Origin of the sequence: Roseinatronobacter domitianus (assembly GCF_023336755.1) — a bacterium.
GTDB lineage: Bacteria > Pseudomonadota > Alphaproteobacteria > Rhodobacterales > Rhodobacteraceae > Roseinatronobacter > Roseinatronobacter domitianus.
In genome coordinates, this window is record NZ_JALZWP010000008.1 from 1 (window position 1) to 57,047 (window position 57,047).

Annotated in this window: 51 protein-coding genes and 3 pseudogenes (1 of these 54 running past the window's edge); 29 read left to right on the forward strand and 25 right to left on the reverse strand. The window is 60.7% G+C overall.

Translation table 11 applies throughout. The features are described 5' to 3' along the window. Nucleotides 1-82: 82 nt before the first annotated feature. The 9 genes and pseudogenes from M3N55_RS09350 to M3N55_RS09395 all read right to left on the reverse strand — a co-directional run bounded on the left by M3N55_RS09350 (nucleotide 83) and on the right by M3N55_RS09395 (nucleotide 9,520). A complete protein-coding gene (locus M3N55_RS09350) occupies nucleotides 83-469 on the reverse strand; it encodes a hypothetical protein (protein ID WP_249058273.1) in 387 nt (128 codons plus the stop codon). 29 nt (nucleotides 470-498) lie between these two features. Beyond that, nucleotides 499-958: pseudogene (locus tag M3N55_RS16845) on the reverse strand (IS21 family transposase); the annotation flags it as partial. A 191-nt stretch (nucleotides 959-1,149) separates the two neighbouring features. Next, a complete protein-coding gene (locus M3N55_RS09365) occupies nucleotides 1,150-1,695 on the reverse strand; it encodes a YaeQ family protein (RefSeq protein ID WP_249058274.1) in 546 nt (181 codons plus the stop codon). A 193-nt stretch (nucleotides 1,696-1,888) separates the two neighbouring features. Continuing rightward, nucleotides 1,889-3,121, reverse strand: a complete 1,233-nt coding sequence (locus M3N55_RS09370; protein WP_249058275.1) for an META domain-containing protein — start codon at nucleotides 3,119-3,121, stop codon at nucleotides 1,889-1,891. A 250-nt stretch (nucleotides 3,122-3,371) separates the two neighbouring features. Further along, complete coding sequence (locus tag M3N55_RS09375) at nucleotides 3,372-4,145, reverse strand: FadR/GntR family transcriptional regulator (protein WP_283163937.1); 774 nt, start codon at nucleotides 4,143-4,145, stop codon at nucleotides 3,372-3,374. Then, nucleotides 4,114-5,067, reverse strand: coding sequence for an ABC transporter ATP-binding protein (locus M3N55_RS09380; RefSeq protein WP_249058276.1), 954 nt, complete (start codon nucleotides 5,065-5,067; stop codon nucleotides 4,114-4,116). The genes M3N55_RS09375 and M3N55_RS09380 overlap by 32 nt, the downstream gene beginning before the upstream one ends. Beyond that, nucleotides 5,064-6,926, reverse strand: a complete 1,863-nt coding sequence (locus M3N55_RS09385; protein ID WP_249058277.1) for a dipeptide/oligopeptide/nickel ABC transporter permease/ATP-binding protein — start codon at nucleotides 6,924-6,926, stop codon at nucleotides 5,064-5,066. The genes M3N55_RS09380 and M3N55_RS09385 overlap by 4 nt, the downstream gene beginning before the upstream one ends. Further along, entirely contained in the window at nucleotides 6,923-7,870 is a 948-nt protein-coding gene (locus tag M3N55_RS09390; protein ID WP_249058278.1) for an ABC transporter permease, read from the reverse strand. The genes M3N55_RS09385 and M3N55_RS09390 overlap by 4 nt, the downstream gene beginning before the upstream one ends. A gap of 72 nt (nucleotides 7,871-7,942) precedes the next feature. Further along, a complete protein-coding gene (locus tag M3N55_RS09395) occupies nucleotides 7,943-9,520 on the reverse strand; it encodes an ABC transporter substrate-binding protein (RefSeq protein WP_249058279.1) in 1,578 nt (525 codons plus the stop codon). A gap of 104 nt (nucleotides 9,521-9,624) precedes the next feature. Between M3N55_RS09395 and M3N55_RS09400 the strand changes: the two genes are divergently transcribed. From M3N55_RS09400 to M3N55_RS09435, 8 genes are all read left to right on the forward strand, one after another. Next, nucleotides 9,625-10,287 (forward strand): DUF1028 domain-containing protein, encoded by a 663-nt coding sequence (locus M3N55_RS09400; protein WP_249058280.1) that lies wholly within the window; start codon nucleotides 9,625-9,627, stop codon nucleotides 10,285-10,287. Then, complete coding sequence (locus M3N55_RS09405) at nucleotides 10,280-11,506, forward strand: M20 family metallo-hydrolase (RefSeq protein ID WP_249058281.1); 1,227 nt, start codon at nucleotides 10,280-10,282, stop codon at nucleotides 11,504-11,506. Before M3N55_RS09400 ends, M3N55_RS09405 begins: the two co-directional genes overlap by 8 nt. 495 nt (nucleotides 11,507-12,001) lie before the next feature. Further along, nucleotides 12,002-13,051 carry a LacI family DNA-binding transcriptional regulator gene (locus M3N55_RS09410; protein WP_249058282.1) on the forward strand — a complete coding sequence of 350 codons (1,050 nt, stop codon included), beginning with the start codon at nucleotides 12,002-12,004 and terminating at the stop codon, nucleotides 13,049-13,051. Between the two features lie 25 nt (nucleotides 13,052-13,076). After that, a complete protein-coding gene (locus tag M3N55_RS09415) occupies nucleotides 13,077-14,336 on the forward strand; it encodes a sugar ABC transporter substrate-binding protein (RefSeq protein ID WP_249058283.1) in 1,260 nt (419 codons plus the stop codon). Between the two features lie 64 nt (nucleotides 14,337-14,400). Then, complete coding sequence (locus M3N55_RS09420) at nucleotides 14,401-15,471, forward strand: carbohydrate ABC transporter permease (protein WP_249058284.1); 1,071 nt, start codon at nucleotides 14,401-14,403, stop codon at nucleotides 15,469-15,471. A gap of 1 nt (nucleotide 15,472) precedes the next feature. Continuing rightward, nucleotides 15,473-16,351: a carbohydrate ABC transporter permease gene (locus M3N55_RS09425; protein ID WP_249058285.1), complete on the forward strand. Its 879-nt coding sequence runs from the start codon at nucleotides 15,473-15,475 to the stop codon at nucleotides 16,349-16,351. Between the two features lie 5 nt (nucleotides 16,352-16,356). Beyond that, on the forward strand, nucleotides 16,357-17,352 hold the full coding sequence (locus M3N55_RS09430; RefSeq protein WP_249058286.1) for a glycoside hydrolase family protein: 996 nt from the start codon (nucleotides 16,357-16,359) through the stop codon (nucleotides 17,350-17,352). Between the two features lie 4 nt (nucleotides 17,353-17,356). Further along, complete coding sequence (locus M3N55_RS09435) at nucleotides 17,357-18,427, forward strand: ABC transporter ATP-binding protein (protein WP_249058287.1); 1,071 nt, start codon at nucleotides 17,357-17,359, stop codon at nucleotides 18,425-18,427. On the opposite strand, the gene M3N55_RS09440 is transcribed toward M3N55_RS09435, so the two are convergent. Both M3N55_RS09440 and M3N55_RS09445 read right to left on the reverse strand, forming a co-directional pair. Then, on the reverse strand, nucleotides 18,424-18,768 hold the full coding sequence (locus M3N55_RS09440) for a RidA family protein (RefSeq protein ID WP_249058503.1): 345 nt from the start codon (nucleotides 18,766-18,768) through the stop codon (nucleotides 18,424-18,426). The genes M3N55_RS09435 and M3N55_RS09440 overlap by 4 nt on opposite strands. 10 nt (nucleotides 18,769-18,778) lie before the next feature. Then, on the reverse strand, nucleotides 18,779-19,009 hold the full coding sequence (locus M3N55_RS09445) for a hypothetical protein (RefSeq protein ID WP_346429264.1): 231 nt from the start codon (nucleotides 19,007-19,009) through the stop codon (nucleotides 18,779-18,781). 63 nt (nucleotides 19,010-19,072) lie between these two features. Here M3N55_RS09445 and M3N55_RS09450 point away from each other — a divergent pair. The 8 genes and pseudogenes from M3N55_RS09450 to M3N55_RS09485 form a co-directional block, all read left to right on the forward strand. Next, a pseudogene (locus tag M3N55_RS09450) lies at nucleotides 19,073-19,420 on the forward strand (helix-turn-helix domain-containing protein); the annotation flags it as partial. A gap of 104 nt (nucleotides 19,421-19,524) precedes the next feature. Continuing rightward, a complete protein-coding gene (locus M3N55_RS09455; protein ID WP_249058288.1) occupies nucleotides 19,525-19,785 on the forward strand; it encodes a helix-turn-helix domain-containing protein in 261 nt (86 codons plus the stop codon). 76 nt (nucleotides 19,786-19,861) lie between these two features. Then, complete coding sequence (locus tag M3N55_RS09460) at nucleotides 19,862-21,583, forward strand: SulP family inorganic anion transporter (RefSeq protein WP_249058289.1); 1,722 nt, start codon at nucleotides 19,862-19,864, stop codon at nucleotides 21,581-21,583. Between the two features lie 9 nt (nucleotides 21,584-21,592). Further along, nucleotides 21,593-21,720, forward strand: a pseudogene (locus M3N55_RS09465) (Glu/Leu/Phe/Val dehydrogenase dimerization domain-containing protein); the annotation flags it as partial. Nucleotides 21,721-21,880: 160 nt separating this feature from the next. After that, nucleotides 21,881-24,343, forward strand: coding sequence for a hybrid sensor histidine kinase/response regulator (locus M3N55_RS09470; RefSeq protein ID WP_249058290.1), 2,463 nt, complete (start codon nucleotides 21,881-21,883; stop codon nucleotides 24,341-24,343). Between the two features lie 308 nt (nucleotides 24,344-24,651). Further along, a complete protein-coding gene (locus M3N55_RS09475; RefSeq protein WP_249058291.1) occupies nucleotides 24,652-24,801 on the forward strand; it encodes a hypothetical protein in 150 nt (49 codons plus the stop codon). Nucleotides 24,802-25,170: 369 nt separating this feature from the next. Further along, the gene (locus tag M3N55_RS09480; protein ID WP_249058292.1) at nucleotides 25,171-25,938 is read left to right on the forward strand and encodes a MauE/DoxX family redox-associated membrane protein; all 768 of its coding nucleotides are present in this window, start codon (nucleotides 25,171-25,173) and stop codon (nucleotides 25,936-25,938) included. Nucleotides 25,939-26,122: 184 nt separating this feature from the next. Further along, entirely contained in the window at nucleotides 26,123-28,039 is a 1,917-nt protein-coding gene (locus M3N55_RS09485) for an SLC13 family permease (RefSeq protein WP_249058293.1), read from the forward strand. Nucleotides 28,040-28,175: 136 nt separating this feature from the next. Here the strand turns inward: M3N55_RS09485 and metK are convergent, their stop codons facing one another. The 4 genes from metK to M3N55_RS09505 form a co-directional block, all read right to left on the reverse strand. Then, nucleotides 28,176-29,342: a methionine adenosyltransferase gene (gene metK / locus M3N55_RS09490; protein ID WP_249058294.1), complete on the reverse strand. Its 1,167-nt coding sequence runs from the start codon at nucleotides 29,340-29,342 to the stop codon at nucleotides 28,176-28,178. Between the two features lie 253 nt (nucleotides 29,343-29,595). Beyond that, on the reverse strand, nucleotides 29,596-30,177 hold the full coding sequence (locus M3N55_RS09495) for a biotin transporter BioY (protein ID WP_249058295.1): 582 nt from the start codon (nucleotides 30,175-30,177) through the stop codon (nucleotides 29,596-29,598). Between the two features lie 20 nt (nucleotides 30,178-30,197). After that, on the reverse strand, nucleotides 30,198-31,559 hold the full coding sequence (locus M3N55_RS09500) for an acetyl-CoA carboxylase biotin carboxylase subunit (RefSeq protein ID WP_249058296.1): 1,362 nt from the start codon (nucleotides 31,557-31,559) through the stop codon (nucleotides 30,198-30,200). 8 nt (nucleotides 31,560-31,567) lie between these two features. Next, nucleotides 31,568-31,789, reverse strand: coding sequence for an acyl-CoA carboxylase biotin carboxyl carrier protein subunit (locus M3N55_RS09505; protein ID WP_249058297.1), 222 nt, complete (start codon nucleotides 31,787-31,789; stop codon nucleotides 31,568-31,570). A gap of 202 nt (nucleotides 31,790-31,991) precedes the next feature. On the opposite strand from M3N55_RS09505, the gene M3N55_RS09510 reads away from it, so the two are divergent. Next, entirely contained in the window at nucleotides 31,992-32,867 is an 876-nt protein-coding gene (locus M3N55_RS09510; RefSeq protein ID WP_249058298.1) for a helix-turn-helix domain-containing protein, read from the forward strand. A gap of 93 nt (nucleotides 32,868-32,960) precedes the next feature. Here M3N55_RS09510 and M3N55_RS09515 read toward each other — a convergent pair whose 3' ends face one another. The 3 genes from M3N55_RS09515 to M3N55_RS09525 are packed head-to-tail and all read right to left on the reverse strand — an operon-like array spanning nucleotide 32,961 to nucleotide 37,868. Then, nucleotides 32,961-35,150 carry an acetate--CoA ligase family protein gene (locus M3N55_RS09515; RefSeq protein WP_249058300.1) on the reverse strand — a complete coding sequence of 730 codons (2,190 nt, stop codon included), beginning with the start codon at nucleotides 35,148-35,150 and terminating at the stop codon, nucleotides 32,961-32,963. Between the two features lie 11 nt (nucleotides 35,151-35,161). After that, nucleotides 35,162-36,697, reverse strand: a complete 1,536-nt coding sequence (locus M3N55_RS09520) for an acyl-CoA carboxylase subunit beta (protein WP_249058302.1) — start codon at nucleotides 36,695-36,697, stop codon at nucleotides 35,162-35,164. A 19-nt stretch (nucleotides 36,698-36,716) separates the two neighbouring features. Further along, on the reverse strand, nucleotides 36,717-37,868 hold the full coding sequence (locus M3N55_RS09525) for a mandelate racemase/muconate lactonizing enzyme family protein (protein WP_249058303.1): 1,152 nt from the start codon (nucleotides 37,866-37,868) through the stop codon (nucleotides 36,717-36,719). 136 nt (nucleotides 37,869-38,004) lie between these two features. Between M3N55_RS09525 and M3N55_RS09530 the strand changes: the two genes are divergently transcribed. The 7 genes from M3N55_RS09530 (at nucleotide 38,005) to M3N55_RS09560 (ending at nucleotide 46,983) form a co-directional block, all read left to right on the forward strand. Next, nucleotides 38,005-38,970, forward strand: a complete 966-nt coding sequence (locus M3N55_RS09530) for a Bug family tripartite tricarboxylate transporter substrate binding protein (protein ID WP_249058305.1) — start codon at nucleotides 38,005-38,007, stop codon at nucleotides 38,968-38,970. 25 nt (nucleotides 38,971-38,995) lie between these two features. Beyond that, nucleotides 38,996-39,496, forward strand: a complete 501-nt coding sequence (locus M3N55_RS09535; protein ID WP_249058307.1) for a tripartite tricarboxylate transporter TctB family protein — start codon at nucleotides 38,996-38,998, stop codon at nucleotides 39,494-39,496. Between the two features lie 107 nt (nucleotides 39,497-39,603). Further along, on the forward strand, nucleotides 39,604-41,076 hold the full coding sequence (locus M3N55_RS09540; RefSeq protein WP_249058309.1) for a tripartite tricarboxylate transporter permease: 1,473 nt from the start codon (nucleotides 39,604-39,606) through the stop codon (nucleotides 41,074-41,076). A gap of 105 nt (nucleotides 41,077-41,181) precedes the next feature. Then, nucleotides 41,182-42,219, forward strand: coding sequence for an AbrB family transcriptional regulator (locus tag M3N55_RS09545; protein WP_249058311.1), 1,038 nt, complete (start codon nucleotides 41,182-41,184; stop codon nucleotides 42,217-42,219). A gap of 4 nt (nucleotides 42,220-42,223) precedes the next feature. Further along, a complete protein-coding gene (locus tag M3N55_RS09550) occupies nucleotides 42,224-43,252 on the forward strand; it encodes a YeiH family protein (RefSeq protein WP_249058312.1) in 1,029 nt (342 codons plus the stop codon). Nucleotides 43,253-43,271: 19 nt separating this feature from the next. After that, nucleotides 43,272-45,938: an aconitate hydratase AcnA gene (gene acnA, locus M3N55_RS09555; protein ID WP_249058313.1), complete on the forward strand. Its 2,667-nt coding sequence runs from the start codon at nucleotides 43,272-43,274 to the stop codon at nucleotides 45,936-45,938. A 49-nt stretch (nucleotides 45,939-45,987) separates the two neighbouring features. Beyond that, entirely contained in the window at nucleotides 45,988-46,983 is a 996-nt protein-coding gene (locus tag M3N55_RS09560; protein WP_249058314.1) for an NAD(P)H-quinone oxidoreductase, read from the forward strand. Between the two features lie 86 nt (nucleotides 46,984-47,069). Here M3N55_RS09560 and M3N55_RS09565 read toward each other — a convergent pair whose 3' ends face one another. After that, nucleotides 47,070-47,735: a TetR/AcrR family transcriptional regulator gene (locus tag M3N55_RS09565; protein ID WP_249058315.1), complete on the reverse strand. Its 666-nt coding sequence runs from the start codon at nucleotides 47,733-47,735 to the stop codon at nucleotides 47,070-47,072. Nucleotides 47,736-47,851: 116 nt separating this feature from the next. Between M3N55_RS09565 and M3N55_RS09570 the strand changes: the two genes are divergently transcribed. Then, nucleotides 47,852-49,888 carry an NADH:flavin oxidoreductase gene (locus tag M3N55_RS09570; protein WP_249058316.1) on the forward strand — a complete coding sequence of 679 codons (2,037 nt, stop codon included), beginning with the start codon at nucleotides 47,852-47,854 and terminating at the stop codon, nucleotides 49,886-49,888. A gap of 57 nt (nucleotides 49,889-49,945) precedes the next feature. On the opposite strand, the gene M3N55_RS09575 is transcribed toward M3N55_RS09570, so the two are convergent. The 5 genes from M3N55_RS09575 to M3N55_RS09595 all read right to left on the reverse strand — a co-directional run bounded on the left by M3N55_RS09575 (nucleotide 49,946) and on the right by M3N55_RS09595 (nucleotide 54,211). Continuing rightward, nucleotides 49,946-50,662: a maleate cis-trans isomerase family protein gene (locus tag M3N55_RS09575; protein WP_249058317.1), complete on the reverse strand. Its 717-nt coding sequence runs from the start codon at nucleotides 50,660-50,662 to the stop codon at nucleotides 49,946-49,948. After that, nucleotides 50,659-51,837, reverse strand: coding sequence for a M24 family metallopeptidase (locus M3N55_RS09580; RefSeq protein ID WP_249058318.1), 1,179 nt, complete (start codon nucleotides 51,835-51,837; stop codon nucleotides 50,659-50,661). The genes M3N55_RS09575 and M3N55_RS09580 overlap by 4 nt, the downstream gene beginning before the upstream one ends. Next, on the reverse strand, nucleotides 51,830-52,873 hold the full coding sequence (locus M3N55_RS09585) for a pyridoxal-phosphate dependent enzyme (protein WP_249058320.1): 1,044 nt from the start codon (nucleotides 52,871-52,873) through the stop codon (nucleotides 51,830-51,832). The genes M3N55_RS09580 and M3N55_RS09585 overlap by 8 nt, the downstream gene beginning before the upstream one ends. A gap of 166 nt (nucleotides 52,874-53,039) precedes the next feature. Beyond that, nucleotides 53,040-53,672 (reverse strand): NrsF family protein, encoded by a 633-nt coding sequence (locus M3N55_RS09590; protein ID WP_249058321.1) that lies wholly within the window; start codon nucleotides 53,670-53,672, stop codon nucleotides 53,040-53,042. Then, nucleotides 53,669-54,211 carry a sigma-70 family RNA polymerase sigma factor gene (locus tag M3N55_RS09595; RefSeq protein ID WP_249058323.1) on the reverse strand — a complete coding sequence of 181 codons (543 nt, stop codon included), beginning with the start codon at nucleotides 54,209-54,211 and terminating at the stop codon, nucleotides 53,669-53,671. Before M3N55_RS09595 ends, M3N55_RS09590 begins: the two co-directional genes overlap by 4 nt. A gap of 185 nt (nucleotides 54,212-54,396) precedes the next feature. On the opposite strand from M3N55_RS09595, the gene M3N55_RS09600 reads away from it, so the two are divergent. From M3N55_RS09600 to M3N55_RS09615, 4 genes are read left to right on the forward strand one after another with little or no spacing between them, the layout of a single operon-like run. Next, nucleotides 54,397-54,708, forward strand: a complete 312-nt coding sequence (locus tag M3N55_RS09600) for a BufA1 family periplasmic bufferin-type metallophore (RefSeq protein ID WP_249058325.1) — start codon at nucleotides 54,397-54,399, stop codon at nucleotides 54,706-54,708. A gap of 60 nt (nucleotides 54,709-54,768) precedes the next feature. Next, nucleotides 54,769-55,632 (forward strand): MNIO family bufferin maturase, encoded by an 864-nt coding sequence (bufB, locus tag M3N55_RS09605; protein ID WP_249058326.1) that lies wholly within the window; start codon nucleotides 54,769-54,771, stop codon nucleotides 55,630-55,632. Further along, on the forward strand, nucleotides 55,622-56,371 hold the full coding sequence (locus tag M3N55_RS09610; RefSeq protein WP_249058328.1) for an HvfC/BufC N-terminal domain-containing protein: 750 nt from the start codon (nucleotides 55,622-55,624) through the stop codon (nucleotides 56,369-56,371). The genes bufB and M3N55_RS09610 overlap by 11 nt, the downstream gene beginning before the upstream one ends. After that, nucleotides 56,368-56,859 carry a DoxX family protein gene (locus M3N55_RS09615; RefSeq protein ID WP_249058331.1) on the forward strand — a complete coding sequence of 164 codons (492 nt, stop codon included), beginning with the start codon at nucleotides 56,368-56,370 and terminating at the stop codon, nucleotides 56,857-56,859. Before M3N55_RS09610 ends, M3N55_RS09615 begins: the two co-directional genes overlap by 4 nt. A 174-nt stretch (nucleotides 56,860-57,033) precedes the next feature. Here the strand turns inward: M3N55_RS09615 and M3N55_RS09620 are convergent, their stop codons facing one another. Next, nucleotides 57,034-57,047, reverse strand: the 3' end of a protein-coding gene (locus M3N55_RS09620; RefSeq protein ID WP_249058333.1) for an alpha/beta fold hydrolase. Its footprint extends 742 nt past the window's final position; only the last 14 of its 756 coding nucleotides appear in the window; its start codon lies beyond the right edge, outside the window; it ends in the stop codon at nucleotides 57,034-57,036.

The window sequence follows — 57,047 nt, forward strand, 5'->3', positions numbered from 1 at the left end:
GCAGCCCCAACCTATAATGACCTTTGGCAAGCCGCCGGTCATGTGTGCAACCTCTTCACCGAGGAGGAATGCTACAACTTCTTCAAGGCCGCAGGATACAGAACCGATTAAACGCGACACGCTCTAGGTCCGTGACTTTGCGCGCGTAGATATCCGCGAGCCCCGGGTGCAGCACAATCGGGGCAGGGGCGGGCAGGGCGCTGATGCGGGTTTCCAGATCCTTGCGTTCTGCCTCCAGCCTGTCCATCCGCGCCTTCATGCTATCATGGAACATGCCTTTCGCGATGGCGTCCACCATATTGTCGATCTCTTTGCGCACGGCATCGAGCCGCCGCATATGGGTTTTGCGTGCCATGGCGTCCTGCGTGTTGGCTTCGCGCAGCGCACGTTGATATTCCGTGATGAAGGCCCGCACCAGATCCGGGTGCATCAGTTTGTCCTTCAGGCCCTGCAAGGTGCGCCGTTCCATGTCCTTGCGCTCGATTGTCTTGCGGTTCGTGCATAGTTCGTCTGCATCACCGTACCCGCCTCATGACGGTTGCGATAGCGCGGGCTGATCCGGTTCTCGAATGCACGGTAATGTCGCAGAACCAAGTATAGCCGTAGCCGTCAGGATGCGCGGCCCGGTATTCCTCCCAGAGAAGCAGCAACGTCACGCCCTTGCGCGTCATCTCGGCAGCCATCTTTGGCCAGCCGGGTTCCCTCAGGTCGCAAGAGGGCCGACCAACGCGCTGAAACACGACCCGCTTCAGCGTCGTATCGTCATCGCGCCCCTGGGAAGAGGCCAGCAGTTCAGCCCAGCCTCCCGGGCCCGGTTCAGGTATGTCGCCACAGTCGTCTTGCTGAGCTTCAAACATGCTGCAACCTCACGCGCCGAAAGACCGTGCTCATGCGTCAGTCGCAGTATGGATCGAATGTCTTGCACAGTCGTGCGCCTCGCTTGCTTCTGTCTCGGCATGGTCCCTCCCGGCCTTGTCCGAGACCGGCAGAATGCCGTGACATCTCAGGCGATGATCAACCGTGTCACAGCCCTCCCGCAACTGTCCGGGGATTACCGAAATCCCGGTCCGGGATTTACCAAAACCCGCTATAGGCCGATTGACGCTACCTTTCGCGCCATAGCCCGGCATGCGGCGGGGCGGCTTCAAGCTACGCCGCGCCCTTCCAGATTTCGGGCGTGACATAGGCAACGCTCTCACCCACGCTGACCATCACATCGCCGTCCTGGATATTTACCTGAAGCTTCATCGCGCGGCTGGCCAGATTGGCCAACGCAGCCGTGTCCGCCTCAGAGAAATGGATAATCTGGAGATTGTCGAAACGGCTCGTGGCGCTCTTGGTCTTGTCCCACCAGACCTCGGCAACCCGTCCGCCATAGGGGTAAACAATCACCTTCGCGGCTTTGTTGCAGGACTGACGCAGCACCTTTTCGCTTGGAAGCCCAAGGGCCACCCAGACATCAATTTCGCCGCTCAGGCTCTTTTGCCAGATGTCGGGCTCGCTATCCGTCGACAGTCCTTTGGTCATTTCCAAATGCTCATGGGCATTCAGGGCAAATGTGACGATACGCACCATAAGCCGCTCATCCGTCTCCGAGGGATGCTTTGCAACCGTCAGTTTGTGGGTCTCGTAATACTGACGATCCATGTCAGAGACCGACAGCTCGATTTTATAAATGGTGGCATTTTGCGCCATGATCGGTTCCCAACCTCCAAGGATCGGGCTGTCTACCCCGTCCAGCTATCCTTGGGAAGCAGGCTGTCGGAGATTGGCGACCTTTTACAGCTGTTGGGGCGCGCTGCGGCGGCAGATTTTGACCTCCTCGACCGAAAAGTCATGCTTGCTAAAGCATTCTGGTTAGAAGAATTTGTCCGCGGACCAAACGTCCTCAAGGCTTATAGACCCGAGCAGTCATGAGCGGTCGATCCGCCCCGATCAGAACCAGCGCCCCGGTCGCGTCGATATCAAAGCGGTCCACCTGCGCCAGCGCTTCGAAGACCCGCCGCTCTTGCGCCATCAACGCTTCGGGACAGGCCATCATCGTGGCACCAGCGGAATCTACCTGTAGCCCTTCACCCGTCAGATCATAGCTTGCACGGAATCGGTTGCACCCACCCGTGCCATAGACACGCCCTTCACGGTCGAAAGCTACCTCTATCCGGCTGGAGTCGATCACCCCGCCGCCGCCCACATCCTCGACCACCCAATTTCGGCCAACCAATAGATCCAGCGGATCACCCCCACAGCCGGCAACAACATTGTCACCCATCGCAATATCCACCGCCTCTGGATAGGGCATCCCGGTCATCGCGTCCCGGCAGCGACGGTCAAACCGGGTCATCACGGCCCGCAGCGCCCGCTCTGGATCGGACGCAAAGATCAAGATGTCCCCTGCATCTGTCATCCGGGTCTCGGCCACACGCAAGCGCAGGGGCTCCATCCCCAGCCGGTCCAGCACCATCTCGCCCTGATCGATCACGGCAGACCAGAAGGGCTCTGTCCCGCGGGCCGTCACCGGCGCGCCATCCATTGGAAAGCTGACATGGCATTCGGGGAGATCGACACCCGACAGGGTCACAACCGCCGCAGCGCCGCGCTCCCAGAACACGAAACCAAGGTCGCCCTCGGCCTCATATTTCGTGCCAGAGGCTGCCGGAACCTGATCCATCACCATGCGCCCTGCGCCCGTATCCATCACCAACCTGTTGTCGGAATAGCCCAACCGGATCTGCCTGTCCCCGCAACGGAAGGCCGATTCAAAGCCTATGGGCTGGAACCGTCGCAACAGGACGGTTTCAAGCGCATCGGGCGTGTCGGGCGCGATCCGAAGCCCCTCGCTGACCCAGAGCATCTCGGCACCCAACGCGAACCCGGCCTGCAAGCGCAGCACCGTGCCGACCGGGGCTTCTATCGCGAACGGGAACGGCACCGCATCTGCATCCATCCGCGCTTCCGCGACGATCGCATCCATCGCATCGCGGATCTCGATCACCGCCTGCGCCCCTTCGGGCAGGGCGATCCGCTCCGGATAAGTCATCTCGCCGGTCAGCATCCGGCCCTCCTGGGCCGAAGCCGCAAACCCTGCCAGACAGCAGACCGATACGAGCAGTGCACGCAGCATTGTCAAATCCCCCCAGTGCTGTGCGCATAAGGATACCCCACCGCCACTGTGGTACAAGCACGCAGCGCGTGACATCCTCCCTGTCGGCGACTTCTTACATCCCACAGCGAAACGGACCCTGCGGCAGGCGCTGCAATGCGACCGTCCGGCGTAAATTGGTTGGCGCTCCAGAAACCTGCGGTGCTGTCGGAATGCCGAGCCAAGCCCTTTGGACTGAACCCGCCATCCTGCTCACCTCTTGTGGCGGAGGTCAGATGATCTCGTTTTCGGGTAAGAATCGCTGGGTCAAAACTGTTTCCTGCATGAGCATCAGACGATGTGCGTTTTTCATATGCTCTGACAGGATTTCCCGTGCCGCGACGGCATCACCCTCGCGTAGCGCGGCGATCAGACGCAACTGATAATCAAAACCGGACGACCAAAGGTCGCGATTGGGCTGGGCATACAGGCGGCGGGACACAGTTATCTCGGCCAGCATGTTGGCCGTGAAACGTATCAGAAAGCGCAAAAGCGCATTTCCCGACATTTCTGCCAACAGGGCATGGAAGCGAAGGGAAGCAACATGTTGCTCGCGTTCTTCCTCGGCGCTGCGAGCTGGCTCGCAATAACGGGTCATGACCTCTTCCAGCGCTGCAAGCTGGGCTTCGCTCAGGCTACCAGCTAGCGAAGCAGCGAGTTCGGGCTCCAGTGCCTGCCGGATCTGATAGATGTCGTCGATAGTAAGATGTTCGAAATAAAAATAATTCCCCAACAACGCCGTGGCCCGTTCTTCGGACACTTGGTGCACAAAGACACCACCCCCCGGACCTGTTCGAGATTTCACCAACCCTTGCGCTTCAAGAATGCGGATCGCCTCGCGGATCGTGCCCTTGGACATGCCGAAGCGTTCGATCAACTCGCTTTCAGATGGCAGGCGCACGCCTGGCCCCCACCCATTTTCCATGACCCAGGACTTTATTGCCTCGGCCACCTGTTGCGGACGCGACAGGCGTTCAGGGGTCGAGCGGATGGTGGCAGGCGACAAATTGATCTCCTTCAACGGCGCGCAATTCAGGCACTTTGGCGCGGCACACATCTGACGCACGTGGGCAGCGCCCTGCAAAGGCGCAACCCGGCGGCGGATTTAGCGGGTCAGGCAATTCACCTGACTGTGCGCCCCCCAATGGGCGGCCCACAACTGGCGCCGAGTCCGCCAAAAGGCTCGTATAGGGATGGCGCGGTGCTGCAAAGACCTTTTCTGCGGGGCCAGTTTCCACGATCGAACCAAAATAGAGCACCGCGATGCGGTCGCTGACAGCCTCGACCACGGCCAGATCATGGCTGATGAACAGATAAGTCAGGTTGAATTCGGCTTTCAGATCAGCCAGCAGATTCAGAACTTGCGCCTGCACCGACACATCCAGCGCCGAGACTGGCTCATCAAGGATCACGATACGCGGGCTGGCCGCGAGTGCACGCGCAATCCCGATGCGCTGCGCCTGCCCGCCAGAAAATTCATGCGGATAGCGGCTGAGGAATTCGGGCCGCAGATTGACAGCGTCGAAGAGCTCGGCGATGCGGTCGTCCAGGGCTTTGCCGCGCAGGCCATGCAGCAGGCGCAGCGGCACTTCGATAATCTGCCGGATCGTTTTGCGCGGGTTCAGGCTGGAAACCGGGTCTTGAAACACATATTGGATCAGCCGTCCGAAAGCGGCAGGGTCAGCGCGGTCCAGCGCACGGCCTTCGATTTCAATACTACCAGATGTCGGTGGCAACAGACCCACCAGCATCCGCGCCAATGTCGATTTTCCACAGCCGGATTCGCCGACGACGCCAAGCGTTTCGCCCGTCTGCACCTCGAATGACACCGGATGAACCGCGTGCACCTGCGCACGCGGCGGGCCGATCAGTCGTTTGCCGATGTCAAATGTCTTGGCCAGATCGGTGGCTTTCAGGGCAATCGTCATGATGCTCCCTCCGGATACAGGCAGCGTACCTTGTGTGTATCACCTGTCAGGTCAATTTCGTCCGCACGGCAAGCGGTTTGCGCCTTGTCGCAGCGCGGCGCGAAAGCGCAGCCTGCGGGGAGATCATCAACCGCCGGTGGCAGGCCCGGAATGGCGGCCAGTTCACGCCGCCCCCCGCCCAATTCCGGCACGCAGGCAATCAGACGCTTGGTGTAGGGGTGGGCAGGCGCAGCGAGCACCTCGGCAGTGTCACCTGCCTCGACAATGCGCCCGCCATACATGACCGCCACGCGGTCGCAAAGCTGACCCACAACGCCGAAATCATGGGTGATGAACAGGATCGCCAGCCCCCGATCACGCCGCAGGTCTGACAGCAGTGCCAGAATTTGTGCCTGCACGGTCACGTCCAGCGCGGTGGTCGGTTCATCCGCGATAATGATATCAGGATCATTCGCCAGAGCCATCGCAATGCCGACGCGCTGGCGCATACCCCCCGACAGTTCATGCGGGTAGGCCTTCGCGCGTGCGCCCGCATTGGGGATGCGCACATCTTCCAGAAGTTTGACCGCGCGCTCATGCGCTTGCGCATGGGTCACGTGTTCATGCACGCGGATCGCCTCGATCAACTGGTCGCCAATGTGATACAACGGGTGCAGGGTCGAAAGTGGGTCTTGAAAGATATAGGCAACTTTGCGCCCCCGCAGGCTGCGCAGCACCTCATAGGGCGCGCCAATCAGATCCCGCCCTTCCAGCCGCACAGCGCCCCCGGTGATAACCCCGGGCGGTGAGGCGACAAGCCCCATCACCGACAGCGCCGTGACCGATTTGCCGGAGCCGGATTCGCCAATCAATCCCAGACATTCGCCCGGTTTCAGATCAAGCGACACCTTGTTGACGGCCTTGTAGATGCGTGACCCAACATGAAACTGCGTTTCCAGATCGTCAATGCGCAGCAATCCTTCGCCCTTGGGCGCAGGTGCTTCCGCGCGTTCTACCCGCGTCGTGGCCATGGGCCGTGCCAATGCCCCCGAACGCAAGCGCGGGTCCAGCGCGTCGCGGATGCCGTCACCCAGCAGATTGACGGACATCACGATCAGCAGGATCATCACACCCGGCACAATGGATGTATGCGGTGCCGTAATCAGCGCCGAGCGGGCCTCGCCCAGCATGGAACCCAAATCAGCCTGCGGTGGCTGACTGCCAAGGCCGAGGAAAGACAGACCCGCAGTTTCCAGGATCATCCAGCCGATGGTCGTGGACATGGCGATCACCACCACAGGCACGATATTCGGCACAACTTCGGTCAGCAGAATTCGCGTATGACCCATGCCTGCCAGTTTCGCCGCGTCAATGAATTCCCGATGCGCAATCCCTACAGTCACCCCGCGAATGTTGCGCGCGAAAAACGGGATGTTCACGACCGCGACCGCAATCAGGGCATTCAGCAGGCCCGGCCCCAGCACCGCGACAATCGCAAGCGCAAGCAAGATATAGGGAAACGCCATCAGCATATCGACACCGCGCATGGTCACATTATCGGTGCGCCCGCCGAAATAGCCCGCCATTACCCCGATGGCCGCGCCCAGCAGCCCCGCCACAAGTGCAGCCGCAAAGCCCACCGCCAATGACAGCCGCGTGCCCCACATCAGGCGCGACAGCAGATCGCGCCCCAGATGATCCGTGCCCAGCAGGTGCCCCTCCGACATGGGGCGCAGGAAACGATTGGCCGTGTTGGTTTCATTCGGAAGGTGCAAAGGCAGAATGGGTGTGAGCAGGGCTAGCAGCACAATCACACCAAGCACCACGGCCCCAAACCCCGCGAGCTTGTTGCGGAACAGAAGTCTTAAAAACAGGCTCATGTTTTGATCCTTGGGTCCAGCCAGGCCTGCGCCACATCCACGATGATATTGAAGCCCACATAACAGGCCGCAATGAAGACCACCCCGCCCTGCACCAGCAGAATGTCACGTTTCAGAATGCCGTCGACCAGCATCCGGCCCACGCCGGGCCATTGGAACACCATTTCAATGTAAACCGCGCCCGACAGCACGAAGCCCGCCTGAATACCCAGAACAGGAATGATGCCAACCATCGCCGCACGCAGCGCATGGCCCCAGATCACGCGGCGCTCATGCACGCCCTTGGCGCGCGCCGTGCGGACGAAATCCTGCCGTAGCACTTCCAGCATGGCACCGCGCGACAGCCTTGCGATTACGCCCGTGGCCACCACAGACAGCGCCAGCGCTGGCATGGTCAGATGCCGGATCAGGTCCGGCAGATCGCCGCCGCCCCAGATGGAATACATGCCCGACACCGGAAACCACCGCAACTGCACGGCGAAAAAAAGGATCATCATCATGCCAAGGAAAAAGGATGGCACGGAAATGCCTAGGATCACAACAAAGGTGATCGCCTTGTCCGCCAGCCCGTATTGACGCGCCGCCGAGACAACGCCCGCCACAATCCCCAGAAGTGAACACAACACGAAAGCCGTGCCAGCAAGAACAAGCGTGGCTGAAAACCGATCCAGGATTTCATCCAGAACAGGCCGGTTCAACGCGAAGGAGCGTCCGAAATCGCCCTGCACCAGATTGCCCAGCCAGATGAAATACTGCCGCCATAGCGGTTCATCCAAACCAAGATGCCGATTCAGCCGCTCGACATTCTCTGGCGTTGCATAACTGCCCAGAATCGCCGTCGCGGGATCGCCGGGGATCATTGCCATGATCAAAAACACGATCACCGTGATACCCAGCAACACCGGAATGGCCGACAAAAGCCGCTTCAGGATATAGCCACCCATTCCTGCCCCTGTTCTTCATCTTGCCTTAAATACTCAAAACAGGGCGCGCGACAGCGCGCCCTGCCTGTGGCGTTAGTTTTTCACCACATCCTTCAAGAGCAGGAAGAAGGACGGCTCAAGCTGGAAACCCTCGACCGCCTCCGATGTCACGGCATTCTGCTTCCAGTTCGCCACGAACACCCAAGGCGCGTCTTCCTGCACGATCACCTGCATCTCGCGATAAAGCCGCGCACGCTCGGTTTGATCGGTTTCCACTCGGGCGGCTTCCAGCAGCGCATCCACTGCGGGGTTGGAATAATAGCCAGAATTGAACCCGCCCGCGTCCGGCCATGCATCAGTCCGCAATGCAAGGAAAGGCAGCGTGTCGGGATCGTTTGTCATCCAGGCCATTTGCGCCATATCGGCTTTGCCCTCCAAGCCTGGGTTCACATTGCCAAGGAAGGTGTTCCATTCATAGGTCTCGATTTTAACGTCAAACCCTACGGCCGCCAGATCGGCCTGAATGGCCGTGCCCATTGGAATCGGATCCAACATGCCCGAGCCGCCCTCGGCGACATAGAAGGTCAGACTGGCACCTTCGGCACCGGCCTCTGCGATCAGTTCACGGGCGCGATCCGGGTTGTAGGGATATGGCTCCAGTTCGTCATTATAGGCCCATGCGAAGGCGGGTGGGGTGGGGCCAGCCGCAATGGTGGCAGTTCCTTCGAGCACGTCATTGACCAATGCGGCCTTGTTGATCGCATAATTGGCCGCCTGTCGCACGCGCTTATCTGCGAATGGCCCCTCCTTGGCGTTCAGGATCAGGAACCAGACATGCGGGCCTGCCTGTTCATGCACGGTATGCGCGTCGCTCTGGAATTGCGAAATGGCCACGGGCGGGACTTCCACCATCACGTCAATGCCACCTGCCAGCATCTCGGCCACACGGGTATTGGCGTCGGTGATGGGTCGGAAGATTACGGCTTCGGTACCTGCCACGCCATCCCAGTAAGTGTCATTGCGGGTCACAACTACGCGCTCATTGGAGCGCCATTCGGCAAATTGGAACGGCCCTGTGCCCGACGGGTTACGGCCGAAATCCGCGCCATGTTCCATCACGGCCGCGGGCGAGACGATAAGGCCCGTGGGATAGGCAAGGTTTGACAGAAACGGCGCATAGGGTTCGTTCAAGGTGAACTGCACGGTGTTTGCGTCCAACGCCTCTACGCCCTCGATCGCACCAAAGAAGAACGATAGTGGGAAAGGGCCGGTGTCATGATAGGGGTGATCTTCGTTCAGCATCCGCTCGAAATTCCAGACCACGGCCTCGGCATCAAAGGCGCTGCCATCATGGAAACTGACCCCTTCGCGCAAGGTGAAGGTGTAGACAGTGCCATCCTCGGAGATTTCCCACGCTTCGGCCAGCGCCGGTTCCACCTCGAGCGTGCCCGATGCGTAGCGCACCAGCCCGTCATAGATATTCATCAAAATACGGAAATCATTGACCGCTGTAACAGCATGCGGATCAAGCGCCTGCGGCTCAGCTATCTGGCCGACGACAAGGACGCCTGGAGGGGTCTGGGCTGCGGCCGGCGCAACCAGCGCCGAACTCGCCAGAAGTGCGGCTGTCAGTACCCCAAAGCCACGGCGGGTCAATGATGAAAAGGCCATTTTGGCGCTCCCTGTTGGTTTGATTATTCCTCGATAATTATCATGATAATTTGCATTCGTCAAAATTTTCATGATAGATTGGCAACTCAAGGGGAAATAAACAGATGACCTTCTCGATTCTTGCACAAGATTTGAACACGGGCGCTTTCGGCGGTGCTGCGGCGACAGGGTCGTTATGTGTGGGCGGCTGGGTGCTTCGAGGCGATTCGCGCGCCGGAATGTCGGCCTCGCAAGGGGCCGCACCCTCGACCATCTGGGGCGAAGATGCGCTGCTGCGGATGCAGGCTGGCGATACGGCAGAACAGGCGCTTGCCGCCGTGACCGGGCCGGATGCAGGACGTCAATGGCGGCAACTGGCCCTTCTGGATCGCGTGGGCGGCACGGCCTGCCACACAGGCGCACAGAACACCGAATGGCGCGGAGCGTTGGTTGCGCCAGGGCTGGTCGTCTCGGGCAATCTGCTGGACGGGCCACAGGTGCTGCTGGCGCTACGCGACACATTTCTTGCAGCAAAGGGCGATCTGGCAGAACGACTGCTGGCGGCACTTGCGGCGGCCGAGTCCGCAGGCGGCGATACCCGCGGCTTGCAATCAGCGGCACTGCTTGTCGTTGCTGACAATGCGCCACCGCTTACCCTTCGCGTAGATTGGTCCGAAAACCCGGTTGCCGCCCTGCGCGATCTGCACAGGCGTAGCCAGGACGGCACGTACGCGGCATGGTTGCCCAGGGTGCCCACCCGCAACGATCCGGAGCGCGGCCATGACTGATACCGACTGGGGCGCGCTGGCGCAGCACTGGCTGGAGCGGCTGGCTGCCTGTTCCGAACCCGGCCCCGGCGTGACGCGCCTGCCGTTTACTCCCGAACACCGTGCCGCGCTGGCAGTGCTGGTCGCGTTGATGGAACAGGCGGGACTTGCAGTTCATCTGGATGACGCAGGCACGCTGATCGGCCGGTTGGACGGGCCAACGGGTGCGCCTACGCTGATCCTGGGATCGCACCAGGATTCGGTGCGCGAAGGCGGCGGCTATGACGGGATCATGGGGGTGGTCCTGCCAGTATTAACCCTTATGAAGTTACAGCAAGCCGGGGTGGCGCTGCCCTTCGCGGTTGAGGTCATGGCCTTCGCCGACGAAGAAGGTGTCCGCTTCCCAACTGCACTGATGGGGCCGCGTGCCCTTGCCGGGACATTCGATATGGCCGCGCTTGACATGCGCGACCGTGACGGGGTCAGCTTGCGCCGCGCGATGGAAGAGTTCGGGCTGAACCCTGACACTCTACCGGGGTTGCGACGCGACCCGGCACAGGTTCTGGGCTGGGTGGAAATACATCTAGAGCAGGGGCCCATACTGGAAGCTGCGGGGCAAAACATCGGCATCGTCACTAGCATTTGCGGGATCGAGCGGCACATGGTCACGTTCACCGGCAAGGCTGCCCATGCAGGCACCGTGCCAATGCATCTGCGCCGTGATGCTCTGGCGGGCGCCGCAGAACTGACCCTTGCAGCAGAGTCGCAGGCCCGCGAATTCGACGGCCTGCTGGCGACGGTCGGAGCCTTGCAGGTTAGGCCAGGCGTGGTGAATGCTGTCCCAGGCGAGGTTGCTATGACCCTCGAAATCCGCGCACCCGATGACACCCAGCGCGAAAAGGCCGGGGTGACGCTGTGCCGAATAGCCCATGGCATCGCGAAGCAGCGGGGCCTCGGGCTGGAGATCACGCGCACATATGCCCAGGCAGCGACCCCTTGTTCGCCACAGATCATCGACCGCCTCGTCAAGGCGGTCGAGGCCGGAAACCGCCCAGCGGCGACGCGCATTGCTTCGGGAGCGACGCATGACACCTCGGCCATGGCCGGACTGTGCTCGGTGGGGATGCTGTTCGTCGCCTGCCGCGACGGTATAAGCCACCACCCCGACGAACATGTGGAACCAGCAGCAATGGCAGCCGGAATCCTGACCCTAGAGCGGTTCCTTCGGCAACTTCAGTAATCTGGTCACCCGGCCCTATGCGGCGGCTTGCATTGCGCGCCATGGAACCGAGGCATGAGTTCAAGCAACGTGCTTGGACGAGGCTGCGTGGAAACGCCGGAGCCAAGCGCTGCTTTCGGATTGATAGGTTTTTTAGCAAGCCTCGGCCCAAAGCGGCTAGTCGCGAATTGTGCAGTTCCTGCCAATGCTCTTGGGTGCTGGAAATGCGCCCATGGACAATGAATGAACGACACCTTTGTGTTGGCAGCGCAGCATCGTTTCTTGCGCCCAAGCGCATGTAGGCTGCTCGGCCACAATGAACGATATCGGTTTTCGAACCCATATCAGCCCACCACATGAAATGCAGGAATTGGCGTGGGAAATCAGGTTCCGGCCTGGGTCCAAAAACTTTCCAATTGACAGAATCGCCATTTGGAAAATATATGACACCGATGACATGACACCGGTGTCATATGCGAATGACCCGTTTGGGTCGCACTCCGAGGGGGGGAGCGGATGTCAACAATATATGACGTTGCAGACCGCGCTGGCGTATCTGCGAAGACTGTTTCGCGTGTTCTGAATGGCGATGGCCCTGTTGGCGAGAAAACCCGCGCACGGGTCAAGCAAGCAATCCACGAGCTTGGCTATGTTCCCTCGCAAGCTGCGCGCATGATGCGTTCCAACAAATCTGGGCTGATCGGGCTTATCACCGGGGCGATCTCTCGCAACGCCGAACCGACCGAACCCACCGGCTTGCCGGATTTGCACATCGTGCAAGGCATTCAGGCCCATATGGCCGCGCAGGGCATGACGCTGATGATCGCCGATACCGGCGGCGCGCAAGACCGGGTGAAACCCCTGATCCAGACGTTTCAGGAACACCGGGTCGAAGGCTTGATCTATGTTGCTGATTACCACCGCGAGGTTGACCTGCCAGATGCTGTCGCCAGTTGCCCGGTGCATCTGGTCAATTGCTATGATGCGACCGGGCACCCATGCGTGCTCCCCGATGATCGCGGGGGCCAGCACGCATTGACAAAACGGCTTATTGCGCACGGTCATCGCCGTATCGCTTATGTCACCCTTGACCGGGATATGGACGCGACGCGATTGCGTTCTCAGGGCTACAGAGACGCCCTTGCGGAATCCAAACTCGACTTCGATACGGCGCTGCTGATCGAAGGACACAAGCAGGAGGCACCAGATGCCAATGCCTGCCTTGCCCGCGCAATCGACCACCTGCTTGATTTGCCGATGCCGCCCACAGTGATCTGCTGCGGCAATGATGAAATGGCGTTGCGGCTTTATGGGCATCTGCGGCGGCGCGGAATGCGCGTGCCCGAAGAGATATCCATTACAGGCTATGACAATTATCGCGCCATTGCTGAAACGCTGTTTCCGCCACTGACCACCGTTGAACTGCCCTACCGCGCGATGGGCGAGCGTGTTGCTGAACGCCTTCTGGCACAAATCGCCTCTGGCACGCCACCTGCGGATGATCTGTGCGAACTGACCGCGTCACCCGTTGTCTGGCGGGATTCTGTCACAGCTATCCGAACCTGAATTCAGTCTCAAAAGGGAGGAAACCATGAAACTGAAGTATTTTGTCGCCTGCACAGTGGCGGCGCAAACTCTCACCCTCGGCGCAGCCATCGCCCAGACACCTTTGACTATCTGGTATCATGGCGCAGGCAACGAAGTTGAGAGCGCGCTCATCAATCAGATCGTCGCCGATTTCAACGCCAGTCAATCAGACTGGTCCGTCTCGCTCGAAAGCTTCCCGCAAGGGGCTTACAACGACTCCGTCGTCGCTGCGGCGCTGGCGGGCAACCTGCCCGACATTCTGGATGTGGACGGGCCTGTCATGCCCAACTGGGCCTGGGCGGGATACATGCAGCCCCTGCCGTTGGACGAAGCCGTGATCGCGGATTTCCTGCCGGGCACCAAGGGCTATTGGGATGGGCAGCTTTACTCTATCGGGCTGTGGGATGCCGCCGTGGCCTTGGTCACGCGCCAATCCACGCTGGATGCGCTGGACCTGCGCACCCCCACGCTGGCAGAGCCGTGGAGCGGTGACGAATTCATGGCCGCGCTCGATGCCGCAAAAGTGTCGGGCGATTGGGAATATGCCTTCGATCCCGGCATGGCCTGGACCGGGGAGTGGTATCCCTATGCGTTCTCGCCCTTCCTGCAAAGCTTTGGCGGCGACATCGTGGATCGCAGCACCTATCAGAGCGCGGACGGCGTGCTGAACGGTGACGCAGCCGTGGCCTTCGGCGAGTGGTGGCAATCGCTGTTTACGGGCGGCTATGCGCCGGGCACCAGTCAGGACCCGGCAGCACGCGACAATGGCTTCATCGAGGGGCGCTATGCATTTTCATGGAACGGCAACTGGGCCGCGTTGAACGCGCTGAATTCCTTTGACGACACGCTGTTTCTGCCCGCACCCGATTTCGGCAACGGCCCGAAAATCGGTGCGGCAAGCTGGCAATTCGGGGTTTCTGGCACATCCGAACACCCTGACGGGGCTGCTGCCTTCATCGAATTTGCGTTGCAAGACGAATACCTTGCGGCCTTCTCGAATGGGATCGGCCTGATCCCGGCCACGGCCTCTGCTGCCGCCATGACCGAAAACTACGCCGAAGGTGGTGCGATGGCAGTGTTCTTCGCGTTGAGCGAAGCGCAAGCCCTCGTGCGCCCTGTGACACCGGGCTATGTCGTTCAGGCCAAGGTGTTTGAAAAAGCTCTGGCCGATATCGCCAATGGGGCCGATGTGGTTGACACACTTGATGCCGCCGTTGATGAAATTGACGCCGACATCGCGCGAAACAGCGGCTACGGCCACTAAGACTGCACCTGTGCGCCAAAAAGGGCGCGCAGGCCCTTTCCCACCGGCAGGAAAAGGCAATCCCATGTCCTCGAAACTGACCACATCAAACCGCGCAGGCTGGGCATTCGCGGCACCGGGGATCGTGTTGATCGCGACCTTCATCATCGTGCCGTTTTTCTTTGCCTTCGCGTTGTCGCTGACCAATCAGAGGCTGATCTCGCCCAATCCCACGCAATATGTGGGCTTGCAGAATTATCGCGACATGCTGTCGGTCTCTGTGCTGCGTCTTGCCCCGGAACATGACGACGCGGGCCTGATCGCGCGCGATGCAGATGGTGCGCCGGTCTATCCGCGCGTGCGGGAGATCACCCGCAACCCCGATTTTCCGCAATATCGTGGCATGCGCGAATGGTTCCGCGTCCATACAGGCGACACCGCCCATGTGGTGATCGCGCGCGACGTCGTGTTCATGAAAGCGCTGGTCAATACGGTCACTTTCGTTCTGGTCGTCGCCCCCCTGCAAGGGGCATTGGCCTTGGGGCTGGCGCTTCTGGTCAATCAGAAACTGCGCGGCATCACAGTGTTTCGAGCGGTCTATTTCATGCCCGTTGTGGTGTCGATCGTGGTCGTTTCGCTGCTATGGCGGTTCATCTATTCGCCTGATGGTGGCTTGCTGAACAATCTTCTGTCGGGGCTGAGTTTCGGGATGTTTCAGCCCGTCAACTGGTTGGGCAACCCCGACACGGCGCTGCCCGCGATCATGGGCATGTCGATCTGGCAAGCGGTAGGCTTTCATATGGTGATCTGGCTGTCTGGCCTGCAAACCATCAGTCCCACGCTCTATGAGGCCGCCGAAATCGAAGGCGCATCCAAATGGCAGACCTTCCGCTATGTGACATGGCCGGGCTTGCGGCATACGGCGGTTCTGGTTCTGATCGTTATCACCATGCAGGCATTCGCGCTGTTTGCGCAGATCGACGTGATGACGCGCGGCGGCCCATTGGACAGCACGCAAACGCTGGTCTTTCAGGCGGTCGAGCGCGGCTATGGCAAGCAGGATATTTCCGGCGGAGCCACGATCAGCGTGGTGCTGTTCCTGATGGTGCTGACCATTTCACTCGTGCAGCGCCGGCTCACCAGAGAAAGGGCATAAGATGGCCGCCATTTCCCCCGAAAACCATGGCCTGCGGCTGGCTGTGCGCTATGCGGTGTTGGTGCTGATTGCGATCATCTTCGTCTTTCCGCTGGTCTTCATGGTCATGTCCAGCCTGAAGCCCGACCAACAGCTTCTGGCAGACACGTCCAGCCTGCGGGCCTTCCTGCCAGTGGGCGATGTCAGCCTGAACAATTACACAAAAGCGTTTCAGCGCGCGCCGATTGGGCTATTTGTGTTGAACTCGGTTCTGGTGACGGGGCTGACAGTGGTGCTATGCCTGCTGATCTGTTCCATGGCAGGGTTCGCCTTTGTCTATCTGAACTGGCGCGGGCGCGATCTGATCCTGTCGGTTGTTCTTGCCACGCTGATCGTGCCGTTCGAAACCATCGCCATCCCGCTTCTGCTGTTGGTGTCGAAACTGCCCTGGATTGGCTGGGAGGGCATCACCATTGGCTGGCTCAACAGCTACCGGGTGCAGATCATCCCGTGGATCGCAGATGCACTGACGATCTTTCTGTTCGTTCAATACTTCAAGGGCCTGCCGCGCGAGCTGATCGAAGCGGCGCGCGTGGAAGGGGCGACATGGTTCCAGATCTACTGGCGCGTCGTGATGCCCTTGTCCGGCCCTGTGCTGGCGACGGCTGCGATCTTGAAGTTCCTTGTCATGTATAACCAATACCTGTGGCCGCTGATCGTGGTGCAGCAGGAACAATACCGCCCTGTCATGGTCGGGCTGCAATACTTCTTCCAACTCAACATCGCGTGGGGCGAGGTCATGGCCTATCTGACCATGATAACTGTGCCGGTGCTGGCATTCTACCTGGCCTTGCAGCGCGCCTTCATCGCTTCGATCGCGTCAACTGGTGTGAAAGGATAACCGATATGGTTCTCGCTCTGGAACAACAATGGATCTGGGATAGCTGGTATGCCCATGATGGCGACAAATGGCATGTCTTTTTCCTGAAGGCGGATAAGTCGCTCATCAACCCCGAATTGCGGCATTTCAATGTGACGCAGGGCCACGCCGTCAGCGACGATCTGGTTGACTGGGATCATCTGGGCACCTGTCTGGCCCCAGCCGGCGGTCCCGCATGGGATGATTTCACCACATGGACAGGGTCAGTGGTGCGCGACGATGCAGGGCTTTGGCACCTGTTCTACACCGGCACATCCAAGGCGAATGAGGGGCTTTATCAGCGCATCGGGCATGCCACGTCAGAGGATCTGCACAACTGGAAGCGCGTGGGCAATGGCTTGTGTCTGGACCTGACCGGGCCGACCGCCAGCGCCTACGAGGCTGATCTTGCCAAGGGCTTCTGGCATGACCGCGCCATGCGCGACCCTTGGGTCATGCGCGACCCCGATGGCGCGGGCTGGCTGATGTATTTCACGGCCCGCGCGCCGGGGATTGAAGAACCCAATGCAGGCGGCGCGATCGGCTTTGCGACCTCGGATGACCTGATGACATGGACCCTGCAACCGCCGGTGTTCATTGGCGGCTATGGCCAGTTGGAAGTGCCGCAGGTCTTTCAGGTGGACGGCCGCTGGTATTGCCTGTTCTGCACGGCCGCCGAGCATTTCTCGAAAGCACAGGCCGCAGCCATCCCCGGCGGACCTGTCACGGGCTCGCATTATCTGATGGCCGACAGCCCACGCGGGCCGTGGACCATTGCGCCGGGGCCGTTTCTGGACGGCGCATTGCCCTGCCGTCGTTATGCCGCACGAATTGTCGAAACAGATGCAGGATTGCGCATCATGGGCTTTGCCGACAAGGGCGCGGATGGGCAGTTCCTAGGTGTGGTCATGGACCCGGACCCGGTCGACGTGCTGGCGGATGGCCGCCTGATCGTGCGTCCGCAACCTCAAGCTGCGGAGTAGCAACATGGCTGATGTGATCTTGCAAGACGTCCGCAAATCCTTCGGCGCGGTCGATGTCATCAAGGGCGTGGATATCGACATCAAGGACGGTGAATTCTGCGTCTTTGTCGGCCCGTCGGGCTGCGGCAAATCTACGCTTTTGCGTATGATCGCGGGGCTGGAAGATATCTCTGGCGGTGCGCTGTCCATCGGCGGGCGGGTGGTCAATGACATCACCCCCAAGGAGCGTGGCGTGGGCATGGTGTTCCAGTCCTATGCCATTTTCCCGCATATGACCGTGCGTGAGAACATCGCCTTTGGCCTGACAATTTCGGGCACCTCGAAAGCCGCGAAGGATGCCAAGGTGCAAGAGGCCGCGCGCATCCTGCAAATGGAACATCTGCTGGACCGCCGTCCAAGCCAGTTGTCGGGCGGGCAACGCCAGCGCGTCGCCATTGGCCGGGCCATCGTGCGCAAGCCCAATGTGTTCCTGTTTGACGAACCGCTCTCCAATCTGGACGCTGCGCTGCGCATGGACATGCGCATGGAAATCGGCAAGCTGCACCGCCAGCTAGGTGCGACGATGATCTATGTCACCCACGATCAGGTCGAAGCGATGACCCTGGCCGACAAGATCGTGGTGCTGAAAGAAGGCCGCGTCATGCAGATGGGCGCGCCGATGGATCTGTATCATAACCCCGAAAACCTGTTTGTTGCGGGGTTTCTGGGCGCACCGTCGATGAATTTCCTGACGGTCGATGTGCTGGATGTGCAAGGGCAGGAAGCAAAGGTCGCGCATCCTGCTATGGACCCGGTTGTGCTGAACACCAAGGGCCGCGACATCGTCAAAGGCAGCCGTGCCGTGATGGGGCTACGCCCGCAATACCTGTCGGCAGGTGGCAACGGCGCGGGGCTGGTCGAGGGCAAAGTTGTGGTGGCTGAACGGCTGGGCAGCGAAACCGTGGCCGATCTGGTGCTGCGCGACGGCACCAACCTGATGGCGACCTTTTCCGAAGATCGCGTTTTCACCCCCGATCAGGCCGTCGCGCTGCGCTTCGATCCCGCAGAAGCGCATCTGTTCCCGCCCGAAAGCTAGGCTTTCAGCGCCGCCGTGACGATGATCTCCACACGCAACTCATCACGCGCCAGCCGCGCTTCACCGCAGGCGCGAGCAGGCGCATGGCCTTCTGGCACCCATGCGTCCCAGACCGCGTTCATCTCGGCGAAATCGGCCATATCGGCCAGCCAGATGATTGCTTGCAGAATATGCTCGCGCGACGATCCGGCCTGTTCCAAAAGAGCATCCACACGCGACAGGCAGTCGCGCGTTTGATCGGCGACCGTCGCGCCCGCGCCAACCTGACCGCACAGATAGACGGTCTGGCCGTGGATGACGATCTTGCTCATCCGTGTTCCGGTTTCCATGCGGGTGATCATCAGGATTTCCTTATTCTGCGGCATCTTGGGCATCCAGCGCGGATAATTCGCCCAGGGTGACGGGTTGCAGGGGCATACGAATGCGGTAAGCCCCGATGTCTGACTGTGCCATATTATGACTGCGCGCAAGAATTTCTGCTACAGTCAGTCCACAATAACGCCCCTGACACGGCCCCATTCCGACACGACCGTGGAGTGCCCCCACTGAGTTGGTCCAGCAACTGGGATAGTATAGTCCCATTTCAGGAGGGCCAGAGCTGGCTGGAAAGAGAGACAAACCCGAACCAATCGCCTGGAAATTTGACTTGTCTTGACCTTGCAACAGTTCGACCTGCCGGTGTGTGGAACATTGGCCCAGATGGCGTCCCGCGCACGACATTTTACTGCTGGTATGATTGCTACATCAAGAACGGCCGGAAGGGGCTGGAAGACCGCCCATCACGGCCCTTCAGGGTCTGGAACCGCATCCCGGATGCCGTGCGTGAGCAGATTGTAGAGCTTGCGCTCAACGAACCAGACGACCCGACCGAACCAGATGTGGCAGACCGACTTCACCTATCTCAAGGTAATCGGTTGGGGCCAGTTCTATACGTCCACGGTGCTTGACGACTTTTCGCGTTACATCGTCGGCGGCACGTTTTGCATCAACATGGGGCATCCACGCCATCAACAGAGCCCGTCTCACTATGGGAAAAGATGTTTGATATATTATAATAAATATCCTAAATTTCATTATCCGTGCTCAGGACATGATTTATGATCACCGGCCCTCAGATGCGCGCCGCCCGCGCCTTGCTTGGCATCGACCAAAAGGCCCTGGCTGAACTTGCCGGACTTTCCGTGCCGACGATTCAGCGTATGGAGGCCAGTAGCGGCACTGTGCGCGGTGTTGTGGGCAGCCTGACCAAGATTGTGGTGGCGCTCGATCTCGCCGGAGTTGAACTCATCGCAGAAGGCTCTGCCAGCACGGCAGGCGGACGGGGCGTGCGCCTGAAGGCACCGCCACCCAGACATTGATCCCTGAACCCGCGACGGCGACCGCCGACGATATGCCGACGATCCCGCTGCTCCCTTCCCAAAGGTGCGGCCACAGATGACAGACCAGACCACCAGACAGAGCGATGCTCCGAGCTTTGCAGAGCTCTTCACCCCGAAACTCGTCACCGTCCTGCGCGAAGGCTATAGCGCAGCTCAGTTACGTGCCGATGCCGTTGCGGGGCTGACCGTCGCCATCGTGGCGCTCCCGCTTTCGATGGCCATCGCCATCGCGTCCGGCGCGACCCCGGCACAGGGGCTTTACACAGCTATCGTCGGCGGCTTCCTGGTATCGCTTCTCGGCGGATCGCGCTTCCAGATCGGCGGACCGGCCGGCGCCTTCATCGTGCTGGTCGCCGCAACAGTGGCTCAATACGGAATGGAAGGGCTGATCTTGGCCACGTTCCTTTCCGGGCTGATGCTTGCGCTCGTCGGCTTTCTGCGACTTGGCACCTTCATCAAGTTCATTCCCTTTCCGGTCACGGTCGGCTTCACGGCCGGGATCGCGGTCATCATCTTCGCAAGCCAGGTCAAGGAGCTGTTCGGCCTTACGCTGGCAAATGAACCGGGCGAGTTGGTGGAGAAGATGCTCGCGCTCTGGGAGGTTCGGGACAGCCTGACACCAGCGGCGTTCGCCCTGTCCGTGGCCACTGTCGCGGTCATCCTAGGGCTGCGGCGCTGGCGTCCGCACTGGCCGGGGATGCTGATTGCTGTAGGCATTGCCGCGGCAGCGACCGGGTTGCTGGGCCTGCCGTTGCAAACCATCGGTACGAAGTTCGGCGGGATACCTTCGTCCCTTCCGGCGCCAAGCCTACCGTCCTTTTCGATGGAAGCGATTCTCACGGTTCTTCCGGCGGCCATCTCCTTCACCCTGCTGGGCGCCATCGAGTCGCTCTTGTCGGCGGTCGTTGCCGATGGCATGACCGGTCGCCGCCACCGGTCGAATTGCGAACTGGTGGCGCAGGGTGCGGCCAATATCGGGTCCTCCCTGTTCGGAGGCTTCTGCGTCACCGGCACCATTGCGCGGACCGCGACCAATGTTCGTGCGGGGGCGCATGGCCCGGTGGCCGGCATGCTGCACGCCCTGTTCATCCTGCTGTTCATGCTCGTCGCGGCCCCCCTTGCTTCCTATATCCCGCTGGCGGCGCTCGCCGGGGTGCTTGCAGTGGTGGCCTGGAACATGGTCGAGAAGCCGGCAATCGCGATCCTCGTCCGCTCGGGCTGGGGCGAGGCGACAGTCCTCGGCGCCACGTTCTTCCTTACCATCTTCCGCGACCTGACCGAGGCCATCGTCGTCGGCTTCGCGCTCGGCTCGGTCCTGTTCATCCACCGCATGAGCCGCACGACCGAGGTTGCCGCAGACAGCGCTTTTGTGGGCCGTGACGAAGCCGATGCCACCCACCCGCGCGGTGAATACCACGAGGAGCAGGCCGCCAATCCCGATGTCGTCATCTACCGGATCACCGGTGCATTGTTTTTGGGCGCGACAGCCTCGATCGGATCTGTCCTCGACCGCATCCAGGACACCCACAAAGCATTGATCGTGGATTTCTCGGCGGTGCCGTTCCTCGACTCGACCGGTGCCAACATGATCGAGGGGCTCGCGCACAAGTCGCAAAAGCAGGGGGTCGCGCTCTGGCTCACCGGTGCCCGCCGAGACATCAAGCGAGTGTTCGTGACCCACGGCCTGAAGCGTCCGCTGGTTCACTATGCTGCCACGGTGGATGAGGCGCTGACACAGGTGCGCGATGGTTCCAACGGTAATCAGGAGAGCAGCTAATGCCTCGTAGACGACGCAGGCAAGGCCTCGATCAACCTTGGTTCCGCGTGCAGTTCAACTCGGCCCTTGGGCCCTACAAGGGCGGTTTGCGGTTTCACCCCTCGGTCACTCTTGGGATCATTAAGGTCTTCGGCTTCTAGCAGACCTTCAAGAACGCCCTGACCGGCCTGCCTATAGGCGGCGGCAAGTCGGTCGTCAGCTCCGGCTCGGGCAATGTGGCGATCTACTCGGTCGAGACTGCTTCGGAGAGCTATCCAAAGAGAGTTTCGCCATTTCCCTTCTCCGGGGTAAGCTCTAATGCTTTTGCAAACGCAAATGAAAGACCAGGTCGTGACCCAATCGCCTTCAGGACAGACGCCCTTGCCAGTCGCCAACCTTGAAGGTTCCATTGACCAAGATGTGGATATCTGGGCGCTACTCGGTGCGCTGCCTGTGCCTATGGTGGTACACGAGTTGGGCGAGGGGGCTAGGGCGCGCTTCGTCAATCCAAGTTTCACCGCCGCCTTTGGTTACACGCTGGCCGATGTGCCAAGTGTGACCGCTTGGGCGGAGCAGGCCTATCCGGACCCCGACTATCGCCATAAGGTTATCGCCCGCTGGTGGGAACAGATCGCGATGCGGCAGGCGACGGGCATGATTGCGCCGCCGGTGGAGTACCAGATCTTCGACAAGGCGGGACGGCCGCGCGACGTACTGGTCGGTTTTGCGCTTCAGGGCGATTTGGTGATCGTCACATTCCAGGACCTGACGCCGACGCGGGTGGCCGAAGCAGCGCTGGAGGCGGAGCGCCACGAGAATGAGAAGACGGCCTTCGTGCTGACCGAGAACATGCCCGCCGGCGCTTATACCATGGTGTTGCGGCCGGGTGCGGAGCTTGCCGAGTTCGCCTTCGTCAGCAAGCATTTCCTGCATATGCTGGAGCTGACACCCGAGGAGGCCGCGGGCGACCCGATGACCGTTTTTTCGCGCGTGCATCCCGAGGATCGCCCGCACTGGCTGAAGATCAACGCTGAAGCCTTCGCCAGACGCCAGCCCTTTTCCGGCGAGGCCCGCATCGTAGCAAACGACGAAACGCGGTGGATCCGCGCCGAGTCGGTTCCGCGCGAACTGGACGACGGGTCGGTGATTTGGGAAGGCATCCTTGTCGATATCGACGATCTGAAGCGCACCGAACAGAAATTGATAACGGTGCTGGAGGCCGCGCGGGGCTATACTTGGCGGCGCGACATTATCGCACGTCGGTCAGAGTTCGACCTCCACTGGGCCGCGTTCGCCGGTCACAGGCCCAGCGAACGCGACATGCCCAGTGACGAATGGTTCCTGACGGTTCATCCTGAGGACATGGCGCAGGTGCGGGCAGCGGTGGCCGCGCTGGAGGCAGGCGCGGTGGAACAACAGATCCTGACCTACCGCAGAAGGCTCCGTGGCGAGGAATGGATCTGGTTGCAAGTGCACGCTGGCGTCAGCGCGCGCGATGCGGACGGCGCACCGACCGCCCTGTCGGGCGTGAGCTTCGACATCACCGCCGAGATGACCGCACGGGCGCAGGCCCAAGAGGAGCAGGCGCAGCTGCGCGAGGAGTTGCAGCGCGCACAACAGCGAGACACGGTGGTGCAGGTCGCCGGGGGCGTGGCGCATGACCTTAACAACCTGATCGCAGTGGTCGCCGGTACGGTTGAGATGCTGGAGCTGCAAGCTGCCGGACAGGCCGGACTGCTGAGTGGGCTAGAGCGCATCCGCCGCGCCGTCGACATGGCGCGCGACCTGATCGCCAGACTGGACGGGCTGATCCGCCCGGAGCTGCCGCGCGCGGCGCAGGATCTGGGCAAGCTGCTGCGGAACGCGGTGGATCTGCTGGGCCAGCGGCGGATCGCGCAGCACAACGTGCGCGTCGAACTGTCCAAGGCGGGACCGCCGGTGTGGGCCAACCCGACCGAGGTCGCCCAAGTGGTCGTAAACCTTGCTATTAGTGCGTGCGATTCGGGCACACCAGACCGACCGGCGACTGTGACGTTGCACACGCTGCCGCCCGGAACCTCCCCGCCGCCGCGCCCACCCGATGCCGGCTTCCCACCGCCCGCCGGGGTGCCCATGGCGTTTTTCACCATCAACGACACCGGCACAGGCATCTCGGATGAGGTGCGTTCACGGATGTTCTGGGCTAATTTCAGCACCAAGGGCAAGGCGGGCATCGGGCTGGGGTTGCCGATCGTCTCTACCGTTCTGCAGACCAACCGCGCGGCGCTTTGGGTCGACAGTAGTCCTAGCCGGGGAACCACGATGACTGTAGCCTGGCCGGCCGCGGCGCGGCCCGACGCGGGCCAAGGCGCGCAGAACAAAACGGCTCAGCTGGCCGCCTTTGCCCCAGCCGAACTGCTGCGCGGTCTGCACATACTCGTGGTGGACGATCTGGCGGATGTGGCGGAAGTTCTGGCAGAAATGCTGGAGGCGGCCGGGGCAGTAGCGGTGGCCATCTCAGACCCCGAGGAGGCGGTCGAGATGCTATCGGATGCGCCCGGCTTCTGGTCGGCGCTGGTCACCGATCTGCACATGGAGGGCATGGATGGCCGGACGTTGGCCCGCCATGCTGGTACACTGTCGCCGCCGGTCCCGGTGGTGCTGGTCACCGCCCGGCCCGACACGCTGGGCGACGCCGTGGCTTCGGAATTCGCGGCGGTACTCTCCAAGCCAGTCACAGCCACCCGGCTGGCCCGCACCGTCCGCTACGCATCCGCCCGCAGAAACATTGTGGACGGTTGAGCCGGCGGTGGTAATCCCCCCCGAAATTAAGGGGCTGCAAAAGTAGAATTTTCTCGGCAAGAAGAACGAGGAGATTTCGAATGAAGACAAGCAGATACACAGATCATCGCGATCCTGCGTCAGGCCGAAGGCGGTGTGCAGGTGGCTGAGCTATGCCGCGAGCAGCATAGCATCAAACAGAAGAGCCAGAGTCCTCCAGATCAACATCGCGCCGACTGTTCCAAAGCATTCGATGACGGATGCTTGGGGACTTCCAGCACAGAAGCCGCGGCCCTGGCTGGGACAGGCACTGGGAAGGAGAACACGCAGTGTCCACGCTTAAGGTGATCGAAGTCCTCGCCGAATCGGAGATGAGTTTCGGCGCTGCACAGAATGCCCCCGTAGAGAATGGCACGATCGCCAGCTACCTTGTGAATACAAAGGTGTCTTCTTTGCGCGATGATGACGGCGCGCAGTAAGGCTGATCTCTTGCTGCGATGCAGGTGCCTTGGGTCAGTTTGAGCGGCGTTCACAGTTTAAGGCATCCCCCTGCGCGCGACCGTGGAGACGCGAGTTTATGACGCGGCGGGATAAGCGTTGCTCCACGTCTCAAAGGATTAATCAGCCCACCGACAAGGCTTTCCACTGACACAGAAGCGCAGTCGGAGGATGCGCCGCATTTGAAAGAACACGGCGGCACTGGCGAGTAAGGTGCTTTCAGATACCTGGTTGAGAGGGAACAATTTGAACGGAGGGCGATCATGGCCTATGCAGTTGGGGTCGGCCTCGCCGCAACGACTCCAGCAGCGCCATCGCAACCCACCACGCAAAGGCAAAGGGAGATTGTTATGCCAGACGATACAAAACAGCAGGCAGAACTGCATCGCATGGTGATGCAGGACCATATCTGCCCCTTTGGGCTGAAGACCCTCGATCTGCTCCAGCGCGAAGGATATGAGGTCAAGAATCGCCCCTTGAAGACACGCGAGGAAGTTGATGAGTTCAAGGCGCGCTACGATGTTGAAACCACGCCGCAAGTGTTTATCGATGGCAAGCGCATTGGCGGTTATGAAGAGGTGCTCCGCTTCTTCGGCAAAGATGTCGCGGATAAAGATGACGTTACATATGTGCCTGTTATCGCGCTGTTTACCATGGCGGCCGCGATTGCATTGGCCACCAGTTGGGCCAGCTATGACAGCCTTGTGACCGTTGCCGCGGCGGAATGGTTCATCGCAATTTCCATGTGCCTTCTGTCCCTTCAGAAGCTGAAGGACGTGGAGAGTTTTGCAACCATGTTCCTGAATTACGACTTATTGGCCCAACGCTGGGTGCGCTATGGCTATGTCTATCCTTTCGGAGAAGGGTTGGCAGGTGTCCTGATGGTGTCGGGTGCGCTGATGTGGCTGTCGATCCCGGTTGCTCTGTTCATCGGCACTGTGGGCGCGGTTTCGGTGTTCAAGGCTGTCTATATTGACAGACGAGAGCTGAAATGCGCCTGCGTGGGCGGTGATAGCAATGTGCCGCTGGGGTTCGTGTCGCTGACAGAGAACCTGATGATGATCGGCATGGCGCTGTGGATGCTGACGAAACCCGCAGGTGTCGGTATTGGGTTCTGACCTGATGGTGTTTTCCAGTCGCTGGACCGTGAGCAAATCTGCGGCCCGGCAAACCGCACCGGGCTTTGTCTTTTGCGCCAGATCGGCGACAGCAACAGCGTGTATCGCAACTCCGGACAGGGCCTTGCGTTAATATCCCCTCATTGAGATGTTATCAGCGCTGGTCGCTTTGGTGGAGTTGTGCATGATGACGCCCCCACAGATGCTTATCTTTGCTGTCATCACGGCGATGCTGCTGCTGTTTTTCTGGGGCAGGTTGCGCCATGATGTGGTGGCATTCGCGGCGCTGATGGCCTGTGTCGTGGCGGGACTGGTGCCTGCCTCTGATGCGTTTAACGGGTTTTCCCATCCGGCTGTTTTTACCGTGGCCTGTGTGCTGATCCTTAGCAAGGGGTTGCAGGATACCGGCGCAGTAGACTGGCTGGCGCGCCGCACAATCCCGCGCGAGGCTGGGCGGTTTACCAGCATGGCAGCGCTTTTGGGGCTTGGGGCGGCGCTGTCCGGATTTATGAATAATGTAGGTGCGATGGCGTTGTTGATGCCAATCGCCATACAGGTGTCACACCGGCTGAATCTTACGCAAGGGCAGGTGCTGATGCCGCTCGCCTTCGGCACGATCCTTGGCGGCATGACAACGCTGATCGGCACACCGCCAAACCTGATCGTATCAAGCTTCCGCAACGACGCAGGTTTGGGGCATTTTTCCATGTTCGACTTTACACCGGTGGGCTTGGCTGTGGCTGCCGTCGGTGTGGTGTTCATATTCGTGATAGGTTGGCGGCTTGTGCCAGCGCGTGAAGCCACCAGCGGTGAAAGCTTTGACCCCGGCGCTTATGTGACCGAAGTGCGCATCCCCGCGAACAGCAAGGCAATTGGCCTGACGCTGCGCGGCTTCGAGGATGAAATAGAGGACAGCCACGCTGTCGTGGTCGGTCTGTTGCGCAACGATGTGCGGATGATGGCCCCGCATGGCGGACGCCGCATCAAGGAAAACGATATTCTGGTGCTGGAGGCCGAAGTCGACGCTTTGGCAGAAGCCCTCGCCGTTTTCGACATCAAGCTAGAGGAAAAAGGATCGGTGGCAGATCAAGAACCTGACGGCGAAGATGACGCAACACCGCAGAGTGATGCGGACCAAAAACCGGAAGCTGCCAAGAAGTCGTCGCTGCCCGCAACGCTAGAAAAGCTGCGTCCCGGTCAGCAGAAGGACACACAGGCAGATTCTGACAAGCGCCGCAGCGATGATGATATCGTGCTGCGCGAGTTGGCCGTATTGCCCGGCTCGACCATCGTTGATCACTCTGCAACGGATATCGCGCTGCGCAGGCGTTTCGGGCTGAACATGCTGGCAGTAGGGCGCGAGGGGCGGCCACCACACACCCGGCTGCGCCAACTCAAGCTGAAATCTGGCGACTTGTTGCTGATGCACGGCCCGTCAGATGCCTTGTTCGAATTCGTCAAGGAAACCGGATGTGTGCCGCTTGGCGAGCGCGCGCTGCACATGCCCGATACACGGCTGGCCATACTGTCAGTTGTGATCCTGCTTGGAGCGGTCGTTACCACGGCTACGGGGCTTTTACCTGCCGCCGCTGCCTTTGGCTTGGGTGTGCTGGCCACGATGCTGGTGCGCACCGTGCCGCTGCGCCAACTTTATACCAGTATAGACTGGCCCGTCATCGTTCTGCTGGCCGCGTTGATCCCGATTGCCGGGGCAATGCAAGACACCGGGGCGGCGGATATTTTAGCCCGGTTTCTGTTGGACACCGTTGCGCAGGGCAACGCGATTGCGGCGCTTGTCGTGTTTATGGTCACAACAATGTTCTTGTCGGATGTGATGAACAATGCGGCGACTGCGGCTGTTCTGTGCCCGATTGCGCTCGGCATTGCCAACACGTTGGGCGTGAACGCCGACAGTTTCTTTATGGCCGTGGCTATCGGGGCCTCTTGTGCGTTTCTGACGCCCATTGGCCACCAGAATGCGACCCTTATCCTTGGTCCCGGGGGCTTTAGGTTCGGTGATTACTGGAGGCTGGGCCTGCCGCTTGAAATGCTGGTGGTCGCGGTCAGCGTTCCGGCCCTACTGGTCGTCTGGCCGCTTTGATAAGGGTCAAGAACGTCCAATGGCATCTGGTCATTAACAGATCAGGCGCAACCGAAATCACCGCATCATAGCACCACAATTCGCCTGTGGTCTCGCCATTTCCGGCACCGCAACAGGTGCCGGAAATGGCGTTGGCTCAGACTTCTTTTTTCAAAGCCTCGATCAAGTCGGTCTTTTCCCAAGAAAAGCCACCATCCTCTTCCGGGGGCCGGCCGAAATGCCCATAAGCCGCAGTCCGCGCATAGATCGGACGGTTCAGGCCAAGATGCTCGCGAATACCGCGTGGAGTGAGGTCCATCGACCGCGCAATCGCGCGCTCGATCGCCTCATCCTCGACCAAGCCTGTGCCTTGGGTGTCCACATATATCGACAGCGGCTTTGCCACCCCGATTGCGTAAGAGAGCTGTAGGCTGCACCGACGCGCAAGCCCTGCTGCGACCACGTTCTTGGCAAGGTAGCGCGCGGCATAGGCGGCAGAGCGGTCAACCTTGCTGGGGTCTTTCCCAGAAAATGCGCCGCCGCCGTGGCAGGACGCACCGCCATATGTATCGACGATGATCTTGCGCCCGGTCAGGCCCGCATCGGAATCTGGGCCGCCAATAACGAATGTGCCGGTCGGGTTGACCCACCATTCGGTGTTTTCAGTCAGCCATGCCGAAGGCAGCACTTCGCGAATATAGGGTTCCACGATAGCGCGAATATCATCAGAGGTCTGATCTTCGCTTTCATGCTGGGTCGACAGGACAAGCTGCGTCACTTCCACCGGTTTGCCATTCTCGTAGCGCAGCGACAGCTGGGTTTTCGCGTCTGGGCGCAGGCTTGGCACCTCGCCTGCCTTGCGCGCATCCGCCAGCCGTTTCAATATCTGGTGCGAATACTGGATCGGCGCGGGCATAAGTTCTGGCGTTTCATCGACGGCATAGCCGAACATGATCCCCTGGTCCCCGGCGCCGTCCTTGGACACGCCCTGCCAGATATGCGCGGATTGCTCATGCAGGAAGTTCAGAACATGGCAAGTGTTCCAATGGAACTTTTCCTGTTCGTAACCGATGTCGCGAATGCAGTCCCGTGCGATCTGGGGAATGCGCCCCATGTAATCCTTCAGGCGCTCGGGGTCGGACAAGCCCACCTCACCACCGATCACGACCAGAGACGATGTCGCGAAGGTTTCACATCCCACACGCGCATTTTCTTCTTCGGCGATCAACGCATCAAGCACCGCATCTGAAATCCGGTCGCAGACCTTATCCGGGTGCCCCTCGGAAACGGACTCGGAGGTAAAGATATAATTCTGTCTTGCCATGTTTTTTTCCGCATTGAAGTGCCGCGCCCAATCGCACAGGACGCAGCCAACCTGATATTACATTCCGCTCGGCGTGGCTGTCCTAACAAGAAAGCAGGATGGTCACAACTCTGCAATATAGACGCATTCGTGGAATTTCGACTCGGCTTGCTAGCTTTGGCGATGCAATCCGCCCGACAGCCGAAGCTGACGGGCAAAAACCAGACTGCAAGGGCTTGTTCGCCGGGCGCAAGGACCGGGCGCGGCACCCACGTTATTTGTTCAGAAGTGCCCAGGCATTGGGCAGCAGCAAGGCCACCAGAACGCTCTTGAGAAGATCACCCGCCAAGAACGGTGCAACGCCCGCAGCCAAGGCTCCGCTGACGCCAATGAACGCCGACAGCCATGCCACCCCAACTGCATGAATCAATGCTCCGCCAAGGCAGGCCGCGCAAAAGCTTCTGACATAGCCTGCGGTCCAGCCCCGATCTGCAAGCCAGCCGACAAGCACCGCCGCGCCCAGGAACCCGACCAGATATCCAGCCGTTGGCCCGGACAGGACCAAGACCCCGCCACCGCCGGCGAACACTGGCAGCCCCATCGCCCCTTGGGCCAGGTAGACCAGCAAGGTAGCACCCGCCAGCCGGGCACCAAACGCCATGCCAACCAGCAATACCGCAAAGGTCTGCATGGTCATGGGAACAGGCCACATCGGCACCTGTATGCGGGCGCTGAGCGCGATAAACATTGTGCCTGCCAGAACCAGCAACGCGGAGCGCAACAGACGCAGGCGCTGGTCTTGCGGCGTAGGCAGCGCCCCGATCAAGGCTGGGCTACGGGAATAGGGGATTGGCATGAGTCTCTCCTTTGTTGTGCTCAGGCCGCAACAAGGCTTTTGCGGTTGGCATCTATGAAGCCGGTATGAACGTCACCGCTCAGGAACTCGGCGCTTTGCAGGCAGGCAATCAGGAAATCGCGATTGGTGGCGATCCCGGTCACCTGTAGGGTGTTCAGCGCCTGCACCGCGCGCTGCGCTGCACTGGCTCTGTCAGGCCCGTGGGCAATGATCTTGGCCAGCATCGGGTCGTAATAAGGCGTGACGGCATCACCCTCGCGATAGCCCGCATCCACCCGCAGCCCGTCTGCTTCCGACGGCAGAACGAATGTCTGCAACATGCCCGGTGACGGCATGAACATTTTGGCGGGGTTTTCGGCATAAAGCCGGCACTCTATGGCGTGGCCTGTGCTGGATATCTCTGACTGGTCAAGCGACTGAAGCCGGCCGCGCGCGAAATCTATCTGCATGCCGACCAGATCGCGGCCTGTTACCATTTCGGACACCGGGTGTTCGACCTGAATACGCGTGTTCATTTCCAGAAAGAAGAATTCCTGCGTCTGGGTGTCCAGAATGAACTCTACGGTTCCGGCGCCCGCGTAGCTGACCTGACGACACAAGGCTACAGCTGCATCGGCCATGCGCGCGCGCAGATCATCGGGCAGGCCCGGTGCCGGGCTTTCCTCGATCACTTTCTGATAGCGCCGCTGAAGCGAGCAATCACGCTCGAATAAGTGGATCGCCGTGCCATCACCAAAGCCGAACACCTGTATTTCCACATGGCGCGCCTTGGGCACCAACCGTTCCAGAAACACCGTGGCATCGCCAAAGGCCTTGCCAGCCATGGACTGGGTGTCTTGTATCGTGCGCAGTAGTTTTTCGGCGCTATCGACCCGCCGCATCCCGATACCGCCACCCCCGGCAGAGGCTTTGACCAGCAGGGGAAAACCCACTCGCGCGGCTTCGGCCAGAAAATCGACGGTGTCATCAGGACCAAAGCGCGGGCTACCGGGCACAATGGGCACGCCCGCCGCCTGCGCCAGCGCGCGCGCGCGCGCCTTGTCGCCCATGGATCGCAGCGTATCGGGGGCTGGCCCGATCCATGTCAGCCCGGCAGCCATGACCGCTTCGGCAAATTCCGCGCTTTCCGACAAGAAGCCGTAGCCGGGATGAATGGCATCGGCCCCGCTGTCCTGTGCCGCTTGCAGCACCTTTGCGGCATCCAGATAGCTTTCGCGCGCCGATGCGGGCCCGATTGCGATGGCTTCATCGGCATCAGCCACATGAGCGGACGTGGCATCTGCTTCGGAATACACGGCCACCGTGGCGATACCCCGCGCCGCAGCAGAACGGAAAATGCGCCGCGCAATCTCTCCGCGGTTTGCGACAAGCAGCTTTTTCATGGCCTGCCTCACGCCTTGATGCGGGCAACGACCGTGCCTTCGGTGACAATATCACCCTCTGCGACCAATATCTCGATCAGTTCCCCATCTTCCGGGCTGGCAACCGGAATTTCCATTTTCATAGACTCCAGGATCAGGATTTCCTCATCCTCGGCAAGTTTGTCACCGGGCTGGGCGACAATCTTCCACACGTTTCCGGTTATATCTGTTTTCACATCGACGATTGCCACAGCGGGATCTCCTCTTGCCGATACATGCTCGCTGGGGACACCTTAAACACGTCATTTAGTAGTTGCAATAACAACTCCTTTTATTTTTGCTTTAAAGCGATCATTCGATATAGTGAAGCAGCGGCCATGGTTGGCCTCGGTTTAAAAATTATTGTTGTGCATTGAGGGGCGCTGGCCCCGCTGACCTACCAAGGAGGCGAGAGTGTCTGCGAAACTTTCCGGCAAGGTCAGTGAACTGCCCGCGGAAACCTTGGCCAGCCTGAAGCGGCTTGGGTTCAGTGATTATGAAAGCCGTATCTATATTGACCTGCTGCGTCAGGTTTCGCCCCGCACTGCTTATGAGGTGGCGAAATCTACCGGGGTGCCGCGGCCCAATACCTATAACACGCTTGAGAGCCTGTCGCAGCGCGGTGCGGTGTTGGCCGTCACAGAGGGGCCAAGCCGTTATGTGGCTGCCCCGCCCCGCGACCTGTTTTCCAGCATCGCCGAAAAAACCGCCGCCCTGTGCAGCGATATCGGCACGCAACTGGAAGAAATTGCCAAACCGGTGGATGATCAGCATGTCTGGACCTTGTCGGGCGAAATAGAAGTTCATCGCAAGATCGACACCCTGATCCGTAATTGCCGGGACTCTCTGATGCTGAAGGCGGCATCCGATATCCTGCAAATGCACAAACCCGTTCTGGCAGAGGCCGGCGCGCGGGGCGTGGAAATGCTGATTATCGTGTTCGGTCCCGACCCAGAGGAATTTACCTTCGGGCCACGCTGCCGCACCTATATTCACGAAGCCAATGGCGTCAGGATGGGCAGCGCCGACAACCTGTTCACGCTGACCGTGGATCACCACGAAATGGTGACAGCGAAAGTCTCCGACACGCCTGTTGCGGTTCATACCAGCAACACCACGATCGTTAACCTTGCGGAATCGCTGGTGCGGCATGACTATTACATGGCCGAGATATTTCAGAAATTCGCGCCGGACATTGATGCTACCTACGGGCCTTACCTACGCGATCTGCGGCTTGGCTGTTTTACCCCGGAACAGGCAGCCAGTTTCCGGACCAAGACGGGCCAGTAACGGGCTGGCGAACGCCCATGACGCATAGGGGAAAACGGCGCAAGGGTGTGGCTCGCGCCGTTGCTCGGTGGTCCGGGGCTGGCTGTGCCTTGCTTATGCCAGCCTGCGCGCCAACTGCCGTTCCAGATGCCCGATATGCGCCAGAGCCTGCGCCATTGCCGGGATTTCATCATAGATCGGCACGCCTATGTCAAAGGCACGCATGCGATAGTCCCGCCGTGTCTGGTCCAGTTCGGCGGACCCGTCGGTCCGCATGGCCAAAGCGAAATGCGCGACGCCGGGCCATTTCTCGCGGGTTTGGCGCACCACCTCGAACAGATTTCCGATCGGGTCGACAGTGCCCCTGCCCACGAAAGCCGCAAGGTTCAGGTGCATGGCAATGGCGTCGGGTTCCGCATGTTCGAACACATGGCCCAGAATTTCACCCGCGATCCAGCCTTCCTTTTCTTGCAAGGTTTTGACCGGCGTATCTATAGGGTTTATCACGCTGGTGCCCGGCGGCAGGCCCATGGCATCCAGCGCGGCACGGGCCTTGCCCTTGAAGGGGGCAACCTTCAGCTTGTACAAAGAGAAGATATCCGCCCCCAGCACGCTGGAGCCGCCGCCATTGCCGAACAGCGTGACCGCATGGGTGGGCTTTTCCGGCCGCAAGGTGAAATGCTGAAGCGCCAGCAGCGCATCAATGAACTCATCCACCGTAGTGGCCATGCTAAGGGGGAATTGCTGCGCCAGCGCATCCCATGCCTTGTCATCGCCCGCCAAGGCCCCGGTATGCGACGCAGCGGCCAGCCGCCCGTCATCCGAACGCCCGCCTTTCAACACCACGACGGGCTTGGGCGTAGGATGATTGCGCAGCACCTCGACAAAGGATTTTCCGTCGCGGATATCCTCTATATACAGGCCAACCGCACGGGTTTCGGGATCGCTGAAATAGTAATCCAGCAAGTCATGCGGTTTCACATCGGCGCTGTTGCCAATTGTCACCAGCCCGCTGAACCGCAAACCCCGCCATTGCCCACGCTTGATGATGTCGGTGCTCAGGCCCCCGGATTGTGAGATCACCCCGATAGAGCCCAGCGCCTTGGGCGCCCCGACAGGAAACGTCAGCCCGCCCCGTGGCGAATAAGTGCCCAGACAGTTGGGACCAAGAACGCGAATGCCCGACGCCCGCGCCCGGCGCACCAGATCATCTTGCAACTCGCGGCCTTCCTCGACCTCGCCAAAGCCCGAACTGATGACCTGCGCAATGCGCACCCGTCCTGCGCCCGCTTCCAGCGCGTCGGCTATGCGCCCTGCGCCAATGGCAATATAGGCATAATCCACCTCTTGCGGAGTGTCTGCCAAGGAAGGGTAGGCTTTCAGCCCCTCTATTTCATCGGCCTTGGGGTGAATTGGGTAGATGTCGCCCTCGAAGCCGAAATCCTTCAACCGTCTGATAAAGGTGTTCGCAATCGCAACATCGCGGGTTGACGCTCCCAAAACCGCAATCGTACGCGGCTGGAAAAGCGGGCGGAACATATCTGCCGCGCTCTGGCCCGTGGTGTAGGGCGCTACGTCTTGGGTTGACGCCGTGTTCAGCACGAAAGCCGCATCCACCGCAACCGCACCTTCTGGAGAAACGATGACGGGGTTCAGGTCCGCCTCTGAAATCTCGTCGGCATACTGCATCAGCAGACCATCCGGCCCGCCCAGCGCGATCATCGCGTCCACCAATGTGTCGACATCAACAGGGTCCTGTCCACGCGCGCCTTGCAACAGCCCATACCCTTTCAGCTCTTGCAGCATGTCATGAGCAGTTGGGCGGTCGATGGGGCAGATGCGAAACGCGACATCTTTCAACAGTTCCACGAAAATGCCGCCCAGACCCACCATCAGCATGGGGCCGAATTGCGGGTCCCGAAACCCACCCAGCACAACCTCTTGGCCCTTGGGGGCCATTTCCTCGACCAGCCAGCCGTCGCGCATGCAGTCCTTGATTATGGGCTTTTGCGCCATCTCGGTTATCGCGGCTGCAACGGCCTGCGCGTCGGGCAGGTTCAGGGCCACCCCCCCGGCATCGGATTTGTGCAATATCTGGCTGGACACCACCTTGACCACGAATGGCGCGCGCATGTCGCGCGCAGCCGCTACTGCGGCCGCCGCATCGGCGACAACGCAGGATTTGGGCGTGCGTATCCCGAAGGCAGATAACAGCGCCTTGCCTTCGGCTTCGTTCAGGGCTTTGCGCCCCGCTGCCTTTGCCTGACCGACAATTTCCGCAGGGTTCTGGACAAGTATGTTCATGGCGCTTCCCCTTAGTAGCTTGTCGGCCAGCTGCGCATCAGGTGCTGTCCAAGCCCACCGGACAAGCGGCGTTGGTGAATTTCCAGCAGTCGGATGATGTAATCCCGCGTTTCCTGCGGCTTGATAACGTCATGCGCAGAGAAGATCTGCGCCATGTCCCACACCTCCAGGTCTTTCTGAATTTCGGCCAGCGCAGCTTCGAACCCGTCGTCACCGGCGGTCAGGTTATGCACGATGCTGGTCGCGAAAACCGGGTCCATGAACGAAATCTCGGCATTGGGCCAAGCGATCATGCTGTCGTTATGCGCCCCGCCGCCCATGGCGACATAGGCGCGCCCATAGGCCTTGCGGCAGATGACTGTTACTTGTGGCACGGTCGTCAAGCAGGTCGCGTTCATGAAGTTCATGATATGCCCGGGTGCGCCCCGGCGCTCGGCATCGGTGCCAACGACAAAGCCGGGCGTGTCCATGAACCGCACAATCGGAATGTTGAAACTGTCGCACATGACCGTGAAATCAATGATCTTGCGGCAGGCTTCGGCAGAGAGCGCGCCGCCCCCGGTCTGCGGGTTGTTGGCGACAATGCCGACCACATTGCCATTCAAACGCGCCAGCGCCACCACGGCAGATTTACCAAACCGTGGTTTTATCTCAAAAATCGACCCGGTGTCGAAGATCACATCGAGGATCTTCTTCATGTTATAAACTTGGGTGCGCTTTTCCGGCATGATGTCCAGAATGCGTTCCTGATCCGCGCCAGACCCTTCCGGGACCGCAGCAACAGGTGGCAACTCGCGGTTATGGCTTGGCATGTAGGACAGGAACTGGCGAATCATCGCCATCGCGTCCTCGTCAGTGTCCACGAATTGGTCAATCAGTCCGGTCTGTTCGGCATGCAGGCGCCAGCCGCCAAGCTCTTCCAGATCAACCTTCTCGCCAATGGCCATCGACACCAGCCGGGGGCTGGAAACCGACATGATCGAGCCTTTCTTCATGACCGCGAAATCCGCGCAGCAGCACAGCCAGGCCGAAGACCCGAAAGAGGTGTCCAGCGCCGCCGCAGCCCATGGTGTGTCGCGCAAGCGGCGGAACTGAGTCGTGTCATTGCCCAGCATGGTGCCCATCCCCTTGGACCCCATCGCATCTGGCAGGCGCGCCCCGGTAGATTCGCCGATATGGACAAAAGGCATCCCGCGTTCCGTGCAGATCTTGCGAATATAGCCCATCTTCTTGCTGTTGATCGCCCCGGTAGATGCGCCCTTGGTCGTGAAATCATTAATCACAACGCCAACATCACGCCCGTCTATGCGGCCAAAGCCGGTTATCTTGCCGTCGCGCGGGGTCTTTGCGGCTTCCTTGGCCGAAAAGCTGGAGCGACCCAGAAGGCCGGTTTCAAAAAAGCTGTCCTTGTCGACCAACGCATCCAGACGTTCCTGTGCGTTCAGCTTGCCCTGCTCGCGGCGTCGGGCCAGCTTGTCCGGGCCGCCCATGGCTTTGGCTTGTGCCCGCATGTGGTCAAGTTTCGAGAGCATGTCTTCATGCGCCATCTGGTTTCCTTCCGATAGGTTATCTGAATGTGACCGACTTTGCGGTGAGCCGTTCAACTGTGGCGAGGTCCAGCTTGGGCGAGTACCCGGCAGGCAAAGTGATCGTCCCTTGCGCAAACGGCAGTGGGTTTTCGAACAGGCGGGAATGGGGTTTCAGGAACCCGTTGAATTCCCCGGCATTGTCCAGTGTGTGGCGGGCAACGCAGGCTTCCAGCCAAGCGTGGGTTTCGCTGCCCAGCCCATCGCCCAAGACCGGCTGCATGCCATGCGCACGCACCGCGTCCATCCCCGCGCGCAGGCGGTCCAGACCACCAAAGCGCTTCAGCTTCAGCTTGCAATATCCAACGCCCGGCATGTCACCTGCGCGGGTGATATCGTCCAGCGTGCAGATCGGCTCGTCCAGCATCAGCGGCACCGGAGAGACAGCGGCAACAGCGCCATTTGCTTCCCACTCATCCGCTTCGCAGGGTTGTTCGAACAGTTCTATGCCTTCCGGGTTCAGCCCCTGCGCGAATGCCAAAGCCTGCGCCCGCGAATAGGCACGATTCGCGTCCAGCCGCAGCGTGGCCTTACCTGCCGTCGCGCGCTGAATGACCGCCACCCGTGCCAGATCGGCGTCTACATCCTTGCCAACCTTAACCTTGAACGTCTTGAAACCCTCGGCAATGGCCTGTTCAAGTTCCTGTTCAATGTCGCGTGCTTCCAGACTGTTGACCGGTGTCAGCAACGGGTGCACAGAATCATGGTCCAGAACCAGCATCGGATGCTTTCGCAACACTTCCAGCGCCGTGACAAAACTGGTCGTTGCGACCTTGCTCTGCTCGAAGTCGCCAAGCAGATCGGCCATTACATCGTCTATATCGCGTCCGATGGCAGCCTGTGCATGGCGCAGCAGAAATGCCCAGCCACCGTCGCGCGTCTCCAAGCTGGAACCGGGCGAAATATGCGCGTCGGCAAAACCCGACCGCCCGGAATCGTCCTGAACTTCGACCATGAAAGGCTCGAAAGTTGTGAAAGTCCGGTAAGATAGCCGATATGGACGGATGAGTGGCAAGGCCAGTTTCCGCAGAACAATACTGGTGATGGCTGGCAACTTGTCTCTCCCCTTCATGATCTGTTGCGCGGCCATTCGGACCAGCGCCATCCCGCGCCCAGGCGCTGTCGGACCCATCCAAAATTGCACCTGCGCCACTTGCAAAAATAGTAGTTGCTTATGCTACTCCGTTTTCCTAGTCTTTGCATGCGAAGTTCACGTTTGCAAGCCTGTTTGCAATCAGCGCGGCTTCGAAAAACGGGAGGAGTTAATTATGAACTGTAAGAAACTGGTAGGTGCCGTGCTTGGCTCTACGCTGCTGATTTCTGCTAGTGCGACGGCTCAAGACTGGCCCAATGGCGACCTGCGCTTTATTCTACATGTCAGTCCGGGTGGGGCTACCGACGTTCTTGCGCGCCGCCTTGCAGATGGCATGCAACAGATCACGGGCACCAATGTGGTTGTCGAAAACCAACCCGGTGGCAGCGGCGCGCGTCAGCTTGCCCTGATGAGCCTGATCGAACCCGATGGCCAGACCATCGGGTCTGTGACAGCGTCGCATCTGGGGATGTTGCAGCAAAGCGAAGAATTCGACCTGTCCTCGATCGAATGGTCCTGCGGCATGGTGCTGGACCCTTATCTGCTGGCAGTGCGTGCTGACAGCGACATCCAGTCGCTGGAAGACATGGTCGCCAAGGCCAAGGCAAACCCCGGCGGGCTGACCATTGGCGGGTTTGGTGAAGCATCGGGCGGCCATGTCGCGTGGGCCATGTTCGAGGAAGCATCCGGCATTGTCGGGGACATGAACTGGGTGCCCTATGACAGCGTTGGCGATGCCGTCGTGTCCGCTCTTGGTGGCCATAGCGATGTGGCAATCGCCTATGTCGGGCTGGTCAAGCAATATGTGGAATCGGGCGACATGCGGGTGATCGGCATTCAGTCCGACACGCGCTCGGAATCGTTGCCGGATACGCCCACCTATGCCGAAGCGGGTTTCGATGTTGACACCACATGGCAGCAATTCCGCGGCGTGATCGCCCCGGCTGGCACCTCTATGGAGCATCAGCAAGCATTGTGCGACGTGGTCGAACAGACCATGCAAAGCGATGAACTGATGCAATATGTCCGGGATTCCGAATTGACCTACGGGTTCATGGGCCCAGAGCCGTTCAAAGCCTTTGTTGAAGCACAGAACGAGGCGGCGATCTATTGGGGTGAGCGCCTCGAGTCGATCCAATGATCCGCGCTCATACCGGAGAAGCCCAGTGACCAAAGATCACAACGGCAAGGAGTCAGCGGCACCTGCCGCTGGCTTCCTGCGTGCCAGCCTGAATGTGCCCACCGCGCTTGCCGATATCGCCGTCTGTCTTGCGCTGGGTGCGCTGGGCCTTTGGTTCGTGGTAAACGCCGCAGGCATGCCAGCGGGCCGCACCATGATCGGCATCGGCACCTTTCCCATGATCGTGGGCGTCATACTGGTCGCCCTGTGCCTCGTGCAAATCGGCCTGTCCCTGCGTAATTTCCGCAACGCTGGTACGATCAGCTTCCACCGCCCTTTGGCGGTGCCCATCGGCATGGGGCTTATGCTGCTGTTCCCCTTTGCCATGGACAGCTTCGGGTATTTCCAGACTGCCGCGCTGTGGGTGCCTGCTTTTGCGTGGGTGGCGGGTGTCGCAGAGCTGCCAACCATCCTCACCCTGACTGCGGTCATATTGGGGCTGGCCTACTTTCTGTTCCAGATGCTGCTGGGAACGCCACTTCCCTGAAGCCGGCCCGCGCACCCTGTCGCTGCCACGCGCCTCAGGGGCCTGCACTATGCCCGCTATGAGCAAAAACACCATGCGCTGTCATGCGCCCGCCACAAGAGGCCAAGATGCTAGAGAATTTCACCAACGCCTTCGAACTTGTTTTCGCAGTGCGGGTCCTTGTTGCACTGATGATCGGGGTCTTGGTCGGATATTGCGTGGGGGCCATGCCGGGGCTGACATCCTCTATCGGCATGGCGCTGCTGATCCCCTTCACCTTCGAACTGGATGCGATTTCTGCGATTGTCATGCTTGTGGCAATCTATATGGCGGCGGATTACGCAGCGGGCATTCCCGCGATTCTGGTCAACGCCCCCGGACAACCCGCCGCCGCAGTCAGCGCCTTCGATGGCTATCCCATGACACTGCGCGGCGAGGCAGGAAAAGCGTTGAACCTGTCCATCATGTCCTCTGCCACAGGGGCATTCATAAGCCTGATCCTGCTTGTCATTACCGCACAGGCGATGGCGCGGGCCGCGCTGGCCTTCGGTCCGGCGGAGTATTTCGCCTTGGCTGTTCTTGGGCTAAGCCTGATCGCGGTGTTGAGCACCGGCTCAACCTTGAAGGCCCTGATCGGGCTGTTGTTCGGGCTGGTCATTGTCACGGTCGGCATAGACCCGATACGCGGCTCTTTGCGTTTCGTGGTCACACCCATGCTGATAGATGGCATCCCGTTTCTACCCGCGCTGATCGGCCTTTTCGCGCTGTCGGAAGTGTTCATCATGCTGGAGCGTGGCAATGAACGCTCACGCACCGAGCTGGGCGTCATGCGCGCCAAGCCATCACTGTCCGCCTTGTGGCCGTTTCGGCGCACGGTGTTGCGGTCGTCCTTCATTGGCTATGCCGTCGGAGTTATTCCCGGCGCCGGTGCGGCAATCGCATCGCTTGTCAGTTATGGGTTTGCCAAGCGCGCTTCCAAACCGGCGGATCGCGACAGCTACGGCAAAGGCAACCCCGACGGCGTGGTCGCGTCCGAGGTGGCCAATAACGCCGCCGTTTCCGGCGCGCTGGCCCCGCTGCTGGCGCTGGGGGTTCCCGGTTCCGCAAGTGCGGCGGTGCTGATCGGGGGGCTGACGATCCAGGGCTTGCAGCCCGGTCCCATGCTGTTTGTCAACAACCCGCAGATTCCGTATTCGATCTTCGTGTCCTTGCTGGTCGGCTTGCCGATCATGACCGCAATCGGGTTGCTTGGGGTGCCACTATGGGTCCGGCTGACCCGCATTCCCCCCGGTGCCATCGCAACGCTTGTGGCCTGCATCTGCGTATTGGGGGCGTTTGCCTCTTCCAACAACTCTTTCGAGGTGCTTGTAACCGTGGTCTTCGGGATTATCGGATACTTCCTGCGCAAGGTCGATATTCATCCGGCCCCGATCGTGCTGGCGCTGGTGCTGGGCTACATGATGGAATCCAACCTGCGGCGCGCCATGATTATCGGCAATGACAACCTGCTGTTCCTGGTGTCGCGTCCGATTGCGATTGTGCTTCTGCTGGGGGCGGTCCTTGTTATCGCGTCACCGCTTCTGGGCCGACTTCGGCGCTAGACTGGTGGCGCGCGCAACCGCGCTCCCACCCCAACCCGTCTGTCGCTTTGTCGCCGCCACCCCCGCCCCATGCGCCCTGCCGGGCCAGTCTGGACACTTATGCCAATGCAAATGAAAATCCGGTTTTGCCTTACGGCGCTGCTTGCCGGCGGCGGTGGTTGGCTGGCGCAGCAGGCGAATATACCGTTGGCCTGGCTGATCGGGTCGCTATTGGTGACAATGCTGCTGGGACTACGCTTTCCGATCACGGTGCCGCGCAAGCTGTATCGCAGCGGGCAGATCATTGTGGGGACAGCGGTTGGCCTAAGCGTTCCGCCAGAGGTGGTTGACCGTATCGGACCGCATGTGCCGACAATCCTTGCAGGCGCGCTTATCTCGATCGCGGTGGGGCGGCTGTTGGCCCCTGTTGTGGCGCGGGCGGGCAAGCTGGACCTGCGCACGGCGTTTTTCGCAATGGTCCCTGCCGGGATCTCGGAAATGGCCGATCTAGCCGCCCGTCATGGCGCAGATGCGGGCGCAGTTGCGCTGTTTCACACGTTGCGGGTTTGCTTCATTGTGCTGTTGCTGCCGACGCTGATTGTCTCGCTTAGCCCTACAACTCTGGACCTGCATTCCACCGATGGCAGTTGGGATCGCTACTTGCTGATCGCGCTGCTGACCGGGCTGGCTGCGGCCTATGCCGGCAACCGCTTGGGCCTGCCATCTGCTTTCGTGGTCGCGCCCATGATTGCTTTGGCGCTGCTATCGGCCAGCGGCGTTCTGGCCGCACGCGAACCCGCTATTCTGCTGGCTGTGGCACAAATCGCGCTCGGCCTAAGTTTGGGCGCACGGTTCCGCGCCGATACCTTGAAACGGCTTCCGCGCGCGCTGGCAGGGGGAATTCCGATCATCCTGCTGCATGGCGCGCTGATGCTGGGGCTGGCGGTGCTGGCGGCAGAGATGACCGGGCTGGCGCTGCCGGAACTACTGATGGGCTTTGCAACCGGCGGGACCGCCGAGATGGTGCTGACCGCGCAAATCGTGGCTGCCGATGCGGCCCTTGTGGCCGCCTATCAGGTCACGCGCGGGTTGCTGGGCAACCTGCTTGCCGGACCGCTTTACCGCTGGACAATCCTGCCCCGCCTTCCAAAAAACAAAGGATGACATCGTGAACTATGCCCGCCCGGCATTTGGGGACCATGCGCGCCATGCACAAGGCCGTATTCGCACGCTCGCGCCGGGTGTGTGCATAGCCTTCGTGATTGCGATGGCGGCGACCTTTCTGGGCAATCATTATGGCGCGCCGGTCATGCTGTTTGCGCTGCTGATCGGGCTGGCGCTGCATTTCCTGTCACAGACAGAGCCATGCGCGGCTGGCATAGAATTTTGCGCAAAATCGCTGCTGCGCGTGGGCATAGCCCTGCTTGGTGCCCGAATTACGTTTGACCAGCTTGCGGCGCTTGGGGCAGGGCCGCTGATATTGGTGCTGATCTGCATTCTGGCAACCATCGGTTTTGGCCTGCTTGCCGCGCGGTTACTGGGGCGCGGTTGGCGGCTGGGCATCCTGACCGGCGGGGCTGTGGCCATCTGCGGGGCATCCGCTGCGCTGGCCATTTCAGCGGTGTTGCCGCGTCATAGCAATCTGGAACGCGATACACTGTTCACGGTGATCGCAGTCACCACATTGTCGACGATTGCAATGGTCGCCTACCCAATCTTGTTTTCCAAGCTGGGGCTAAGTGACCAACAAATCGGGGTTTTGCTGGGCGCGAGCATTCATGATGTGGCGCAGGTTGTGGGCGCGGGCTATGCCGTTTCCGAAGAGGCGGGCGATACCGCCAGCTATGTCAAGCTGCTGCGCGTCGCGATGCTGCCCATTGTCGTGATCGTGCTGGGAGTGGTTCTGCGCGCCAAGGGAAGCGAACGCCAAGGCGCGGTTCCGGTGCCCCTGTTTACGCTGGGCTTTGCCGGGCTGGTGATCGTCAACAGCTTTGGCCTGGTTCCCGAACCAGCCCGCCTGCTGATGGTTGATAGTTCGCGCTGGCTGCTGGTTGCTGCCATTGCCGCGCTGGGGGTGAAGACCTCTATGTCCGCGATGTTCCGTCTTGGGCCGCGCCACAGCATTCTGGTCGTCGCGCAGACAGGTTTTCTGGCCGCGCTGGCAGTCGCGCTGCTGTTTCTTTTGCAAGTGTCATGACAACCCGACAGGAGGTCCGATGACAGACCCAATTCACCCCGCCAACCCCGATCTGGTTGCCCCGCTGCCCGGTGCCCCGGAACCGATGAGCTATCTTAGCCTGACGGCGGCAGAGGATGCAGGGTTCGGGGCCATCTCTCGGCTGCCGCGCACGCTGAAGGTGATGGCCGAAGATATCCTGTTTCGCCTGCCGGCCCCCAAGGCGCACGCACAGATCAGCGCCCTGATTGCGCGGGTGCAATCGCAGCCTGTCTCCTTCGCGCCCGGTCGCGCCCTGTTGCAGGATTTCATGGGCATTCCTTTGATGACCGACATGGCCTCTATGCGCGATGCGTTGGCCGCCCAAGGCCATGACCCAATGTTGCTGGACCCGGCCATCCCGGTAGATTTCGTTGTCGACCATTCGCTGAACGTGTTGTTCGCGGGCAATCCCGATGCCTATGCGCGCAACCAAAAGGCCGAATTTGAACGCAACGCCGAGCGGTTTGCCTTTATCAAGTGGTGCCAGCAAAGCTTCAGCAAGTTTCGCGTCATTCCGCCGGGGCGCGGGATCATGCATCAGGTGAATCTGGAATGGCTAAGCCATGTCGTAACCCTGAACCCCGACACGCAACTGGCGCGCCCCGATACCATGATCGGGACCGACAGCCATACCACCATGGTCAATGCCTTGGGCGTGCTGGGCTGGGGCGTTGGCGGCATAGAGGCCGAAACGGCTATGCTGGGAACACCGCTGGAAATGGGTGCGCCCCGCGTTGTGGGCATTCGACTGACCGGCGTCAGACCCTCAGGAACAACCGCCACAGACCTTGTGCTGCATGTGGCGGAAAAGCTGCGCGCCGTGGGCGTGGTCGGCGCCTTTCTGGAATTTCACGGCGCGGGTGTAGGGCAATTGCCGCTGGCAGACCGCGCAACCATTGCAAACATGGCCCCCGAATATGGCGCGACTTGCGCGTGGTTCCCGATTGATGCGCTGACGCTGGACTATCTGAGCATGACCGGGCGCAGCGCGCAGCATCTGGCCCGCGTTCAGGCCTATGCGCAAGCGCAGGGCCTGTGGCAAGACCCGGACACGGCGGACACGACCGACCTGAATTTTGACGAAGAGCATGTTTTCGATCTGTCCGAAGTTGTGCCAAGCATGGCCGGGCCGACCCGCCCTGACCAGCGCGTTAACCTTCGCGATGTGCCTGCCAGCTTTGATGCAAGGCTGAAAGAAGTTGCACCCGGTGCCACCGCCACCGACAGCGCTGCGCTGGATCATGGTGCTGTGGTCATCGCCGCGATCACCAGTTGCACCAACACCTCTAACCCAGAGGTGATGATTGCCGCAGGGCTGCTGGCACGCAAGGCTCGCGCGGCGGGGCTGTTGCCGCGCCCATGGGTGAAAACCTCGCTGACACCCGGCTCGCGCGTGGTGACGGATTACCTGACCGATGCGGGGCTGATGGCGGATCTGGAGGCGCTGGGCTTTCACAATGTCGGCTATGGATGTGCCACCTGCAACGGCAATTCCGGCCCGCTTGCGCCAGAGATTCAGGCAGCGATCGACCGCGACGCCCTGTGCACGGTCGCTGTGTTGTCGGGCAATCGCAACTTTGAGGGGCGCATTCATCCGCAGATCAAGGGCGCGTATCTGGCATCGCCACCGTTGGTGATCGCGGCGGCACTGGCTGGAACTGTGACACGCGATCTGGCATCCGCCCCGCTTGGCCTGGACCCGGACGGCAAACCGGTTTTCCTGGCCGATATCTGGCCCGACGCGGCGGAAATATCGGCTTTGGTCGCGCAATATGTGACCGCCGACAGGTTCCGCAAATGCTATGCATCCGGCATGGAAACAACCGACGCGTGGGATGCGCTGGATGCGCCCCAAGGCGTGCAGTTTCCGTGGGATAATGCCAGCAACTTCATTCGCCCCTCACCCTTTGCGGCCATGAAAGCGGGGGCAGACAGCGCGCTGGCCCCAGATGGACGGATTGAGGGCATTCGTCCGCTACTGATGCTGGGCGATGCGATCACGACCGATCACATCTCTCCCAATGGGGCCATTCGTGCAGACAGCCCGGCAGGGCAATATCTGCAAGCGCAGGGCACCGATCCTGCGCGGCTGGGCAATTTCGGCACCCGGCGCGGCAACCCGGAAATTTGCCTGCGCGGCATGTTCGACAACCCCTTGCTGAATAACGAATTGGTCGCGGGCATGCGCGGCAATCATGCGCGCCATGCCCCATCCGGGCAGGTTATGACCGTGCATGAAGTGTGCGATCTCTACCGTCAGACAGGCACGCCGCTGATTATCATTGCCGGGCGTAATTATGGGCAAGGGTCTTCGCGCGACTGGGCGGCCAAGGGGCTGGCCCTGATGGGGGTGCGCGCGGTTCTGGCCGAGAGCTTTGAGCGCATTCACCGCACCAACCTTGTGGGCATGGGTATTCTGCCCCTGACTTTCCCCGATGGGGTGACGCGCCATGACCTGAACGTGACCGATGATACCGAATTTGCGCTGGAATTGCCGCATGCGGGGCTAGAGGCGCGCTGCAACGTGATCTTGCAGCAGCACGGGCCGGGCAGCAGCCCGCGCCAATTTGTCCTGACCGCGCAAATCGCGTCCGAGAGCGAGGCGCAAATTCTGTCACGCAGCGGGCTGTTGCCGCATATGATGGCCAAACTCGCCTCTGTATGAACAATCCGGCCCATAGACGCATCTTGAAAGCAGTAGAAGGAGACGACGAATGAGCTTGCCCGAAACCATGCAGGTGATCGAGATCACGCGCCCCGGCGGGCCAGAGGTGTTGAAACCCGCCACACGCCCCGTGCCAACCCCGGCCGCAGATGAGGTGCTGATAAAGCTGTCCCATGCCGGGGTGAACCGGCCCGATGCATTACAGCGCGCGGGCGCCTATGACCCGCCCAAGGGAGCGTCTGACCTGCCCGGTCTGGAAGGGTCTGGCACAGTGGTTGCCGTTGGCGCACATGTAACACGCTGGAAACCCGGCGACCGCGTCTGCGCCCTGTTCCCCGGTGGCAGCTATGCCGAATATGCCACCACGCATCACGGGCAGGTGTTGCCGGTTCCTGGCACAATGTCCTTGCGCGACGCCGCTGGCCTGCCAGAGACGTTCTTTACTGTCTGGTCGAACGTGTTCATGCGTGGCGCTCTGAAAACGGGCGAGACGTTCCTTATTCACGGCGGTTCCTCGGGCATTGGGACAACCGCCATTCAACTAGCGCGGCTGTTTGGTGCATCGGTCTTTGCCACCGCTGGTTCCGCTGAAAAATGCGCCGCCTGTGAAAAGCTTGGCGCGACGCGCGCAATCAACTACCGCGAAGAGGATTTCGTGAAAGTCGTCAGCGAAGCGGGCGGAGCGGATGTTATCCTCGACATGGTGGGAGGCGACTACATCAAACGAAACCTGCGCGCATTGGCGGAGGATGGACGATTGGTCCAGATCGCCTTTCTGACGGGTCCCAAAGCCGAAATCAATTTCGCGCCGCTGATGATGCGCAGGCTTACGATTACCGGGTCAACCTTGCGACCGCAATCAGATCAGGCCAAGCACGACATTGCGCAGCAACTGGAACAGTGCGTCTGGCCGGCGCTTGCAGAGGGCCAGATCGCCCCGGTCATGGATCGCGTCTTTGCGTTGCAGGATGCGTCGGATGCGCATGAATTGATGGAAAGCTCTGCGCATATTGGCAAGATATTGCTGGAAATCACCGCGCAATAATGGCGCAGCCACGCCCAGCAACCGGGCGGTTTTGCCCGGTTGCCGGGCGTGGTTACGGCTCTGGCTGGCCCGCAGCGCCCTCTGTCTTATGTCGCCGCCAGCATTGTATGGTCGAAATTCAGCCGAGCGTGGAATCGCGCCAATTCGTGCTCAGAAGGCGTTTGCCCCGAGAATGTCTGAACATATCCCGGAACCCGTGCCATGCGGGTTGACGGATCTTCCCTGACTTGCATCGAGATATAGCCAATCTGTGTCAGGTAGACGGTGCGCGCGCGCACATCCGCGTCATGCGGTGCGTAGCCAAATCGTCCGAACATTGCGCCAATAGCCGCAAGGCGGACCTCATCGGCAGAGTTAACCCGTGCCATAACGGTATCTGATTGATGCGCCCAACCGCGCACCGCAAAATCCAGTTGTGGTTCGAATACGTCGCTGTCGTGGAAAACCACGATCAGGTTCAGGACCGCTTCGGTGATTGTCTGGGCATAGGCGGTGCAAGCGGCGATGAACGCCCCGGTATTCTTGGCCTCCCAATCCTCCAGCAGGGCCTCTAGCAACGCCTGCCGGTCCTTGAAGAACCAGTAGAAACTGGTGCGCGACAGCGCAAGCTGACTGGCCAGCGGCTGGATCTTCACCGCGTCTAGGCCGGTTTCGACAAAGGCCTGCTTTGCCGCGGCCAGCCAAACTTCGCGCGAGCCGCGCCAGCCTGTTGTTTTGTCGGTTTGGCCGCCAGTGGGCTCTGTGTTGGTCATGGGACCACATTATGCGTCTTCTGATCTGCTCGACAAGTGAAATATTCACCTGTGTTCTTTTTATTGACATTGGTGAACATTTTGGATGAGTTTCGCAAAAACCTGCGGAGTGAGCCATGTCAAACGATCCTCTTTTCCAGCCCTATCGCCTGAAACACCTGACGCTGAAAAACCGGCTGATGATTTCGAGCCACGAACCTGCCTACCCAGAGGACGGGATGCCGAAGGATCGCTATCGCGCCTACCATGCGGAACGCGCCCGCGCCGGGGTGGCGCTGACCATGACCGCCGGGTCTGCCAGTGTCGCGCGCGACAGCCCGCCCGTGTTCAACAACATTCTGGCCTGGAAGGATGAGGTGGTGGGCTGGATGAAGGCGCTCACCGACGAATGCCACGACTATGGCTGTGCCGTGATGATCCAGCTTACCCATCTGGGCCGCCGCACACGCTGGGACAAGGCGGATTGGCTCCCCGTCGTTTCTGCCGGGCACGCGCGCGAACCGTCGCATAAGGCATTTCCAAAAAAGGCCGAAGACTGGGACATTTCCCGCATTATCGAAGATTACGCTGATGCCGCCGAAAGGATGCAGGCAGCGGGGTTGGACGGGATCGAATTGCAGGCCTACGGGCATTTGATGGACCAGTTCTGGTCGCCCCTGACGAATGATCTGGATGGTCCGTATGGCGGCAGCTTGGACAACCGTCTGCGGTTTACCTTTGACACGCTGCGCGCGATCCGTGATCGCTGCGGCCCCGATTTCATTGTAGGTGTGCGCTACACCGGGGATGAGGACCTGCCCGGCGGCCTGACCCGCGAGGATGGCTTGGAAATTTCGCGCCGTCTGAAAGACAGCGGCATGGTCGATTTCCTGAACGTCGTTAAAGGCCATATCGACACCGATGCAGGCCTGACCGATGTGATCCCGGTGCAGGGCATGCGTAGCGCGCCGCATCTGGATTTCGCGGGCGATATTCGCGCGACCACGCAATTCCCCACCTTCCATGCGGCAAAAATTCAGGACGTGGCCACCGCCCGCCATGCTATTGCCAGCGGCAAGCTGGACATGGTCGGAATGACCCGCGCGCATATGGCCGACCCGCATATCGTCGCCAAGATATTGCGCGGAGAGGAAGACCGCATTCGCCCCTGCGTGGGCGCGAATTACTGTCTGGACCGTATCTATCAGGGTGGCATGGCTTTGTGCCTGCACAACCCCGCCACCGGGCGCGAGTTGGAACAGCCGCATGTGGTGGGCAAGGCCGATACGCCGCGCCGCGTAGTCATTGTCGGCGCTGGCCCCGCCGGGCTGGAAGCCGCGCGCGTCGCGGCAGAGCGCGGGCATGATGTGGTCGTGCACGAGGCCGCCAATGACCCTGGCGGACAGGTGCGGCTCACCGCGCAGACGCCGCGGCGGGCAGAGATGATGCAGCTTATTAAATGGCGGTTTGCGGAATGCGAGCGCATGGATGTGGAGTTCCGGTTCAACAGCTTTGCCGATGTGGAGAGCGTGCAGGCGAGTAGCCCAGATGTGGTTATCATCGCCACGGGTGGGCTACCGCATACCGATGTGCTGGAGGCAGGAAATGAGCTTGTTGGATCGGCATGGGATATTCTGTCGGGCGATGTCGCACCGGGCGAAAACGTGCTGATCTATGACGATGCAGGCGACTATGCGGCGCTGCAAGCCGCCGAGAAGATTGCCGCGACCGGCGCGAGGGTCGAGGTCATGACCCGCGACCGCAGCATCGTGCCCGAAGTCATGGCCATGTCGCTCACACCATCATTGCGCATTTTGCAAGCGCAGGATGTCACCTTTACCGTGGCTTGGAAGCTGGATTCCGTGGCGCGCGAGGGCAACAAGTTGGTTGCCACCATCGGCAGCGACTATGGCGGCGCAAGCCGCACTCGAGAGGTCGATCAGGTTATTGTTAACCACGGCACGCGCCCGCTGGATGATCTGTATTTCGACCTGCGGCCTTCCTCGACCAATCTGGGAGAGGTCGATTACGAAGCCCTCGTCGTGGGCACCCCGCAGCAGGTGCAGCGCAACCCGGACGGCGCCTACCAACTGTTCCGCATTGGCGATGCCGTAGCCGCGCGCAACACCCATGCCGCCATTTATGACGCCCTACGCTTGTGCAAGGTTCTATGATTGGGGCCGCCGCAACCGTGCCCAGATTTGCAAAGGCCACGGCGGGGTGTGCGGCTCTTAGCCGTTAAAGCTTGGTGGCGTGGTCCCGGCGAGTGTTGCCATATGCCACGCCAGACATTGATTGGAACTAAGCACCGGCAGCCCGCTTTCGCGCGCAAGCGGTTTCAGAATGCCAAGCGTGCGCAGGTTGGTGCAGGACAGAAACACCCCGTCAAGCGGTGCTTGGCGGACCAATTCGCGCACCGCATCCGCGATGGACTGCGGCGCGATCCGTGCGACCTTGCTCTCGACTTCCTCACCGAAAGACAAGGTGGCGGGAACAGTAATTCCTGCGGCTTCAAATGCCGCGCGGATCGGCTCTGCAACCGGTGCGATATAGGGCGACACAATGCCGACACGGCGCAACCCAAGATCGTGGCACTGCGCCAAGGCAGCGCTTAGCGGGTCGGTTACAGCGCGCGACGCGACCGCCCCGGCCACAAGGTCACGGACCCGCTCCACACCGATAAGAGTAGCGCCTGATGTGCAGGCATAGGCCACAACATCCAGCGGGGCGGGCAGCAACCCGGCGGCGGCAGGAAGTGTAGCTTCCATCCGGGCAATACTGTCGGGCGTCAGTTCTGCACCAGATGGCACGCGGCTGACAAAAAGACTTGCAGCGTCTGGCGCGAATAGTCGGCGGAAATCCTGCTCTATGGTTTCATCAACCTGAAGAACGACAAGCCCAAGGCGCGGCAGGGTGTCGTCCTGCACCTCATAGGGAAATGGGGTCATGATAGCACCTCTGGCAGTTCGGCAGGCGCGCGCGGGGACAGCAACTCTGCCCCGTCCTCGCGCAGCACTATGTTTTCTTCATGCACCATGATGCGTCCGTTACCAAGAACGCAGCCCGGTTCCAGCGTCAGCACCATGCCCGCCCGCAGAGGGGTCTTGTCCAGCGGCGTAAAGGAAGGCCATTCCGTCAGGGTTACGCCAAGTCCGTGGCCTAGCCGTCCGCCGGACGCGGGCGCACCACGCGCATCCAGACCTTGACACAGCAGCGCATGCACATCGCAAGCGCGCAGGCCGGGGCGCAGGCCGGGGCGCAGGGCGCTCAGCGTGTCCTCGGTTGTTTGCCACAGCGCATCATACGCAGAACGTGCGGCATCCGATGCGATGCCAATGGCGAAATTCCGGTCGAAATCGCAGAAATACCCGTCTTTGACCGCGCCCGTATCCAGCATAAGCACGTCACCACGCTGCAAGGGTTGCGCACCGGCAGGTGAAATCACATCGCCGTAGCCGTCCTGCCCTGCGCCACCGGCGACATAGCTGACCCAATCTGCGCCTTCTTCCAGAAGCGCGATCTGGAAATCGCGGAAGATATCGGCCAGCGAGCGCCCCGCTGCCGCCAAGCTCGGCACCCGCGCGAAGGCGCGCGCCGCGATGGTGCAACTGCTGCGAATGCGGTCAATCTCGGCTTCGGATTTTACTTCGCGCACGCGCTGAACGATGTCCGTGGCATCCACGAAGCGGCGTGGCGACAGCCGTAAGCGCAGCGTCTCGAAATCCGCAAGCGGCATGCGCAGATGCGTCTCCAGCCCCATCGGCACACCGATCAGCCCCTGCGTGGCCAGCGTTTCGGACAAGGCATCGGCCAACAGGCTAATCCCGTCATCGGCAGGGTCTGGCGCTTGCCATGTGCGGATGTCCGTCACCCATGTGCGGCCCATCAACTCTGCCCCGATAGACGGGATCACCGCGATCGGGCCACCAACCTGCGGGACGATCACGAACCACGGTCGCGCAGGGCTTTCCCAAAACCGCGTCAGGAAGCCCGTCGTGTAGAACAGGTCGGCGGGGGATGTCAGCAAAAGCGCGTCCAGCCCTTTCAGGGCCATACCTGCCTGAAGCCGCGCCACCCGGTCGCGATACTCTTGCGCCGGGAAGATCAGCGAGCGGTCAGCCATCTTCCGGGCCTTCGCTCAGAATGGCCATGACGCGCGCATCTTGCGGCAAGTCCAGACCGCCCAAAAGCGCCGCGATCCCTGCTGCACCGGACGGCGTCGTTGGCAAACCATGCTCTGCCAGCAGCGCCACCGCGCCCAGCGCGTCCGCATCGGAAATCGTGACAAACATATCGGCATCGCGCGCCAGACCTGCCAGCGCAATCATAGAGGCCGTTTTGCAGTCAAGCCGCCCCATGCAGGAAACCGGGCCATGCGTATCCTGTAGCTTGCCCGCCCGCACCGCTTCGATCAGGGCCGGGGCGGCATCGGGTTCCACCACGATGATCTGCGGGCCATCGCCCCAAACAAGCCGCGCATAGGCGGCCACAGCGGCTGCCAACCCGCCAACACCGGCCTGCACCAGAATATGGGTCGGGGGGTGTTCGATCTGTGCCACCGCTTCGGCGGCCAGTTGCAGGTAGCCTTCCATCACACGCAGCGGTATTTCGGTGTAACCGGGCCAGGAACTGTCTGACAGAAGCGTCCAGTCATTGGCCTCGGCGGCCTTTGCAGCCGCTTGCATGCTGGCCTCATAATCGTCGCCTGCGCGCATGACCTCGGCGCCCTTGGCGCGCAAACGGGCGGCAAATGCCTCTGGCACGGTGTCAGACAAGACAATGACGGCGCGCGCGCCGAAAAGCTGCGCCCCGGCAGCAACAGACATTCCATGATTGCCAGCACTGGCGGTAATATAAACCCGCTCTTGCAGGGCATTGCGCAGATCGGGCGCCTGTGTCGCCGCCGCCTCGCGGGCGATGACATAGGCCGCCCCAAGCGCCTTGAAACTGCCCAAACCCATTCGGGCACGTTCGTCCTTGATCCATAGCTCTGCGACCCCCAGACGGGCCGCCAGATCATGGTCCTTGCGAAGCGGTGTCTGCGCATGAGCGGGGCAGCGTTGCAGCAGGTGGGCCACATCCTGGGCATCGGATAACGGGAAAGTATCGAACCCCTCAAGCCCGGTGCCGCGCCATGGGTTCTTCAATTGCTGGCTCATGTTGTCTCCACTGTGCTTGCGCGCAGCCTAACGCAAGGGGGGCGGATACGACGAGAGAAAAGGGCAGCATCAGACCGTTTTCCAAGCTGTTTTTGGCTATGGGCGCGCTATTGCGGCATGGCGTTGCGGCACCAACAGGCAAGCGCACCAATCCGTCCCCGACAGATCACCACCGCAGCAGGCGCGGCCCCAGCGCGGCTCCAGCCAGCACGACGACGGCGATTGCGCTTGAATAGGCCGGCAGCACGAACAAGACCATGTCCTTGTTGCAATAAAGGGAATAGACCGACGCTGCGGCACCTCCAGCTACAAGCCCGGCCAGTGCGCCGGTCAACCGTGGGCTTGTCGTGGCCCCAGAGGACAGCGCCCAAAGCACGCCGCCCAACATTGGAACAGCCAGCACAGGGACAGACAGCAGGCACACCCACAGATCGGGAATCGAAAGCGCATGCACCAAAGCGGACTGGCCCTCGCGGGCCAAGAACACGGAAAACACCCCCAACGCCACGGCAATGACCGCGCCCAGAAGGACACCGGGTATCTTCTGCGACGATGCCGGGTGGACCGTTGCCACAGCCACAGCCATCGCCAAGGCAACCAGCACCACGGGGCCCAACGTCTTTAGCACCGCGTAGGACGACATTGCCGCCACGATGTCCGGCCTTGGCCCCCAGAACAAGGCAAACGCACAAAGTGACACCGCAACGGCCAGCGGCAGCGCGCGCCACAACAGGGACGATACCTTGGGCTGGGGCAAGGTATCGACGGCCAGTGCAGAGATCAGCTCTTCGGTCTTCATTCGATCATCCTTTTCCGCAGTCGGGCCACGGATTTCAACGCCCGGTGCAAAGCAACGCGCACCGCGCCTTCGGACATTTTCAGCCGCGCTGCCGTTTCGGCTGTGGTTTCGCCTCTTAGGCCAAACGCGCGCACCAGGTCAGCTTCGCGTGGTTCCAATGCGCTCAGAACCTTTTCCATATCGCGCCCCATAGTCGGGTCCGGTCCGTCAACGGCAGGCAATCCTTCGGCAAAATCATCTATCGACATCTCGACGCGCGACCCGCGCGCCCGAAACGCGTCGACAACCTTGTGGCGTGCAATGGCATAAAGCCAAGGGCGCAGGGGCTGATCCTCGCGCCATGTGTGCCGTTTGCGGTGAATGGCCAGCAGCACATCCTGCAAGACATCCTCGCACCCTTCGGTCCCAAGGCCGGATCCACGCGCCCGCACCACCTTGCGCAGGATCGGTGTGATCGCAGTCAGAACACGATGGTAGGCGACCGCATCGCCGCGATTGGCCGCGCGCATCAAATCCTCCAGAGGGTCTGTGTCGTTCATTCCCGTTTCAACCCTCTGTTCGGAGCGCACCTGTAAGAAGTTACATCACATGTTCTGCGTATATCTAGAAAGGACTGCGCAGTCACGCGTGTTCACGTCCGCGTGTCCTGCGTAACGGTCGCCCGGACAGGGCCGTAACGCTTCGTGGGATTGCAACAAAGCGCCCTTCAACTGGAGTTTGACAGATGACCATGAAAACCCTCGCCCTTCCTTTGGCCGCCTCGCTGGCAACAGCTCTGACTTTGGCCGGTGGCCATGCGCAGGCGCAATCCGCGGACATGGAAAAATGCTTCGGTATTTCACTCGCTGGCGCGAATGACTGTGCAGCCGGCCCAGGCACAAGCTGCGCCGGCAGTTCGACCGTGGATTATCAGGGCAACGCGTGGACGCTTGTTGCCGCTGGCACCTGCGCGGATATCGAATTGCCCGCGATGGCGGATGGCTCTGACCGCATGGGTTCGCTTGAAGCATTGGACCGCGACCTGCCACCCGCATGACGCAGGGCATGGGGCAGGGCAACCGTCCTGCCCCAATTCATCACGAGAAGGGCCAACAGGATGCAGACGTTACCGCATAGCACCGGGCTAGGGTTCAAACCTGAGCATTTCCATGACCTGATGGGTAGACCCGGCGCAGTCGGGTTTCTGGAAGTTCACGCTGAAAACTACATGGGTGCGGGTGGCGCGCCCCATGCAATGCTGACGGCCATTCGCGCCGACCATGCGCTTTCGATCCATGGGGTCGGGCTGTCGATTGGCGGCGCCGACGGTTTGAACCGCGAACATCTGGACCGGCTGCGCAAACTGCTTGATCGCTACGAACCCGCCAGCTTTTCCGAACATCTGGCATGGTCCAGCCATGGCGCGGAATGGTTGAACGACCTTCTGCCGCTTCCCTATACCGATGAAACCCTCGCAACGATCTGCAACCATATCGACGAGGTGCAAGAGCACCTTGGGCGCAGGATGCTGCTGGAAAACCCCGCCACCTATGTGACCTTTGCGCAGTCGACATGGTCGGAAACCGATTTTCTGACCCAGATCGCGCGGCGCACCGGCTGCGGGCTGTTATTGGATGTGAATAATGTCTTCGTTTCCGCCACCAATCACCGTTTCGACGCGCGCGCCTATCTTGCGGCGTTCCCGCTCGATGCTGTGGGCGAAGTGCATTTGGCCGGGCATGACAGCGAAGAATTACCGTCTGGTCCGTTGTTGATAGACAGTCACAGCGCGCCTGTCGCCGATCCGGTCTGGGCGCTGTATGCCGAGGTGCTGGACCGCGCCGGGCCGCTGCCCACGCTGATCGAATGGGATACGGATATCCCTGCGCTGGACGTGCTGTTGTCGGAAGCCGCGCGTGCGGCGGTGCTTCTGGACCAAGCTCGATATCGGGGTAAGCAAGGCCAAACCGATGCAGCCTGAGTTGACACATGCCCGGATGCAGCACGAGTTTCGGGCTTCGCTGAACACCGATGGCGCGCCTGACGGGCTGATCGCCCCCGACCCGTCAGAGGTGGCCGAGCGTTTCAAGGTCTACCGCAACAATGTGCTGCATAGCCTGACATGCGCCTTGGCCGCGCGGTTTCCGGTGGTCAAACAACTTGTCGGAGCAGATTTCTTTGCCCCTCTGGCGCGGGCTTATATTGCAGCATCGCCACCGCAAAGCCCTGTGCTGTTGCGCTGGGGCGACAGCTTTGCCCCGTTCCTTGACGGGTTCCCACCGGTTGCGCATTTGCGTTTCCTTGGGGATGTCGCGCGGCTGGAATTTGCCCGTGGAATGGCGTGCCATGCGGCGGATGCAGATCCGATCTCTCCAGATGCGCTCTCCGTTGCGAACCTGGAGCAGCTTCGCCTGAAGCTACATCCGGCGGTTACGCTGTTCAAGGCATCTACTCCGGCCGTGCAAATTTGGCACCGGCATCAGCCCGGAGCGGAGGCAGCTTCGCTTACACCTGGCCCGGACTATGCGGTTATCGCGCGGAGGCCGGATTTCACCATCCTTGTAGAACAGGTTGCCCCCGGAACCTTCGCCGTTCTGTCCAGCCTGCGCGGCGGCGCAACCCTTGGTGACGCCGCAGCCGAAGCAGATCCAACCCCGGCCCTGACGCTATTGTTGCAACATGGCCTGATTTCCGATGCACAGAAAGGACCACCCGCATGAGCCAGTCCATCGACACGCCTGCACCCCAAGGGGCGCTGAACCGCAGTAAAGACCTGATCTGCAAGATCAATGCGCTTGGTGGTCATGTCCCCTATGACTTGGTCGCGCTCTTCGCGCGGATCGCGCCTGCCTTGGTTTTCTGGCAATCCGCGCGGACAAAAGTGGAGGGGTTCACGATCAACGATTCGACCTATTTCCTGTTCGAGCATGTTTATGCCTTGCCGGTGATTCCGCCTGCCTTGGCCACGGTGCTGGCCACTGTCGCGGAACATGTGCTGCCGGTTCTGCTGGTGCTGGGGCTGCTCTCGCGCCTGTCGGCTTTGGGGTTGCTGATTATGACCGCGGTGATCCAGCTTTTCGTGTTCCCCGACGCATGGGTCACGCATGCCCTTTGGGCGACCGCATTGCTTGTGATCCTGATGCGCGGGCCGGGGCGGCTGTCGCTCGATCATCTGCTTGGGCTTGAGAACCGAACGGCGAAACCCTGATTGCGACCAAGAGTTTCACGCGCGGGACCCTTGTGTCCGGCGTAGACCTGTAGTGACGGCTCAGCGGCAAAGCGACCAATCTGCAACGGCGCTGGTTGATGACAAAGCCACGTCCGACCAGCACGAACTTCGTGGCGCGGTCATGGCAAGCGCGGTCAGCACAACATGGGCGCACTACAGGGTATCAA

What these genes read in the sequence shown, in the direction of transcription:
- M3N55_RS09580 (WP_249058318.1), bottom strand. Translation starts at nt 51,837, where the DNA reads ATGGCTGACCGCTCGCTGATCTTCCCGGCGCAAGAGTATCGCGACCGG.
- M3N55_RS09480 (WP_249058292.1), top strand. Translation starts at nt 25,171, where the DNA reads ATGCCAGACGATACAAAACAGCAGGCAGAACTGCATCGCATGGTGATG.
- M3N55_RS09500 (WP_249058296.1), bottom strand. Translation starts at nt 31,559, where the DNA reads ATGAAAAAGCTGCTTGTCGCAAACCGCGGAGAGATTGCGCGGCGCATT.
- M3N55_RS09615 (WP_249058331.1), top strand. Translation starts at nt 56,368, where the DNA reads ATGAGCCAGTCCATCGACACGCCTGCACCCCAAGGGGCGCTGAACCGC.
- M3N55_RS09420 (WP_249058284.1), top strand. Translation starts at nt 14,401, where the DNA reads ATGTCCTCGAAACTGACCACATCAAACCGCGCAGGCTGGGCATTCGCG.
- acnA (WP_249058313.1), top strand. Translation starts at nt 43,272, where the DNA reads ATGACAGACCCAATTCACCCCGCCAACCCCGATCTGGTTGCCCCGCTG.
- M3N55_RS09520 (WP_249058302.1), bottom strand. Translation starts at nt 36,697, where the DNA reads ATGGCGCATGAAGACATGCTCTCGAAACTTGACCACATGCGGGCACAA.
- M3N55_RS09585 (WP_249058320.1), bottom strand. Translation starts at nt 52,873, where the DNA reads ATGAGCCAGCAATTGAAGAACCCATGGCGCGGCACCGGGCTTGAGGGG.
- M3N55_RS09385 (WP_249058277.1), bottom strand. Translation starts at nt 6,926, where the DNA reads ATGAGCCTGTTTTTAAGACTTCTGTTCCGCAACAAGCTCGCGGGGTTT.
- M3N55_RS09470 (WP_249058290.1), top strand. Translation starts at nt 21,881, where the DNA reads ATGCTTTTGCAAACGCAAATGAAAGACCAGGTCGTGACCCAATCGCCT.
- M3N55_RS09610 (WP_249058328.1), top strand. Translation starts at nt 55,622, where the DNA reads ATGCAGCCTGAGTTGACACATGCCCGGATGCAGCACGAGTTTCGGGCT.
- M3N55_RS09440 (WP_249058503.1), bottom strand. Translation starts at nt 18,768, where the DNA reads ATGATCACCCGCATGGAAACCGGAACACGGATGAGCAAGATCGTCATC.
- M3N55_RS09380 (WP_249058276.1), bottom strand. Translation starts at nt 5,067, where the DNA reads ATGACGATTGCCCTGAAAGCCACCGATCTGGCCAAGACATTTGACATC.
- M3N55_RS09600 (WP_249058325.1), top strand. Translation starts at nt 54,397, where the DNA reads ATGACCATGAAAACCCTCGCCCTTCCTTTGGCCGCCTCGCTGGCAACA.
- M3N55_RS09410 (WP_249058282.1), top strand. Translation starts at nt 12,002, where the DNA reads ATGTCAACAATATATGACGTTGCAGACCGCGCTGGCGTATCTGCGAAG.
- M3N55_RS09575 (WP_249058317.1), bottom strand. Translation starts at nt 50,662, where the DNA reads ATGACCCCATTTCCCTATGAGGTGCAGGACGACACCCTGCCGCGCCTT.
- M3N55_RS09425 (WP_249058285.1), top strand. Translation starts at nt 15,473, where the DNA reads ATGGCCGCCATTTCCCCCGAAAACCATGGCCTGCGGCTGGCTGTGCGC.
- metK (WP_249058294.1), bottom strand. Translation starts at nt 29,342, where the DNA reads ATGGCAAGACAGAATTATATCTTTACCTCCGAGTCCGTTTCCGAGGGG.
- M3N55_RS09495 (WP_249058295.1), bottom strand. Translation starts at nt 30,177, where the DNA reads ATGCCAATCCCCTATTCCCGTAGCCCAGCCTTGATCGGGGCGCTGCCT.
- M3N55_RS09590 (WP_249058321.1), bottom strand. Translation starts at nt 53,672, where the DNA reads ATGAAGACCGAAGAGCTGATCTCTGCACTGGCCGTCGATACCTTGCCC.
- M3N55_RS09540 (WP_249058309.1), top strand. Translation starts at nt 39,604, where the DNA reads ATGCTAGAGAATTTCACCAACGCCTTCGAACTTGTTTTCGCAGTGCGG.
- M3N55_RS09370 (WP_249058275.1), bottom strand. Translation starts at nt 3,121, where the DNA reads ATGCTGCGTGCACTGCTCGTATCGGTCTGCTGTCTGGCAGGGTTTGCG.
- M3N55_RS09560 (WP_249058314.1), top strand. Translation starts at nt 45,988, where the DNA reads ATGAGCTTGCCCGAAACCATGCAGGTGATCGAGATCACGCGCCCCGGC.
- M3N55_RS09400 (WP_249058280.1), top strand. Translation starts at nt 9,625, where the DNA reads ATGACCTTCTCGATTCTTGCACAAGATTTGAACACGGGCGCTTTCGGC.
- M3N55_RS09445 (WP_346429264.1), bottom strand. Translation starts at nt 19,009, where the DNA reads ATGGGACTATACTATCCCAGTTGCTGGACCAACTCAGTGGGGGCACTC.
- M3N55_RS09525 (WP_249058303.1), bottom strand. Translation starts at nt 37,868, where the DNA reads ATGGGTCCGACAGCGCCTGGGCGCGGGATGGCGCTGGTCCGAATGGCC.
- bufB (WP_249058326.1), top strand. Translation starts at nt 54,769, where the DNA reads ATGCAGACGTTACCGCATAGCACCGGGCTAGGGTTCAAACCTGAGCAT.
- M3N55_RS09485 (WP_249058293.1), top strand. Translation starts at nt 26,123, where the DNA reads ATGATGACGCCCCCACAGATGCTTATCTTTGCTGTCATCACGGCGATG.
- M3N55_RS09515 (WP_249058300.1), bottom strand. Translation starts at nt 35,150, where the DNA reads ATGAACATACTTGTCCAGAACCCTGCGGAAATTGTCGGTCAGGCAAAG.
- M3N55_RS09390 (WP_249058278.1), bottom strand. Translation starts at nt 7,870, where the DNA reads ATGGGTGGCTATATCCTGAAGCGGCTTTTGTCGGCCATTCCGGTGTTG.
- M3N55_RS09595 (WP_249058323.1), bottom strand. Translation starts at nt 54,211, where the DNA reads ATGAACGACACAGACCCTCTGGAGGATTTGATGCGCGCGGCCAATCGC.
- M3N55_RS09530 (WP_249058305.1), top strand. Translation starts at nt 38,005, where the DNA reads ATGAACTGTAAGAAACTGGTAGGTGCCGTGCTTGGCTCTACGCTGCTG.
- M3N55_RS09435 (WP_249058287.1), top strand. Translation starts at nt 17,357, where the DNA reads ATGGCTGATGTGATCTTGCAAGACGTCCGCAAATCCTTCGGCGCGGTC.
- M3N55_RS09405 (WP_249058281.1), top strand. Translation starts at nt 10,280, where the DNA reads ATGACTGATACCGACTGGGGCGCGCTGGCGCAGCACTGGCTGGAGCGG.
- M3N55_RS09570 (WP_249058316.1), top strand. Translation starts at nt 47,852, where the DNA reads ATGTCAAACGATCCTCTTTTCCAGCCCTATCGCCTGAAACACCTGACG.
- M3N55_RS09460 (WP_249058289.1), top strand. Translation starts at nt 19,862, where the DNA reads ATGACAGACCAGACCACCAGACAGAGCGATGCTCCGAGCTTTGCAGAG.
- M3N55_RS09350 (WP_249058273.1), bottom strand. Translation starts at nt 469, where the DNA reads ATGGAACGGCGCACCTTGCAGGGCCTGAAGGACAAACTGATGCACCCG.
- M3N55_RS09365 (WP_249058274.1), bottom strand. Translation starts at nt 1,695, where the DNA reads ATGGCGCAAAATGCCACCATTTATAAAATCGAGCTGTCGGTCTCTGAC.
- M3N55_RS09430 (WP_249058286.1), top strand. Translation starts at nt 16,357, where the DNA reads ATGGTTCTCGCTCTGGAACAACAATGGATCTGGGATAGCTGGTATGCC.
- M3N55_RS09565 (WP_249058315.1), bottom strand. Translation starts at nt 47,735, where the DNA reads ATGACCAACACAGAGCCCACTGGCGGCCAAACCGACAAAACAACAGGC.
- M3N55_RS09395 (WP_249058279.1), bottom strand. Translation starts at nt 9,520, where the DNA reads ATGGCCTTTTCATCATTGACCCGCCGTGGCTTTGGGGTACTGACAGCC.
- M3N55_RS09455 (WP_249058288.1), top strand. Translation starts at nt 19,525, where the DNA reads ATGATCACCGGCCCTCAGATGCGCGCCGCCCGCGCCTTGCTTGGCATC.
- M3N55_RS09415 (WP_249058283.1), top strand. Translation starts at nt 13,077, where the DNA reads ATGAAACTGAAGTATTTTGTCGCCTGCACAGTGGCGGCGCAAACTCTC.
- M3N55_RS09545 (WP_249058311.1), top strand. Translation starts at nt 41,182, where the DNA reads ATGCAAATGAAAATCCGGTTTTGCCTTACGGCGCTGCTTGCCGGCGGC.